This window comes from Kitasatospora sp. NPDC088861 (genome assembly GCF_044750105.1).
Lineage (GTDB): Bacteria > Actinomycetota > Actinomycetes > Streptomycetales > Streptomycetaceae > Kitasatospora.
In genome coordinates, this window is record NZ_JBIVJF010000030.1 from 1 (window position 1) to 55,792 (window position 55,792).

The window sequence follows — 55,792 nt, forward strand, 5'->3', positions numbered from 1 at the left end:
CTTCCTGGGCCCCTGCGGCTTCCGGTCCCCTCGGATCTCGAAGTCCATCGCACACCTTGAGCTCGGGTGTTGCGACGACCGCTAGAACCCAAGGGGTGCCGCTCCGGGGGCTCGCGGGGATCGATCGGCGCTGGTCCAGCCCGGCGATCTTGCTGGCGGAACGCGGATCCTGTTGGGCGATCCGGTCCTGTCCACCAGCCTGCCGGACGCCGCCCACCGGTCGCGAGCCCTCCGCCTGGCGACTTCCGGCGCTGGCATGAAGTCGCCAGGCGTGTCCGTGCGCTGGCTCTCCGTCATTCGAATGGTCGGTCGGCGGCACCGTACCGGGCCGTGCCCGCCGGCGCCGAGCAAGGCCGGATCGGGGCCGGATCGGGGCCGGCGTACGGGTCGGAGCGGGGTCGCTGCACGGGCCGCGACGGAGCGGGCGTGAGGTCGGCGCGGTGACCGGCGTGCAGGCCGGCGTGCAGGCCGACACGTGCCGGATACGGGAACAGTCGGCTCGGCGCGGTGGTTGACCCCGGTCGGCAGCAGCGACCGCCGGGCCACCCGAGACCCGCGGTCGCCCACCAGGGCCGGCTCACGAAAGCCAGAAGGGCGGACGGCATGACCACCGAGGACCAGCAGGAGCACCCGACCGAACCGCGAACCGGCGCGGCGATCCGGGGCACCGCCCGCGGCACGGCGCCCGCCCCGCTCTCCATCCTCGACCTGGCCACCGTGGGCGTCGGCTACACGCCCGCCGAGGCCCTGGCCGCGACCACCGCGCTGGCCCGCAACGCCGAGCAGTGGGGCTACCACCGCTTCTGGGTGGCCGAGCACCACGGCATGCCGGGAGTGGCCAGCTCCACCCCGGCCGTCCTGCTCGCCCACCTCGGCGCCAACACCACGACCCTGCGACTGGGCTCGGGCGGGGTGATGCTCCCCAACCACGCCCCGCTGGCCATCGCCGAGCAGTTCGGCCTGCTGGAGGCCCTGCACCCGGGCCGGATCGACCTGGGGCTCGGCCGCGCCCCCGGCACCGACCCGGCCACCGCCCGGGCGCTGCGCCGCGGCCGCGCCGAGGGCGCCGACGACTTCCCGCAGCAGCTCGCCGAGCTGACCCACTTCCTCGACGGCGACTTCCCCTCCGGCCACCCCTACGCCCAGCTGACCGCCGTCCCCCGGGGCGACGGGCGCCCGCCGGTCTGGCTGCTCGGGTCCTCCGGCTTCAGCGCCCAGCTGGCCGGCCGCCTCGGCCTGCCGTTCGCCTTCGCCCACCACTTCAGCAGCGTCAACACCATCCCGGCGCTCGACCTCTACCGGGAGTCCTTCCGGCCCTCCGCGGTGCTCGCCGAGCCCTATGCGCTGATCGGTGTGAGCGCGGTCGCCGCCGAGGACGAGGGCGCGGCCCGTCGCCTCGCCCGCTCCGCGGCCCTCGGCATGCTCCGGCTGCGGCGCGGCAACCCCGGCCCGATCCCCACTCCGGAGGAGGCCGAGGCCTACCAGTACAGCCCGGCCGAGGCGGAGTTCATCGACAGCTGGCTCGACAACGTGGTGCTCGGCGCCCCGGGCGAGGTCGCGGACGGGCTGGAGGCCCTGCGCAAGCGGACGGGCGTCGACGAGCTGATGGTCACCTCGCACATCCACGGCCACGAGGCCCGGCTCCGCTCCTACGGCCTGATCGCCGAGGCGTACGGCCTGACGGCGGAAGGCTGACGGCCGAGGCCTGAGCGCGGGAGGCCTGAACGGAGCGGCCCGGCCGCCGGTCCCGGTTACCGGCTGGTGTCCGGGCCGGGGCGGCCCTCGCGGAGTATGGCGGCGACGAGCTCGGCCTCGCCCGGCCGGGCGAAGTACCAGCCCTGGGCGGTGTCGCAGCCGGTCAGCCGCAGCCGTTCGGCCTGCGCGGCGCTCTCGATGCCCTCGGCGGTGACGGTCAGGCCGAGGGTGTGGGCCAGCTGCACCATCGCGCCCACGATCTGCTCGTCGGCGTCGCTGCGGCGGGAGCCGAGCTCGGGGAGCTCCGAAGGGTTCGTCGCCGGGGCCGGGTCGCGGAACCCCTCGATGAAGGTGCCGTCGAGCTTCAGGACGTGTACCGGCAGCCGGGAGAGGTAGGCCAGGTTGGAGTAGCCGGTGCCGAAGTCGTCGATCGCGATCCGCACGCCCATGTCCGCGAGCGCCTGGAGCGCCTGCAACGGCCGTCCGCCGGGGCCGAGCAGGGCGCTCTCGGTGATCTCCAGCTGGAGCAGCCGCGCCGGCAACCCGGTGCGTTCGAGGGCGCGGGCGACGTCGGCGACCACGTCGGAGTCCCAGATCTGGCGGGCGGCCAGATTGACGCTCACGAAGGTCTCGGTCTCGGGGAACTCGGTGAGCCACTGCCGGGCCTGGCGGCAGGACTCCTCCAGCACCCAGGTGCCGAGGGGCACGATCGCGCCGGTCTCCTCGGCGAGCGGGATGAAGCGGTCCGGGGAGAGCGTCCCGTAGCGGGGGTGGCGCCAGCGGACGAGGGCCTCCGCGCCGTGGACGGCTCCGTCGGCCAGGCCGACCAGCGGCTGGTACTCGATGGTGAACTCGCCGCGCTCCAGGGCGGGCCGCAGGGCGGTGGCGAGGAGCTGGCGGGTCAGCTGGTGGGCGCCGCGGTCCGGGTCGTAGAGGGTCCAGCGGGCGCGGCCGTCGGCCTTGGACCAGTAGAGCGTGGCGTCGGCGTCCTTGACCAGGTCGGTGGGGGTGGTCTCGTGCACGGACCGTTCGACGACGCCGACGCTGGCCGTGATGACCAGCCGGTGTCCGGCGACGTCGAAGGGGTGTTCCAGTTCCTGGAGGATCCGGGCGGCCAGGTCGGTCAGTTGGTCGCTGCCCCGGCTGTCGGTGACCAGGACGGCGAACTCGTCACCGCCCATCCGGGCCACCAGGTGGGCGTCGTGCTCGGAGAACCCGCGGCGCAGCCGGGTGGCGACGGCGATCAGCAACTGGTCGCCGATGTGGTGCCCGAGCGTCTCGTTGATCGCCGCGAAGCCGTCGAGGTCCAGGTAGCAGACGCCGACCCGGCGCCCGTCCGCCGGTGCGAGGACGGTGTCGCTGGTGCCGGCGGTGTCGGGGGTGTTGGGAGCCTCGGCGGGCTCAGCAGCCCCGGTGGCCCCGGTGGCCGTGACGCAGGCGGCGTCGAGCCGTTCGAAGAAGGACGTCCGGTTGGGCAGTCGGGTCAGCGGGTCGTGCAGGGCTTGGTACTCCAGGCGGTCACCGAGCCGGCGCTGCTCGGTGATGTCCTCCACCAGCGCGAGGGTGTAGAGCGGCTGGCCGGCGCCGTCCCGGATCAGCGAGACGGTGACCTTGCTCCAGACGGTGCGGCCCTCGCGGTGCTTGAGCTGCTTCTCCACGCGGAACCGCTCCCGCCCGCCGTGGACGAGTTCGGGGAAGAGTCGGTGCGGCATGCCCTCCGGATCGATGATCTCGTGCAGGTGGGTGCGGACCAGTTCGCCGACGCCGCGTCCGATCAGGGCGGCGAAGGCGGGATTGACCTCGATGATCCGGTCCTCGGGGTCGATCAGGGCCATCCCGATGACCGCGTCGCAGAAGGCGGCCCGGAAGCGGGATTCGCTGGCCCGCAGCGCGGCCAGCAGCCGGTCGTTCCCGCCCTTCTCCTGGCCGAGGCCGTCGACGGCGCTCCGGTGGGTGCCGTCGGTCAGCGGCGCCGAGCAGGTGGGGCAGAGCAGCATCCCGGGGTCGTCCAGCACGGTTCCCGTCGCACCCGTCGCACCCGTCGCACCCGTCGCACCCGTCGCACTCGTCGTGCCGACGGCCCGGCCGCCGGCCGCGACAGCACCGACGGCCGTGACGGAACCGGCGACGCCGACCGGACCGACCGGACCGACCGGACCGACCGGACCGACCGAATCAACCGAACCAGCCGGACCGACGGTGCTGATGTTCGGGCCCAGGAGGGGTGTTGTGAGGTGACGGTGGTGCGGTGTTTCCTCGTGCCGCACGCCCGGGTGGTGTGCGTCGGCCCCCTCGTTCTGGCCCGGCACGGCATGCTCCCGTCCGCTGCTGACGCTGGATGCTGGTCCGGCCGGCCAATCGGGACTCCGGCGGCCGGCTCCGCACTCTGTCGAGGTCCTCGGAGTCGGTCCGGTGCGGGGCGCCCGCCGTGGGGCGCTGTCGCGCGGAGACCCGCGTGAAGAACAGGGCGCTGCGGCCGATCATAGGCCGCGGCGGCAACGCGCGGTGACCGCCGCCAGGGTGATTCGCCCGCTTTGTGATCATGTGCGGCGGTACATGCAGACGCCCCCGGTGCACATCACATGATGTGCGCCAGGGGCGCGTGCGCCGAGATCGCGCCCCCGGGCGCCGACCGCGCGCCCGGAGCGGCCGGAGCGCGTCGGGATCCGTCGGGATCCGTCGCGATCCGTCGGGGCGTCAGGCCAGCTTGGCGGTGAGGGTGATGGTGGTGCCGGCGAGCGCCTTGCTGACCGGGCAGTTGGCCTTGGCGTCCTCGGCGGCCTTGGTGAAGTCGGCCTCGTCCAGTCCGGGCACCTCGCCGGTGACGGTCAGGTGGATGCCGGTGATGCCGGTGCCGGGCTGGAAGGTGACGTCGGCCTGGGTGTCCAGCTTGACGGGCGGGGTGCCGGCGCCGGTCAGGCCGTGCGAGAGGGCCATCGAGAAGCACGCGGAGTGAGCGGCGGCGATCAGCTCCTCCGGGCTGGTCTTGCCGTTGGGCTGTTCGGCCCGGGCCGGCCAGGAGACGGGGTACTCGCCGATCCCGGACGAGGCGAAGGTCACCTGCCCCTTGCCGTCGAGCAGGTTGCCCTCCCAAGCGGTGCGGGCGGTGCGGGTGGTTGCCACGATCGGTACCTCCATTACTGAGGGACTGCTGAGTCGTCACTTCCGGTCATGCGCGCACCAGCCTACGGGGCGGCCCCGGTTCGGCCCGGGGCGGCACGGGCCCGGATCGGTACGGGGCGCCGGGTGGCGCGGGCGATGTCCGGATTGTGGACGGATCCGCCTAAAGGTGCGGCTCCACCACGGGGGCCCTGTTAGATTTGCCCGGGCCCGAGCCCGGCCGCCGTACGGCCGGGTGCCCACTTCAGACACCGGGAGCCGCCCCGATGACGGACCACCCCACGACCCCCGACGCCGGCCTGCCCGACGGGGTCGACGCCGCCGTGCGGGCGGAGCTGACCAGCCTGCGCGAGAGCATCGACAACATCGACGCCGCGGTGGTCCACATGCTGGCCGAGCGCTTCAAGGCGACCCAGCGGGTCGGCAGGCTCAAGGCCGAGCACAAGCTGCCGCCGGCCGATCCGGCACGTGAGCGCGACCAGATCAAGCGGCTGCGGGAGCTGGCCGCCGGGGCCAAGCTGGACCCGGTCTTCGCCGAGAAGTTCCTGACGTTCATCATCGCCGAGGTCATCCGGCACCACGAGGCCATCGCCCGCGCTTGAGAGCACCCCTGAGGGGGCCGGTGTTGAGCCGTCGAGAACGGCCCCGGCGCCGCCCGGCCCGGACATGTCGGGGGCGGCTAAACGCCGGATTTCGTGAGGCTCCGGGGTTGGCGTAGCGTGCAGGTTCCCCCAGCCGGAGAGGTGGAGCAGCGACGATGGCGGTGAACCTGCCCGAAACGCCGAGCGATGCCGGGTCCGGTCCGGCCCCCGCCGCCGGACGCGACCCCGGTGTTTCCGACGCCCGTGAAGCGCCCGGAGGCCGCGCCGAGGCCCGCCGCCGTGCGCGCGGTTCGCGCGGCCGCAAGGCCCGGCGGACCGGGCGCAGGCCCCGGCCCTGGTGGATCGAGATCCCGGCGATGGCGGCGGTGGGCCTGGTGGTCGCGCTGCTGATCAAGACCTGCCTGTTCCAGGTGTTCACCATCCCGTCCGGCTCGATGGAGAACACGCTGCGGATCGGCGACCGGGTGGGCGTGAACAAGCTGGCGCCGTTGACCGGCTGGAAGCCGGAGCCCGGGCAGCCGGTGGTGTTCAAGGATCCGGGTGGCTGGCTCCCGCCGCAGCCCATCGACTCGAACCCGTTCACCAACGCGGCCAGCTCGGTGCTGAGCTTCGTCGGCCTGGTGCCGCCGAAGGACGACAACTACCTGGTCAAGCGGGTCATCGCGACCGGCGGCCAGACCGTGCAGTGCACGGGCACCACGCTGACCGTCGACGGGAAGAAGGTCGACGAGCCGTACCTGCACCCCGGTGACGACTCCTGCGCGGGCCTGGACTTCGGGCCGGTGACGGTGCCCTCGGGCCACGTCTGGGTCGAGGGCGACCACCGCAGCGACTCGGCGGACTCTCGCTACCACCAGCGCGGTCCCGGGGACGGGGCCGTGCCGGTGGACAACGTGGTCGGGCCGGTGTCGGCCGTGGTGTGGCCGCTCAATCACCTCGACTGGTTCGGCTGGTTCGGCCGCTGACCTGCCGCTCGGCGGCGACCCGTTCCGGAGAGTCCGGAGAGTCCGGAGAGTCCGGAGAGTCCGGAGAGTCCGGAGCATCCCGGGCGTCCGGAGCACCCCCGGCGTCCGCTGCCTCCACGGCCGCCGGCTTGCCGGTCTGCGCCGCGAAGGCGCCGGTCAGCACGAGCAGGCCGCCCGCGATCTGCGGCAGACCGAGGTGCTCGCCGAGCAGCACCCAGGCCAGCACGGTGGCGACGACCGCCTCCAGGTTGGCCACCACCCCGGCGACCGGGGGCGAGAGGTGCCCGACGGCGATCACGCCGGTCAGGTAGGCGAGCACGGTCGCGATCAGGATCATCCAGGCGGCCGGGAGCAGCGCGGGCAGGGTGTGCCCGTTCATCACCACGGATCCGCCGAGCGTGCTCCAGTCGGCCTGCCAGGGCCGGGTGAAGACGGTGAGCAGGACGGCGCCGATCAGCAGCCCGAACGCGCTGACCGCCAGCGGGTCGACCGGGCGCTCGCCCCGGCGTCCGGCGTCGGCGAGCACGAAGTAGCCGACCTGGCAGCAGGCCGCGCCGAGGGCGAAGAGCACGCCCAGCGCGTCGAAGCTCAGGCCGTTCCATACCTCCACCACGCAGGCCAGCCCGGCGACCGCGACGCCGGCGCCGATCGCGGCGCCCCGGCCGATCGGCTTGCGCTGGACGAACTTGACGTAGCCGATGAGCAGCGGCGGTCCGAGGTACTCGATGAGCAGGGCGACGCCGACCGGGATGCGGGAGATCGCCGCGAAGTAGCAGGCCTGGACGCCGGCCACGGCGAGCAGGCCGAACCCGATCAGCAGGCCGGGGCGGCGCAGGACGGCGTCCCGGTGGCGGTAGGCGATGGGGAGCAGGGCCACGGCGGCGCCGGTGACCCGGAGCCACACCACGTGCAGCGGTGAGAGGCCGGCCTCGATCAGTGGTTTCGCGGCGGTGCCGGAGCCGCCGAAGGCGAACGCGGAGACCAGCGCGAGGCTGAGGCCGAGGGTTCTGCCCGTGGGGAGGGTGGGCGAGGCCGTTGATCTGTGCACCGACGCATTGTGGCAGTCATACCGGGCGGTCAGTAAGGTGCCATTCCGTCATTTGGTCCTGCACGGAACTGTGCGCAGCGGCGCACTCACCCGGCCCGCGCACGCCCCTGCGCCGTCCGCGCCCCCTCGCCGGCCCGAGCCCTCCCGCCACTCGGGCGCCCCGCCCCCCCGCCGCCGCTACCCGGCGTTCGCCCCCGCCCCGGTGAGCGTGTCCGACCCGCCCGTGGGCTGGGTGGTCGGCTGCGTGGTCGGCGCCGTGGTCGGGCCGGTGGAGGGTGTCGGCCGACCGGTGGGCCGTCCGGTGGGCCGCGTCGTCGGCGGGGCGGTCGGCTGCTGGGTGGCCGGGGGCGCGGTCGGCGGGCTGGTCACACTGCCGCCGCCGGAGTTCGAGCCGCCGGCCGGCGTGGTCGGGCCCGAGCCGGCCCCGGCCCCGGCGCCGTCGCCCGGCGGGGTGGTCGGCGCCGCGGGGGCGGTCGAGGCGCCGTTCGAGCCGGTCCCGGTCGACGGGGTGCTGCTCGGCGAGGACGGGGCCGTCGGCAGATCGGTGGCGCCGGAGGAGTCGCCGCCGTCGGCCGGGGTCTGGAAGTCGCTGACCGGCACGCCCTTGAGCGCCGCCTTCATGTAGCTGGTCCAGATCTGTGCCGGGAACTGGCCGCCCGCCGCGCCGTCGATCCCGCCGACGCCGCTCAGGCTGACCTGGGCCCCGCTGCCCGGGTCCTGGCCGAACAGGGCCACCGAGGTGACCAGCTCGGGGGTGTAGCCGACGAACCAGACCGACTTCTGGTCGTCGGTGGTGCCGGTCTTGCCGGCCACCGGGCGGCCCAGTGCCTTGGCTCGCCAGCCGGTGCCGCCCGGGTCGTTCACCACGCCCTGGAGCATCGAGGTGACCTGGTTCGCGGTGTCCGTGCTGATCGCCTGGGTGGTCTTGTGCGCGGGCAGCGGGACGGCCTCGCCCTCGCGGTCCACGGACTGCACCAGCCACGGGGTGATCTGCTTGCCGCCGTTGTCCAGTGCCGCGTACACGCCGGCCATGTCGAGCACGCTCGGGGTGGCCGCGCCGAGCGGGATGGACGGCACCGGGTCGAGGCCCGGGGTGCTGCCGGGCAGGCCCAGCGCGATGCCGGTGTCCTTGACCTTCTGGAGCCCGGTGTCCTGGGCCAGCTGGGCGAACGCCGAGTTGACCGACCAGTCGGTGGCCTGCTGGAGGGAGATCTGGCCGTAGCTCCTGTCGCCCTCGTTCGGCGGCGCGTACGGGGTGCCCTTGCCGCCGCGGACCTTGCGGCCGCTGGTGCCGTCGTAGACGGTGCGCGGGGTGACGGTCCGGCCGTCCTGGGTCTTGGCGTTGTTCTCGAACGCGGCCGCCAGGGCGATCGCCTTGAAGGTCGAGCCGGCCTGGTAGTCCCGCCGGGTCGCGTTGTCGACGTAGTGCTTGACGTAGTCGACGCCGCCGTAGAGGGCGACGACCGCGCCGGTCTTCGGGTCCACGGAGACGGCGCCGGCCTGGGCGGCCGCGTCCTTCTTCCGCTTGTCCGGGTTCAGGGTGTCGCGCAGCTGCGCCTGGACGGAGTCCTGGAGGGCCTGCTGGCGGGCCGGGTCGATGCTCAGCTTGATCGTGTAGCCGCCCTTGGCCAGCTCGGTCTCGCTGATGACCTGGTTCGAGGTGAGGTACTGGGTGGCCTCGTTCACCAGGTAGCCGGTCTGGCCGGACAGGCCCGGGTTGGGCTGCGGGTCCTTGACGTCCGGGAAGGTGGTGGCGGACCGTTCCTCGGCGGAGAGCCAGCCCTCCTTGACCATGCCGTCCAGCACGTAGTTCCAGCGGTTGACGGCGTTCTGCTTGCCGGCCGGGGTCGCGGTGGCCACGTCGTAGGCGCTCGGGGCGTTCAGCAGGGTGGCCAGGTAGGCGCCCTGGGCGGGGTTGAGCGCGGAGGCGTCGACGCCGAAGTACGCGTGGGCGGCGGCCTGGATGCCGTAGGCGCCGCGGCCGTAGTAGGAGGTGTTCAGGTAGCCGGAGAGGACGTCGTCCTTGCTCTCGGTGGCGTCCACCTTGATGGCTATGAAGAGTTCCTTCACCTTGCGGGTGACCGACTGCTTCTGGTTCAGGTACGTGTTCTTCACGTACTGCTGGGTGATCGTGGAGCCGCCCTGGGTGCCCGCGCCCTTGGCGGTGTTGACCGCGGCCCGGAGCAGGCCCTGCACGTTGACGGCGCCCTCGTGGTAGAAGTTGCGGTCCTCGGCGGCCAGTGCGGCGTGCTGGGCGGCGGGGGAGACCTTGTCCAGGCTGACGTTCTGCCGGTTGGTCTGGCCGGTGCGGGTGATCACGGAGCCGTCGGCGTAGAGCCAGGTGTTGCTCTGCGCGGTCGCGGCGGCGTGCGCGTCGGGGACCTTCACCAGCGTGACCCCGAGCACGAACAGGCCGACGCCGAGCAGCAGGGCCGCGGCGAGGCCGAGCAGGCTCATCCGCCAGGTGGGGATCAGTCGGCGCCAGCCGGTGCGCTTCGGGCGGCGGGGCTTCCCGCCGCCGGTCACGGGGGCGGCGCGCTTGAAGCGTTTGACCGGTCGGAGGCCTGTCGACGGCGTGCGACGGCCGCTCTGGGCGTTCTCGGACAAGGCGCGGCCTTTCCTGCGGGCGGACCGGGTCAGCCTGCACGGACGGGGACATCGGTGGTTAGGGACCTTTGTCCCGATTCCGGTTTACTGCCCTGGACGAGCCGGGCGGGCCGATTGGCTCCACCGGAACGGCAATCGAGACCGACATCACACGCAAAACGGACGTCGAAGGCCAAAAAATTGAGGAGCCCCTCGCTGCTGCGAGAGGCTCCCCAAATGTCTGTGCGCCGCCAGGGACTCGAACCCCGGACCCGCTGATTAAGAGTCAGCTGCTCTAACCAACTGAGCTAGCGGCGCCTGCTGACCTGGAAAACAATACACGGTCCCGGCGGGTGCCTCGAACCGCCCGGAACCGCCCGCGGCCGCGCGGGAACGAGCCCGCCGCCGAGGTGTCCGTTTCCGCCCGGTTGGGGTGCAGTTCGCCGCCGGTTAGGGTGGAACGGTGCCCAGCCCCAAGCCCGGACACCCGAACGCGCGGAAGGCGGTCGCCGCGCTGCTGATGCTCAGCGCCACGGCGTACACCGCGTGGGTGCTGGAGGTCGTGCTGAGCACCGGACTCGACCCGGTGCAGGCGTACATCAGCGAACTCGCGGCCGAGGACCAGCCGCTGGGCGGCCTGTTCCGGGCCACCGACCTGGTCGCCGGGTTCTGTGTGCTCGCCGCGGCCGTCACCGCCCTCGCCGGTGGGCAGGCCGGGCCGCGCGGCGCCCGGCGCGGGTGGGCGGTGGTCGGCTGGTCCGCCCTCGCCCTGTTCGGCGCGGCGACTGCCGCCGACTCCCGGCTGCCGCTCAGCTGCGCCCCCACCAGCGACGAGATGTGCGCCGCCCGCGAGACCGCCGGGCTCGTCCCCGCGACCCACACCGCGCACGCCGTCACCAGCAGCCTCGCCATGCTCGGTGCGCTCACCGGGCTGGCCGCGCTCACCGTCGCCGCCCGCCGCTACGGCTGGTGGCCGCCGGTGCGCCGGATCGGGCCCTGGCTGCTCGGCGCCGAACTGCTGGCCACCGGCTGGAGCCTGGCCGCGATCGCCGCCTTCGAGGCCGGGCGCGGCACCTGGGCGCTCGGGGCCGGCCAGCGGCTCCAGGTGCTGCTGGTGGCGCTCTGGCTGGCCGTCCTGGCGCTGAGCCTGGCCCTCCCCGCGGGGGCGCCGTCCGACGAATCCACCTGGTCCGACGCTTCTCCGCCGCACCGGGGGCCCCGGCCGGCCGAACGGCCCCCGGGCCGGGAGCCGGCATGACCGCACCCGACGACCCCCGCACCCGGGCGCGCTTCCTGCGCGTCGACGGCGTCCCGCTGCACGTCCGCACCGAGGGCAGCGGCCCGGTCTGCCTGCTCACCGGGGGCCTCGGCAGCAGCTGGTTCGACTGGGACCTGGTCGTCCCCTTCCTCACGCCCTACCGCACCGTGGTCCGCTTCGACCGGCCCGGCTACGGGCTGAGCGCCCCCGAGCCCGCCACCGGGCGGCCCGCTCCGACGGCCGCCGGCGAGGCCGAGCGGATCCGCGCGGTGCTGGACGGCCTCGGGCTGCGCGGGCCCTGCACCGTCGTCGGCCACTCGCTGGCCGGCTTCCACGTCGAGGCCTTCGCCCGGCTGCACCCCGACCGGGCCGCCGGGCTGGTCCTGGTGGACGGCAGCGTCGAACCGGCGGCCCGGCCGTACCCGGCCCCCGGCGCGCGCGACCTGGCGGCCCGGGCGCTCGCGGGCGCCGCCACCGCCGTCGCCGTGCCGTACCTGCTCGGCCCGACCGCCCGCCGACTGACGGCCCGGCTGTCCACGGTCTGCCGCGAGGACCTCGCCCCGGCGCCGCTGGTGCGGCACTGCTACCGCACCGGCCGGGCCCTGCGCGCCCTGCTGCGGGAGAACGCGCGCTACCTCGACCTGGCCGCCGAGGTGGACGGGCTGCGGCGCACCCGGCCGCTGCCCGAGGGCCTGCCGGTCACCGTGCTCGCCGCCGACGACGGCTGCCGCAGCCGCCGTACCGAGGAGTGGCTGGCCGGCCAGCGGGAGCTGGCGGCGCTGCTCGGGGCCGACTACCGCACCACCGCCCCGGCCGGGCACCTGGTGATGTTCGACCGCCCGGACGCCGTGGCCTCCGCCGTCCTGGACACCTTCTGAGGCCGGGCATCCGTTGAGGCCGGGCACCTTCTGAGACCGGGCACCCGCCGCGACGCCCACTGAAACGTCTCAGGCCGCCCACCGAAGTGAGCGGCCTGAGACCTTGCCATGTGCGCCGCCAGGGACTCGAACCCCGGACCCGCTGATTAAGAGTCAGCTGCTCTAACCAACTGAGCTAGCGGCGCCTGCTGACCCGGAGAACTTTACACGGCACCCGGTCGATCCGCCGAATCGCTTTCGGGTGGTCACCCGCAGTGATCGTCCGCAGTGATCACCCGCGGCGATCACCCGCGGCCGGCTACGACTCCGGGTAGTGGCAGGCCGCCTGGTGGTCCTGTGCGGGGGTGTCGTCGAGGAGCGCCGGCCGTTCCTGTTCGCACCGCGTGCGGGCGGCCGGGTCGGCGAGACGGGCGTACACCGGGCAGCGGGTGCGGAAGGAGCAGCCGGTGCGGCGCTCGGTGGGGGAGGGCGGGTCGCCGGCGAGCAGGATGCGGTCGCGGGCGCGCTCGGCGGCGGGGTCGGGCAGCGGGACGGCGGAGAGCAGGGCGCGGGTGTAGGGGTGCCGGGGGCGGTCGAAGACGGCGGAGACCTCGCCCTGTTCGACCGTCCGCCCGAGGTACATGACGCTGACCCGGTCGGCGAGGTGCCGGATCACCGAGAGGTCGTGCGAGACGAACAGGTAGGAGAGGCCGAGTTCGGCCTTGAGCGCTTGCAGCAGGTTGAGCACCCCGGCCTGGATGGAGACGTCCAGGGCGGAGACCGGTTCGTCCAGGACCAGCAGTTTCGGCCGGACGGCCAGGGCCCGGGCGATGGAGACGCGCTGGCGCTGCCCGCCGGAGAACTGGTGCGGGTAGCGGGCGGCGTGGTCCGGGTCGAGGCCGACCTGGTGCAGCAGTTCGGGCACCCGGCGGGCGATCTCCTCGCGGGCGGCGTGCTGGGCGCGCAGTGGTTCGGCGATGATGTCGCCGATCGGCATCCGCGGGTCGAGGCTGGCCATCGGGTCCTGGAAGACGATCTGCAGCCGGGCGCGCAGCCGGTGGGCCTCGGCGCGGGAGAGCTCGGCGGTGTCGTGGCCGAGCAGTTCGATCCGGCCGGTCTCGGGGGCGGTGAGGTTCAGCAGTTCGAACAGCGTGGTGGACTTGCCGGAGCCGGACTCCCCGACCAGGCCGAGGGTTTCGCCCTCCCGGAGGTCCAGGTCGACGCCGTCCACCGCGTAGACCTCGCCGACCCGGCGCTTGAACACCGTGCCCTTGAGGAGCGGAAACGTTTTGCCAAGGCCGCTCACCGCCAGCACCGGCGCCCGCGAGCTCCGGTCCCCCCGGTCCTCCGGAGCGGCCGACGGGGCCGGAAGCGCCGGCACCGGGTAGACGTCGGCCGGCGCGGGCCGCCGTTCGGCCAGCTCCGCCGACCGGACGCAGGCCGCCAGGTGACCGTCGCCCCCGGCCAGTTCCGGCTCCGCCGCCGAGCAGCGCTCCTCCGCCAGCGGGCAGCGGGCGGCGAACGGGCAGCCCGGCGGCAGGTCGGCCATCGGGGCGGGTGCGCCGGGGATCGGGACGAGCGGGCCGCCGAGCCCGTCCAGCCGGGGCACCGCGCCGATCAGGCCGAGCGTGTACGGGTGGCGCGGGGCCGCGAACAGCTCGTCCACCCCGGCGGTCTCGACCACCCGCCCCGCGTACATCACCGCGACCCGGTCGGCCATCCCGGCGATCACCCCGAGGTCGTGGCTGACCAGGACGAGGGCCGCGCCGGTCTCCCGCTGCGCGGTGCGCAGCACGTCCAGCACCTGGGCCTGGATGGTGACGTCCAGCGCGGTGGTCGGCTCGTCGGCGAGCAGGATGTCGGGGTCGTTGGCGATCGCCATGGCGATCATCGCGCGCTGACGCATGCCGCCGGAGAACTCGTGCGGGAAGCTGTCCAGGGCCCGTTCGGGGGCCGGGATGCCCACCAGGTCGAGGAGTTCGGCGGCCCGGCGGCGGGCGGCGGCCCGGTCGACCCGCTGGTGGATGCGGACGGCCTCGGCGATCTGGTCGCCGATCCGGTAGACCGGGGTGAAGGCGGACAGCGGGTCCTGGAAGACCATGGCGATCCGGCGGCCGCGGATCGCGGCGAGCTCCTTGCCGGGCAGCCCGACCAGTTCCCGCCCGTCCAGTCGCACCGAGCCCTGGACGCCGGCCGTCCTCGGCAGCAGGCCGAGCACGGACAGCGCGGTGACGGACTTGCCGGAGCCGGACTCGCCGACGATGCCGAGGGTCTCGCCGCGCCGCAGGGTGAGGTCCACCCCGCGGACGGCGGGGACGGGGCCGTGCGGCCCGGCGAAGTCCACCCGCAGGTCGCTGACGGCGAGCAGGGGGGTGTCGACGGTGGTGGTCACGGCTTCTTCCTCCGGGCGGAGCGGCGGCGGGGCGCGCCCCCGGCGGTGGGGTCGAGGGCGTCGCGCAGCCCGTCGCCGATCAGGTTGACGGCGAGGACGAAGAGCACCAGCAGCCCGGCGGCGAAGTAGAACAGCCAGGGGAACACCGGGGCTTCGCTGGTCCCGGCGGCGAGCAGGGTGCCGAGCGAGACGTCCGGCGGTTTGACGCCGAAGCCGAAGTAGGAGAGCGCGGTCTCGCTCATCACGGCGCCGCCGACCGCGATGGTGGCGTCGATGATGAGGAAGGAGGCGACGTTCGGCAGGATGTGGCGGGTGATGATCCGCAGCGGCCGCACTCCCATGAACCGTGCGGCGCGGACGAATTCGCGCTCGCGCAGCGAGATGGTCATCGAGCGGACCACCCGGGCGGTGATCATCCAGTTGAACAGGGCGAGCAGCAGTACGAAGGCGATCCAGCCGGCGCTCTTCAGCCGGGGCGAGACGATGGTGATGATCAGGAAGCTGGGGAAGACCAGCAGCAGGTCCACCGCGAACATCAGCGCACGGTCGGCCCAGCCGCCGAAGTAACCGGCGCAGGCGCCGACCAGGGAGGCCAGCACGGTGGAGAACAGGGCCACCAGCAGGCCGATGACCAGCGACTTCTGCAGGCCGCGGACGGTCTGGGCGAAGACGTCCTGGCCGATCCCGTTGGTGCCGAACCAGTGCTCGGCGGACGGCGGTTGGTGCAGCGCGCCGAAGTCGGGGGCGGCGTAGTCCCAGGGCGTGAGGTACGGCCCGCCGAAGGCGAGCGCGAACAGCAGCAGGACGATCACGGCTCCGGCGACGGCCCCGCGGGCGGCCAGCAGCCGGGCGAGGACGAGCCGGGCCCGGCCGGTGGTGCGGGGGGCGGCGGCCGGGGCGGCCGGTTCCACGGCGACGGTGGTCACGTCAGTTCACCTCCGGTCAGGACCGCACGCGCGGATCGAGGGCGGCGTGCAGGGTGTCGGCGAGGAAGCCGGAGGCGAGGACGACGACGGCGGTGAACAGGTTGACGGCGACGACCGAGTTGACGTCCTGTTCGTTGATCGACTGGATCAGCCACTCGCCCATGCCGTGCCAGCCGAAGATCGTCTCGGTGAAGATCGCGCCGGTGAAGATGCCCAGGAAGCTGTAGGCGAACATGGTCGACATCGGGATCACCGCGGTCCGCAGCCCGTGCTTGACCAGCGCCCTGCGGCGGGTGAGCCCCTTGGCCTCGGCGGTGCGCAGGTAGTCGGAGCCGAGCACGTCGAGCATGGTGCCGCGCTGGTAGCGGCTGTAGGTGGCGAGGCCGCCGAGCGCGAGCGAGATGGTGGGCAGCAGCAGGTGCAGCGCCCAGTCGGCGAGGTGGGCGCCGAGGCCGCCGGTCAGTCCGGGGGTCTCGTAGCCGGTGAACGGGATGACGTCGTGGCCGGCCGCGTCCTTGGCGGCGATGGCGCCGTTCTTGAGGAACAGCGCGACCAGGAAGACCGGGGTGGAGAGCAGGACGAAGGAGAGCACGGTGAGCAGCCGGTCGGAGATCCGGTACTGGCGGACGGCGCTCCAGGCCCCGGCGGCGATGCCGAGGACGATGCCGAGCAGGCTGCCGAGCAGCAGCAGCCGCAGCGAGACCCAGACCCGGCGGCCGAAGTCGTCGGTGACCGGGGTGTCGTGGATGGTCCGGCCGAGGTCGCCGTGGAGCAGCCCGTCGGCCCAGTGGCCGAAGCGTTCGACGACCGGGGTGCGGTCGTTCAGGTTGAGCGCGGTGAGCTGGCGCTCGACCGACTCGGCGGCCGGGCGGGGGACCTTGGCGTCGAAGTAGGTGCGCGGCTGGAGGGCGGTCGCGGAGATCGCGTACGCCAGGAAGACGGCGGCGATCAGCAGCACCGCGTAGTAGCTCAGGCGCTTCGCCAGGTAACGGAGCATCAACGGCCGCCCGGGGTGGGGGAGGGGCCGACGCGTCTGGTGGGCATCGGGTGGTGGCCTTCGGTCGGGGCCCGTTCAGGCCTTCGGACGGCAGGAGGACGAGGCGGTACGGGGAAAGCGCAGGTCAGAGTCTGGCAGCGGTGCGCGGCCGGGGTGTTGCGGCAGTATTGCCGCGGATGACTTCTGGATCAGGTGTGCGGTCCTCCCCCTGGTGACGGAACTGATCGGCTGTTACGTTCTGCTGGCTCGGTGCCGACTTGGCTGCCCACGCTCAAGCCCCGCCACACCTCGCGCGGCACAACTGCCCGTTACCGCCCGTTTCGAAGACCTCACCAGGGGGACTCCATGGACGCTTCCACCACGGCCCGCCGCCTCGGCCGGGCGACTGCCCTCGCCGTCGCCGTCGCGCTGGCGGTCACCGCGTGCACCTCGGGCGGGGGCGGCTCGGCCGACAAGGTGGCGAAGAGCGAGCCGCCCCGGCAGGACTCCCAGGACATCAACGCCAAGCCGCTGGACCAGGTCAAGGACGGCGGCGAGGTGCGGTTCCCGCTGTACCAGTGGATCACCCAGTGGAACCCGCTCCAGGTGGACGGCACCTACGGCGACGCGGTCTCGATCATGCGCGCCCTGGAGCCGTCGCTCTTCAACACGGACGCCTCCGGCACCTTCCAGCCCAACGCCGACTACCTGCTGGACGCCAAGGTCACCTCGACCTCGCCCGAGGTGATCACCTACAAGCTCAACCCCAAGGCCAAGTGGTCGGACGGCAAGCCGCTCAGCTACCTGGACTTCAAGGCCGACTGGCAGGCCAGCAACGGCAAGGACCCGGCGTACAACATCGCCGACCCGTCCGGTTACGAGCAGATCTCCGCCGTCGAGCAGGGGGCCGACCCGAGCGAGGTGAAGGTCACCTTCTCCGAGCCGTACGCGGACTGGCAGAACCTGTTCCGCCCGCTGATCCCGGCGGCCGGCATCGCCACCCCGGACGACTTCAACAAGGGCTGGGTGGAGAAGATCCCGATCACCGCGGGCGCGCTGAAGATCGGCGTGGCGGACAAGACCGCGCAGACCCTCACGCTCGTCCCGGACCCGGCCTGGTGGGGCACCAAGGCCAAGGCGGACAAGATCACCTTCCGGGTGATGACCCAGTCCGCGACCACCCAGTCGTACCTCAACAACGAGATCGACCTCGCCACGGCCGGCACCGCCGCCGCGTACGGGCAGCTCAAGGACGCCAAGGACACCGCGATCCGGGCCGCCAGCCCGTGGGACGAGGTGCACATCTCCTTCGGCTCCGGCGGCGCGCTGGCGGACCAGAAGGTCCGCCAGGCGCTCGGCAAGGCACTCGACCGGTCCGCACTGATCAAGATCGCCAACAACGGGGTGCCGGTGGAGTTCAAGCCGCTCGGCAACCACATCTTCATGCCCAACCAGACCGGCTACCAGGACAACTCGGGCGAGTGGGCGAAGTTCGACGTGCCCGCCGCCAAGAAGCTGCTGGACGACGCCGGTTGGAAGGAGGCGGGCGCCGGCCAGCCGCGCACCAAGGACGGCCAGTCGCTGCAACTGCACTGGACGGTCAACGAGTCCACCCCGCAGGCCCAGATCGACCTGGCCACCGCCGCCGCCGCGATGTGGCTGCAGGCCGGGGTCAAGGTGAGCCTGGACAAGGTGCCCGCCAACGACTTCTTCACCAAGTACGTGAACCCGGGCAAGTTCGAGATCGCGAGCTGGCGCAACACCGACTCGTTCCCGCTCTCCAAGAGCCTGGGCAACTTCCGTCTGCCGGTGGGGGACAACACCTTCAACAACCCCTCGCGGATCGGCAGCCAGGAGGTCGACGACCTGCTCAAGAAGGCGGCCGGGACGGTCGACCCGGTGGAGGCCGCGAAGCTCTACAACCAGGCCGACGCGAAGATCTGGGAACTCGGCCACACCGTCGAGCTCTACCAGCGGCCGACCGTGGTGGCGACGCGCAAGGGCCTCGCCAACTACGGCGCCTTCGGCCTGGCCGGGGAGGACTACGCCAAGGTCGGCTGGGAGAAGTAGCCCCCGCCGCGGACGCGGCGAGAGCGACCGGGCGGCAGGCGCTGGCGAGCAGCGCGGTGATCACGAGGCCGGTGGTACGGACACGGGAAGGTCGGCTCTGCCGCCCCCGCTCTCCTGCCACCGGCCTTGACCTTCCGCGTTGCCCGCAGGCCGCCCGTGTCGTGGGGCCCCGCAAGGCCCGCGCTCGCTTCCAACCGGGGACGAATCTAGCGGGGCCGTCCGGCCGGCCGCGGCGCAGCGCGCGGGGCGCGCCCGGAAACCCGCCGCGCTGTCACCCGGTTCGCGCACCGGGGCGTCAACTACGGCTGACGGCAAGGAAAAAAGCGAACGAAAGGCGCAATCGACCCCGGGACCGCGAACCGCTGCGCCCGTCGCGCCGGTGCGTGCGCGGGGCCCGGGCCGCTGCCAGGATGCGCGGGACAGCCAGCCCCTCCCGAACCCGGAGCAGCACCGATGGCCAGCGAATCCGCCGCCGCCCCCCACCCGCGCCCCGTCGACCCGCCCCCGGTGCGCCGGATGGTCCCGCGCGACCGGGACGAGCCGCACCGGGTCGCCACCCCGCTGGAACTGTTCTTCGACCTCTGCTTCGTGGTCGCCGTCGGCCAGGCCGGGCGCGAACTCGCCCACTCCCTGGCGGCCGGCCACTACGGCGACGGCCTGCGCGGCTACGCGATCGCCTTCTTCGCGATCTGGTGGGCCTGGATGAACTTCACCTGGTTCGCCTCCGCGTACGACTGCGACGACGTGCCGTACCGGGTCACCACGCTGGTGCAGATCGCCGGGGTGCTGGTCCTCGCGGCCGGGGTGCCACGGCTGTTCGCCACCCAGGACCTGACGCTGGCGATCGCCGGGTACGTGGTGATGCGCCTGGCGATGGTCACCCAGTGGCTGCGGGCGGCGGCCAGCGAGCAGGGCGAGGCGCGCCGGGTCGCCGTGCGGTACGCGGTCGGGATCGCGATCTGCCAGGTGGGCTGGGTGGTGGTGGTGCTGCTGCCGGACGCCGTCCGGCCGGTGGTCATCCCGCTCGGGGTGCTGTGCGAGCTGGCCGTGCCGGTGGTCGCCGAACTGCGGATGCAGACCTCCTGGCACCCGCACCACATCGCCGAGCGGTACGGGCTGTTCACCCTGATCGTGCTCGGCGAGACGGTGGCGGCCGCGACGGTCGCGGTGCAGTCGGCGGTGGACGAGCACGAGGAGCTGGGCCGGCTGCTGCCGGTGGCGATCGGCGGCCTGCTGATCTGCTTCGCGGCCTGGTGGATCTACTTCGCCCGGCCGGTCCACGAGCACCTGCGCTCCAACCGGCAGGCCTTCGCCTGGGGGTACGGCCACTACCTGGTGTTCGGCGCGGCCGCCGCGATCGGCACCGGACTGGAGGTGGCGGTGGAGTCGGCCGTGCACCAGGCGGAGATCTCCGCGACGGCCGCCACCGCGACGGTCACCGTGCCCACCGCGCTCTACCTGCTCACGGTCTGGCTGCTGCACTCCCGGCACACCAAGACCGGCTTGGCGCAGGCGCTGGCCCCGACCGGGGCGGTGCTGGTGCTGGCCTGCACGGCGTTCGGGGGCTCCGGTGTGCTGGTGGCGGGCCTGGTCTGCGCGCTGACCGTGGCGGTGGGCGTGCTGCTGCACAGTCGGGAGGGCTGACGGGGGCTGATTCTCAGGCGCAGTCCAGCAGGATCGGCTCGTGCCGGGCCAGCCAGGCCAGGTAGGCCGGGTTGACCTTGGCCAGGTCCAGGTAGGCGGCGCGCAGTTCGCCGTACAGCGCGTCCAGCGCGGGCTGGCTGAGCGCGCGGGGGCGCCAGGTGAGCAGCAGTCGGACGGCCAGCGGGTCCCCGTACACGGGGCGCACCACCGTGCCGGGACCGGGGGCGGAGGTCGGCTGGCAGGGGCGGACGGCCTCGCCGGAGGCGACCAGTTCGGCGGCGGTGGCGTTGTCCCGCACCTGGACCACCCGGGGGTTGAGCCCGGCATCGCTGAACACCCGGCGCATCGCCGCGTACTCGTGGTCGGCGGTCGGGTCGACCATCCAGGTGTCCTCGGCGAGGTCGGTCAGGTGGACGACCGGGCGGGCGGCGGCCGGGTGTCCGGCGGCGAGCGCGACGAACTGGGGCTCACGGGCCATCAGCACCCGGTGCTCGGCGTCCGGCGGCACCCGTAGCGGGAAGCCCTCGCTCTCGTAGACGAAGGCCACGTCCAACTGGTCGGCGGCGACCATCCGCAGCAGGGCGCTGGCCGAGACGTCGACGTGGATGGTGGTGTCGGTGTCCGGCAGCCGTTCGTGCACCCGGCGCAGCCAGGCGGCGACCGCCCGGCTGCCGACGCTGCCGATCCGCAGCCGGCGCTGCCGCCCGGGGCCGGCCGCGTCGCGGGCCTCCTGGCGGGCGGCGGCCACCAGCGCGGCCATCTCGGTGATCACCGGCCGGGCCCGGGACAGCACCGAGTGGCCGAGCGCGGTGGGCCGGCTGCCGGTCTGCTCGCGGGTGAACAGGGTGCCGCCGATGGCCCGTTCGATGCGGTGCAGCTGGGTGGTGAGGGAGGGCTGGGTCATGCCGAGCTGGAGCGCGGCCTTGCGGAGGCTGCCGGTGTCGGCGATAGCGCACACCACCCGGAGGTGTCTCACGTCGAGCTCCACGCCCGGAGCATAGACGCCACCCGGCCTTGTCGCCAAGGACATGACAGAACAAGGCGCGGCGGGAGGGCGCGCCGCGGGCCCCGCCGGTATGCGGCGGTGCTATCGCCGGTTGACATCATCCGCCGCGGGCCCGGGCGGGTCGAAGCTCAGGGACAGCGAATCCGCCCCGGCCCCACCGGGGCGCCCCCACCGTCGCCGCAGCCGTGTCCGGCCCCCACCGGCCCCGGCGGTTCGGCGTACCGCGAATCCGGAGCCCCCACATGAAGCGATCCGTGCTGTCCGCGACCCTCGGCCTGGCCCTCGCGGCCGGTCTCGCCGTGCTGCCCGCCACCGCCGCGTCCGCCGCCACCCCCGGCCCGGCCGTCCAGGGCTACACCGCCTCGACGTACGCCGGTTCGGCCGCCGAGGCCGCGAACAACCAGGCGTTCTTCCACGCCGTGATGGCCTCCGCCAAGGCCAAGCAGGCAGCCAACCCGTGGCTGCAGACCGTCACCGTCACCTACGACACCGCCAGCGCGCCCTCCTTCACCAGCCAGATATCCCAGGCCGCGCAGATCTGGAACAGCTCGGTCAGCAACGTCCAGCTCCAGGCGAGCAGCGGCACCGGCGACTTCTCGTACTACGAGGGCAACGACAGCCGCGGCTCCTACGCCAGCACCGACGGCCACGGCCACGGCTACGTCTTCCTCGACTACCAGCAGAACCAGCAGTACAGCTCGCTGCGCGTCACCGCGCACGAGACCGGGCACGTGCTCGGCCTGCCCGACAACTACTCCGGCCCGTGCAGTGAGCTGATGTCCGGCGGCGGCCCCGGCCCGTCCTGCACCAACCCCTACCCCGACAGCAACGAGCGCGGCCAGGTCGACAGCCTCTGGTCGAACGGCGTCGAGTCCGTGAACTAGGCAAGCCCGTGAACTGGGCAAGCCCGTGAACTGGGGAAGCCCTCGAATCGGAGGAGCCCGCGAACTCGTTGCGGCGCCAAGGAAGTTGCCGATGCCCTTCGGGTGCGGCGGGCCGCCCGGCCGGAATCGGGTGGCCCGCCGCTCGGTTGCTTCCCCGATCGGGAGCCTAACCGCCGGTGGAGCGGAATGCCAGGGGCACGCGCGAGTCAAGGCCGGTTAAAGACATCTCAAACCCCTTTTCCGCAAGGGGTATTGATCGAAGCTATCGCGGGTTGACATCATCCGCCCGCCCGCCGGGCTGCCCGAAGCTCTGGGGACATCACCCGCTGACCAGGTGTCCCCCAGGGCCGGCCCCCAACCGGCCACGGCACCACCGGAATCGGAGCCCCCACATGAAGCGATCCGTGCTGTCCGCGACCCTCGGCCTGGCCCTCGCGGCCGGTCTCGCCGTGCTGCCCGCCACCGCCGCGTCCGCCGCCACCCCCGGCCCGGCCGTCCAGGGCTACACCGCCTCGACGTACGCCGGTTCGGCCGCCGAGGCCGCGAACAACCAGGCGTTCTTCCAGGCCGTGATGGCCTCCGCCAAGGCCAAGCAGGCCGCCAGCCCGAACCTGGCGACCGTCGTCGTCACCTACGACGCCAGCTCGGCACCGACCTTCCGCACCCAGATAGCCAACGCCGCGCAGATCTGGAACAGCTCGGTCAGCAACGTCCAGCTGCGGGCCGGCTCGGGCGGCGACTTCTCGTACTACGAGGGCAACGACAGCCGCGGCTCCTACGCCAGCACCGACGGCCACGGGCGCGGCTACGTCTTCCTCGACTACCAGCAGAACCGGCAGTACAACTCGGTCCGGGTGACCGCGCACGAGACCGGGCACGTGCTCGGCCTGCCGGACCACTACTCCGGCCCGTGCAGCGAGCTGATGTCCGGCGGCGGCCCCGGCACCTCCTGCACCAACCCGTACCCGAACAGCACCGAGCGCAGCCGCGTCAACTCCCTCTGGGCGCGCGGCTGACCTTTCTGAGGACCACACCTCGGCCCGGCCGCAGTCCGCTGCGGCCGGTCCGGGGCGTTGTCGGTGCCGCGTGCGAGCATTCGGGCGAGACCCGTTCGCCCCCGACCGTGAGGTGCCGCCGCCATGCCGCGTTCCGCCCCCGACCAGCTCACCGACCTGCCGTACGCGGACCTGCTCCGCCCCCACACCGGGCGGCTGCGCAGCGACGAGCGCTACGACACCACGCACTTCGACGGCGGCGAGCACACCGACGAGTCGGCGGCCGGGGCGGCGTTCCTGGAGTGCGCCTTCACCGGGGTCGCGCTCAGCGGGGTCAAGCTGCGCCAGGCCCGCTTCAACGAGGTCTGGGTGCAGGCCGGCCGCTGGGTGGCCTGCGACCTGAGCGACACCGAGTGGCAGGACAGCGCCTTCGTCGGCGGCGTGCTGGCCGGGGTCGCCGGATACGGCTCGGCGCTGCGCCGGGTGGTGTTCCGCGGCTGCAAGCTGGAGGCGGTCAACCTGCGGGCGGCCGTGCTGCGGGACGTCGTGTTCGAGGACTGCCTGCTGCGCGACGTGGACTTCGGCGAGGCCAAGCTGACCGAGGTGTCCTTCCCCGGTTCCACGCTGGAGGAGGTCCGGCTGCGCGGTGCCACCCTGAAGAAGACCGACCTGCGCGGGGCCGCCCGGCTCGGACTCGCGGACGGCCACCAGGGGCTGCGCGGCGCGGTCATCAGCTCCACCCAACTGCTGGAGCTGGCACCGCAGTTCGCCCAGGCGCTGGGAATCGAGGTCAAGGACCGCTGACCAGCCGCCCGCTCCGTCCCTCCCCGGCGTTTCCGCCGCCCGTTCAGCCCGGCGTCGCTCGGTGACACCCGGACGAACAGTCCGCCAACCCTGCCGCGCGCATCTGGTGGACGCCTCCGGCCGGGGTGGAAGATGCTGCGCGATCGATGAGCCCCGACTTGTGTACACAACATCGCCAGATCGCCAGTGAAGGGACGGGCCGGGCTGATGGCCGAGCTGAGTCGTAGGAAGTTCGTCACGCTGTCCGGTGCCGCCGCGGCGGGACTCGCCGTGGCAGGCACCAGCGCCGCAGGGGCCGCCCCCGGCGCGCCCGCGGTGGCCTCCACCGCCACGCTCCAGCAGACCGGCACCATCAACGACGTGCAGCACGTGGTGATCCTGATGCAGGAGAACCGCAGCTTCGACCACTACTTCGGCACGCTGCGCGGCGTGCGCGGCTTCGCCGACCGCAGCGCCATCCAGATAGCCGGCGGCTACAGCGTCTTCAACCAGCCCAACGGCCTGCTCGGCCGCCAGTACCCGTGGCAGTTCAGCCAGACCAAGCCGGCCGGCGGCGCCGACCCCGAGCGCCTCGCCCAATGCAACGGTGACCTCAGCCACGGCTGGAGCGATCAGCACAAGGCCTGGAACAGCGGCAAGATGGACTCCTGGGTCGCCGCCAAGGGCAACGTCCGCACCCTCGGCTTCCTCACCCGCCAGGACATCCCGTTCCACTACGCGCTGGCCGAGAACTGGACCATCTGCGACGCCTACCACTGCTCCGTGCTCAGCGCGACCGGCCCCAACCGCACCTACCACTGGTCCGGCCAGATCGACCCGGCCGGCAGCGCCGGCGGCCCCGCGTACGACGGCGGCGACGAGAAGGGCCTGCGCTGGCAGACCTACGCGGAGGCGCTGGAGAGCGCAGGCGTCAGCTGGAAGGTCTACCAGAACGCCGCCGACAACTACGGCGACAACGCCCTCGCGTACTTCACCCAGTTCTCCGGCGCCCCGGCCGGCAGCCCGCTGGCCGTCAAGGGCATGGGCTCGGTGCCCAAGGCCACCGGCAGGACCCCGGACGACATCGCCGCCGCGATCAGGGCCGACGTGCTGAACGGCACCCTCCCGCAGGTCTCCTGGATCGTCCCCGACCAGGCCTCCTCCGAACATCCGTACGCCACCCCGGCCGACGGCGCGCACTTCGTCCACCTGGTGATCGACGCGCTGAACGCCGACCCGAACGTCTTCAACTCGTCCGTCCTGTTCATCAACTACGACGAGAACGACGGCTTCTTCGACCACGTCCCGCCGCCGGCCGCCCCCGCCGGCACCCCGGGCGAGTTCTACAACGGCACCAACATCGGCCTCGGCTTCCGCGTCCCCATGATCGCCGTCTCGCCCTGGACCCGCGGCGGCTGGGTCAACTCCGAGACCTTCGACCACACCTCCGTGCTGCGCTTCCTGGAGACCTGGACGGCCGCCCTCGGCACGCCCGCGCAATGCCGGAACATCAGCGACTGGCGCCGCCGCGTCTGCGGCGACCTGACCAGCGCGTTCGACTTCGCCAACCCGGTCTACGGCCTGCCCGGGCTGCCCGACACCTCGCAGACCATCGGCCTGTCGGCGTGCGGCCCGCTGCCCAACCCGGCCCCGATCAACAACCAGCTGCCGATCCAGGAGACCGGCACCCGGCCGGCCCGCGCCCTGCCGTACCAGCCGAACGCCAACCTGGACCACCTGGAGTTCGGCTCCGGCGGGGTGATGAAGGTCTGGATCACGATGGACAACGGGGGCGCGGCAGCGGCGAAGTCCGCCCACTTCGCCGCCTACGCCAACGCCTACCGCAGCGGCGGCCCCTGGCAGTACACCGTCGACCCGGGCGGCACCACCAGCGACTTCTTCAACTGCGGCACCAACTTCGGCGGCGGCCCCTACGACCTCACCGTCGTCGGCCCCAACCGCTTCCTGCGCCGCTTCAAGGGCGACGCCACCAAGGCGGGTAAGAACGCGGCCGTCACCGCCTCGTACGCGGTCGAGCCGGGGACGGGCAAGCTGGCGGTCTACTTCAAGCTCGCCAACTCCGGTACGACGCCGCTGACCTTCACCATCGCCTCCAACAACTACCGGACGGACGGCCCCTGGACGTACCAGGTCCCCGCCGGCGGCAACGTCACCGATTTCTTCAACGCCGTGGCCTACAACAACGGCTGGTACGACTTCACGGTGACGGTGGACGCGGACGCCGGCTGGTCCCAGCGCTTCACCGGCCACCTGGAGACGGGCACCCCCAGCGTCACCGGCTGACGGTCGTTGCTACATGGACGGAGACCCCACTACCCGCCTCGCCGGGCAGTGGGGTCTTGGGCGGACCGAACAGGGGGATCGGACGGCGGAGTCGCACGGTCCCGTCGCCACCGTGGATGCGTGCTGGGGCTGGAGGTCTCCGTGCACCCACCCTTCGGCGTGGAGGTCTGCCACGGCGCGGCACAGCCCGACCGCAGCGGCCAGGGCCTCGTCCCGCCCTCCTTCGCCCTTGCGCAGGGGGCGGAGGGCCTGCCAGGTGGACGGTCCGACCAGCCACGGGGTGACGAACCAGACGCCGTCGTCGAACCGGCCGGCGGTCACGGTGTAGCCGGGGAGCTGGTCCAGCACCGAGGCTTCCCGCGCGGTGACCTCGGCGGCCTCGCCGGTGCCGAGCTTGATACTCGCGACGCCCCGCGGACCGGTCGCCTTCCAGACCGCCGAGCCCCGCCGGTTGCTGATCTCCTCCAGCTCCAGCGGTCCGCAGATGGCCGCCGCGGTTTTCAGCGCTTCGGCGGCCTCAGGAGTGAACTCGCCCATTCTCTTACTGCCTTCCACTCGCAAGGGATGTGCCGCTTGCGAGATGCGTCGGACCCGCTCCGAATGCGCCGGCCTGCTCCCCTTGCGCTCTTGAATGCCCGTCATCTCTGCGGAACGGTAATGCAAGGACGCGCAACCGGCTTGGCACGGGAGGACCCGATGGCACTACGGTTCAACGGGATGGACCCCGAGACCCAGGGGAACGGATCGCCGACGGTGTGGGTGGACGACCACGAGCGGGAGCTGGTGTTCCAGGGCTGGAAGCCCAGGGAGGAACTGCTGACCGAGGTCAGCACGACCGAGTGGGTTCCTGGCCACACGATCGGCGTCCCCGAGGGTGAGGCCGTGGTCCGTATCCCGCTCCGCATGGCGGCGATCATTAGGAAGGCACTCGATGACGCAGAACGTTCCGGACTTCTCTGACCTGCTCAAGGCCGCGCAACACTCGGCCGTGCACCTGGAGATGCGTGACTGGTACAGCGTGGGCGATGAGTCGACGGACTTCGCACGCTTCCAGCGGAGCGGCGTCCACCCCGATCTCGACCCCGAGTCCGAGGGCTGGGCCGGGTGGGTGCCTCTCGTCCGGGAGGCCGTCAGCCGGGGCGTGGTCATGCGCAGGGCCCGGATCGTTTCGGAGCCGGTGACCGACTACATCCGCTTCGAGCACGCCGGGACCGCCGTGAACGTCGCGGCCGGCGAACAGGTCCGTTGGCTTCCGCGCCGCCGGGCGTCGGACATCGCACTACCGGGCAATGACTTCTGGGTCTTCGACGGCCGGTTGGTCGAGTTCAACCACTTCACCGGCGTCGGGGACTGGGCCGACCCCAAATATGAACTGTCCGAGGACCCGGCGGTGGTGAAGCTCTGCGTCTCGGCCTTCGAAGCCGTCTGGGCGCGGGGCATCGACCACCCGGAATACACCGTCTGACCTCTGCGATATCCCACCGGACAGCCAGTTCATGCCCGCTTCTCCCTCATCCAGCGCGCAGGCCGCCCGCGCCGCCGTTGCCGCGCGTCTGCGCGAGCTGATGCTGGACGCCGGCCTCAAGGGGCAAGAACTGTCTGCCCGGTGTGGATGGCACCCGGCGAAGACCTCGCGCATCCTCTCCGCGAAAACGGCCCCTTCCGATGCGGACGTTCGGGCCTGGTGCATCGCCTGTGGCGCCGAGGAACAGGTGCAAGACCTCATTGCCACGGCGCGCGCGGTGGAGTCGATGTACATGGAGTGGCGTCGGCTCCAGCGCAACGGCATGCGCAAGGTCCAGGAGGACGTCTACGCGCTGAACGAGCGGGCCCGTCTGTGCCGGGTGTACGTGTCCAACGTCGTGCCCGGATTCTTCCAGACGCCGGCCTACGCCACGGCCTTGATGCGCTCCATCACGCAGTTCCAGGGAACTCCCGACGACGTGACAGAGGCCGTTGCCGCCCGCGTGGCCCGCAGCCGGTTCCTGTACGAGGGCGGCCGCCGGTTCGTGGTGTTGATGGAGGAGTCAGTGCTGAGGTACCGCATCGGCGATACCGAGGTGATGCGTGGCCAGCTTCGGCACCTGCTCACCGTGGGGCCGCTCGCCACCGTCTCCCTCGGGATCGTTCCGTTCACCGCCCAGCGCACCGTCTGGCCGCTGGAAGCGTTCTACTTGTTCGATGACCGGCACGCCGTGGTGGAGACCCTGACAGCCGAGATCAACGTCAGGCAGCCTCGCGAACTGGCCGACTACGCCAAGGCGTTCGTCCAGCTGTCCGAAGCGGCCGTCTACGGGGACGCGGCTCGCGCCGTGATCACAGCCGCGCTCGACACTCTCGGGTGAATCGGCGCAATATCTCGCAACTTCGTTGAGGCCGGGCGTGGCTTCTCCCTACCGTCGTTGGTGTTGCTCGGGCCGTGGAAGAGCACGGCAACGAAGAACATGGAGGCGCAGCACAGATGACAACCGCACCGTGGGGCACGACCTGAATGGGTCCGTACCCGGACACCCGCTCGGTCCCTGCCGTCTCGGCCGTGATCGACCCCGAAACGCAGGTTGCCGTGTTCGTGGACGATCAGGGTCGCAAGGTCGAGATGGGGGCGCACGGCACCAGCACGGAGACCAGCACGCCCACGAACACGGGCGGCGGTGACGGGCAGAGCGGCGGGCAGAGCGCACCCACCGACATGGACAGCATGCCAGCGAACGACCAGGACCAGGGCGCCGGCTGACATGGCGCAGGATCGACACCGGGCTGTCCTGGTCCTGACCAACGCGCACGACGTGACGGCCGATGTGGTGCTCCGCATCCTGGCCGAGCGCCGAGTCCCGGTCGTCCGGGTGGACCCCGGTGCCGATCTGCTCGGGGGTGCCTCGCTGACCGCCCACTACAGCAGGAGCGAGCAGCGGGGCACTCTCCGCACATCAAGCCGGGAACTCGACCTCACTCGGGTGCGGTCGGTCTGGGTCCGCCGGCCCTCGCCCTACCGGGCGCCGCCGGGACTGGACGAACACGCGTCCAAGTTCACCAGTGCGCAAGCATTTTGGGGTGCTGGCGGCATCTTCGCGTCGCTTCCCGACGCCCACTACGTCAATCACCCGTGGCACATCCGGAACGCGGAGTACAAGCCCGCACAGCTTGTCGTGGCGGGCCGGAGCGGTTTCCTGGTGCCGAACACGGTCATCACCGCCGATACCGACGAAGCGCGCCGGTTCTGCGCCGACCAGTCCGGCGGAGCCGTCTACAAGCCGGTGTGGGACAGCCGGTACCGAGCCCCCGACGGCACTGCGCAAACGGTGTGGGTACGGGAAGTCGATCCGGCCGAGATCACCGACGCCGTGTCCGTGTGTCCGCACATGTTCCAAGCCGCCGTGTCCAAGTCGTTCGACGTGCGGGTGACCGCCGTGGGTGACCGGTTGTTCGGTGTCCGGATCGGCAGTCCCGATCTTGACTGGCGCGAGCGTCAAGACCTGATGACGTGTACGCCGATCGAAGTGCCCGGGCCCGTTGCGCGCTCTGTGATCGCTTATCTGAACGAACTCCGCTTGGTTTACGGTGCGTTCGACTTCGCGGTGACCGCCGCAGGTGACTGGTACTTCCTTGAGTGCAACCCCAACGGCCAATGGGCCTGGCAGGGTGTCGACACCGCTTCGGCGATTGCCCACGCCATCGCCGACCAACTGGAGAAGGGCCCCGACTCGTGAGCACATCGGCTCAGCTCCGCGCCGCCCTGGTGGACGGGCTCACCGGGGACGATGCGGTCGACGATCCGGCCTGGAGGGCCGCCGCGTTGGCGGTGCCCCGGGAACTGTTCGTCGGATCGTTCTTCGCGGCGGTCCCGGGAAGCAATCCGACCGCGTACCGCCCGGTGCACAGGACCGACCCTGGTTGGCTGGAGCAGGTCTACTCGAACGAGACGCTGGTCACCCAGCTCGACGGGCGGACCCGCCCCGAGGACGTGGCCGAGGGGGCGGTGATCGGGACTCCGTCGTCATCGTCCACCTTGCCGTCGCTGGTGCTGCGCATGTGGCACCAGCTCGGCGCCGAGACCGGGCACCGGGTGCTGGAGATCGGCACGGGGACCGGCTACTCGACCGCCCTCGGCGCGCACCGCCTCGGGGACGCCAACCTGACCAGCATCGAGTACGACCCGGCGGTCGGCGCCACTGCCGCTGCCGCGATCAAGGCGGCGGGGTTCGCCCCCCGGCTGGTTATCGGTGACGGGCTGCTCGGCGACCCGGACGGGGGCGAGTACGACCGGCTGATCGCCACCTGTGCGGTTCGGTACCTGCCGCCCCGCTGGCTGCACCAGGTGAGGCCCGGCGGCGTCATCCTGGCCACCCTGTCCGGGTGGGGGCTCGGGTTCGGACTCGTGCGGCTGGTCGTGACGGCCCCGGGAGAGGGGACGGGGCTGTTCATGCCCGGCTACACCAGCTTCATGATCGCCCGCCCGCACGACCGCCCGCCACGCCAAAGCCTCTCGCTGCTTCCGGGGGACGAACGTCCGTCGCGGATCGACCCCGAGGTCATCGGCACGTGGACCGGCAGTTGGGTCGCCCAGCTCGCGGCGCCCTCGGCCGAACGGATGGGAGCCGGCGGGCACCAGATCCTCTCCGACGTGGCCACCGGATCGCAGGCCCGGACCATGTCCAACCCTGACGGGGGATGGGCCGTGGTTCAGCGTGGCCCGCTCCGGCTCTGGGACCAGGTGGAGAACGCCGTCGAAGCCTGGCAGCGGGCCGGCGAGCCGCACCAGGAGGGGTTCGGCATGACGGTCTCGGCGGCCGGGCAGCGGGTCTGGATCGGAAGTGCGGACGGACCGGGCTGGAACCTGCCGATCTGACCCTTGTGCTCAGACCGGGCGTCAGGCGGTGTCGAACTCGCCGGCTCGGAGGGCGGAGACGAAGGACTGCCAGGCCTCGGTCGCGAAGAGGAGGGCCGGGCCGTCGGTGTCCTTGGAGTCTCGGACGGGGACGGTCCCGGACGGGATCAAGTTCCCCGCGACCTCGATGCAGTCGCCGCCGTTGCTGCTGTACGAAGACTTGAACCACTGAGGCTCGGCGGTCACGGTAGTTCCTCTCTCAGCTGGCTGATCAGGGCCACAGACTCGGCTTGTGAGAGTGCGAGGGCCTGTAGCTGATAGTAGGCCGTGAGGATCGGCGGTACTGCGCCGCTGTCCCGTTCCAGGTTCCCTTGTTGCGCTGATTCGGCGTAGGACATCAGCGATCGGTCCGGAAGGGTGATGATGTTCACCGGGAGATCGAACGATCGTTCCTCGCCTATGGCGTACGGAGCCACCTGGAGAACGGTGTTGGGCATCCGGGCGAAGGCTGCAAGCTCGTCGAGCTGGGCGGCCATGATGGACTTTCCGCCGACCGGCCGTCGGATGCAGCTCTCATCCAGGACGACGTGGATCAGCGGAGGGGTTTCCCGGCGCAAGTTCGCCTGTCGGCGCGCAAGGTAGGCAACCCGCTCCTCAGCCTGGTCCTCCGTGATGCTGCCCCGCCGGAGCGCGCCCGCCGCGATGGCCCGTGCGTAGTCCATGGTCTGAAGCAGCCCCGGCACGATACCCAAGGTGAACAGTCTCAGTTCCACCGCCCTTGACTCGTGCGCGACGTACTCCGGGAAGCCTTCGAGGAGCGCCGAGGTCTTGAGGTCGAGCGCCTTGCGGGCGAACACGCGATCCCATCCGAAGGCTTTGTCAAGTTCGCGAGCCAGGCGCGGTGTTGGGGGACGTCGACCAGTTTCCACGGCTGACACGTGCGTGGGTGAATAGCCGATGGCGCTCGCCAAATCTTCCTGCCGCCAACCCCGTTCCTCTCGTGAGCTGCGGAGGAACGCACCGAACTCTGCGGCTGGAGACGAGTCGGGGTCCAGCTCGGCCTTGTTCATGAACCACTCTCCAAGCACGTTTGAGAGGTTGAAGGACGTCCAATGCTAGAGGACAGTGGCGACCCCGGGTAGTCATTAAACTACGGAACGGAGTCAGCTGTGGTGAGCAAGGAGTCCCCGACCGGGCCGCTCTACCGCCCGCAGGTCGGCGAGTTGGTCGAGGACGGGACGACCGGCAGGGACGTCGTCTACATGGGCGTCCCCGCCGAGCCCCGTGGTCGGACCGCGTGAAGCGCCAACCGGCGCTCGGCGTCGACGTGTTGGCCGTAGTCCTCATGTTCGGCGTCGTCGCGTCCGAACCGATCATCCGGCGGGCCACCCGGCGGCGACTCAGCCGGGACCGCCGCCGATGACCGACCCTCCGACCTGCCCCGCACCGGACTGCTGCGCCCCGGTCGATCTGCTCAACGACGCCAACGCGGCCGGACGGACGTGGAACTGCCCGAACTGCGCCCGGTGGGGCGTCGCCTGGTCGTCGGGCTACCTGGCGAACCAGCCGTTCGAGGAGCCCCTCGTCGTCCTCGGTCGCCGGAAAGTCCGGAAGGTGGTGAACCGCGATGCCGATGTTCGGGCGCGCGTTCCTCGACCTGATGCGTAAGGCTCGGGTCACCTGCTTGTGGCTCTGGGGTGTACACCTCCAGTTCGCGCCGCCGGTCCTGTGGCTCAGCCCTGAACGGCGCCGAGCGGTCGCGGCGGTGGAACGGACACTCGCCGAGGAACGGCACATCCGGCAGACCTGCGACGAGGCCGCCCGGGACGCCCTGCACGCCGAGCTGTCCGAGGCAGTGGCCGGACTCCACCTCGCCCCGGCGCCCCGCCGCCGACCTCGGGCGGCGCCCCGACCGCCCAACCGTCCCAACTAATTACGACGGCTCAGACGAACGGGCCGCGCGGGAACCACGGGTCGCGGACCTCCCGGGGCCCGTCCGGAGTCAGCAGGGTGAGGGTGCACGGCGAGGCCGCGTACTCGGCGAGCTGAACCGAGCCGTAGCGGGTCTCCAGTTCGGCCTGCACCGGGACCGGCAGCCTGCTCAGCGCCCGCCGCAGTTGCAGCGCGTCCCGGCGGCTGATCGGGTGCGGGGTGCGCAGGACCAGTCGCAGCGGGCTCAGCGGTCCGGCGACCGGCACGCCGGTGCCCAGCTCGTAGCCGACCGCGCCGATCGGGCCCCAGGACAGCCGGTGGTCCGCGACCAGCCGGCCGACCGCCGGCAGCAGGGCCAGCGCCGAAATCCCGGCGACCCGCTCGGGGTCCAGCCGCCCGCACCGCCCGGCCAGCTGCTCGGGCCGCAGCGTCCGGGCCACCGCGGCCCAGGGGGCCAGCGCGTCCAGCCGCTGTCCGGGGCGCGGCCCGCGCACGATCGCCGGGATCCACTGCTCGGGCGCGGCCTCCGGGTCCCGGGTGCAGCGCTGCGGGTGCGGCACGTCCGCCGGGGTGCCGACCAGGGAGGGGGCCCGGCCGACCGTCACCCAGGGGTGCACCCGCAGCACGGCCCGCGTCCAGTCCGGCAGCTCGCCGCCCGCCAGCGGGCGCAGCGAACTGGGGCACTGCATCAGCAGCAGGTCGTGGGTGCCGGGCAGCCGCCCGTTCAGCGCGGCCAGCGGCCCGACCCGCCGGCGCGGCCCGTCGTGGGGGTCCTCGGCGGTGCGACGGGCTTGGCGGGCGGAAGGTGCGACGGTCACGGTGGGCTCCAGACGGTGGCGTCAGTTCGGCCGACGGCTCCAATCTGCGCCGGGTGCCCGCCTCCGCGCCACGGCCGTTGGGCGCGTTCACCAGGGACCAAAGGCTCAACGTGCGGCTCCGGGTGCCCGGTGTGAGAGTGGGGGAAGCCCGGTATCCGTTCGGAGGAGGAGTCATGGGCATCTTCGACAGGTTCCGCCACAAGGCGCACGAGGCGACCGGGCAGGACGCCGCCGAGCGTGCCGCCATCGCCCACGACGAGGCCGTGGACGCGTACAGTCCCGAGATCGAGCGGGCCCGCGAGACCCAGGAGGCCCGCGAGTCGGAGCGGCGTGCCGCCCAGGACGAGGCCGACCGGCGCGCGGCCGAGAACATGACGGCCGAGGGCGACCCCTGGGGCTGAAACCCCAGAAGACCCCCAAGCCCCAAGCCCCCAGGTCACCGCGCCCGCGGCGGCAGCGGCGGGCGTCGCAGATCCGGCCGGGGGGTGTCCTCCGGCGGGGGAGCCGCGGCGGGCGCGTCCTCCAGCAGGTCCAGCGCCAGCTGGACGGCGGCGACCAGCTCGGGGTGGCGCCCGCGGGCCCAGTCGCGCGGGGTGCGCAGCACGTGCACGTCCGGTTCGACGCCGCGGTTCTCCACCGACCAGCCGAGTCCGCCTTCGAACCAGGAGGCGTTCTTGGGCACCGAGATCCGGGTGCCGTCGCCGAGGGTGTGCCGCCCGGTCATCCCGACGACCCCGCCCCAGGTCCGGTTGCCGACGACGGGGCCGAGGCCGAGCAGCTTGATCGCCGCGATGACCACGTCGCCGTCCGAGCTGGTCGCCTCGTCGGCGAGCGCCACGAGCGGGCCGCGCAGTGCGTGCCGGGGCCAGCGGACCGGCTGGCGGTCCCGGCCGAAGTCCCAGGCGAGGACGTGCCGGGTGAGTTTCTCCAGGACCAGTTCGGAGACGTTGCCGCCGGCGTTGCCGCGCACGTCCAGGACGAGTGCGGGCTTGTCCAGCTCGCGCCGCAGGTCGCGGTTGAACTGCGCCCAGCCGGAGCCGCCGAGGTCCGGGATGTGTAGGTAGCCGCACCGGCCGTCGCTGAACTCCCGGACCAGGAGGCGGCGTTTGGTCACCCAGTCCTGGTAGCGGACGGCCCGTTCGTCGGTCAGCGGGGTGACGGTGATCCGCCGTACCGGGCCGTCCGGGCTGCTACGCAGGGCCAGTTCGACGGTGGTGCCGCCGGTGCCGGCCAGCAGCGGCAGCGGGCCGCGCACCGGGTCCACCGGGCGGCCTCCGACGGCGAGCAGTTCGTCGCCGTCCCGGACGCCCTGGGCGGCGAGCGGGGCGCGGGCGCGCGGGTCGGAGGTCTCGCCGGGCAGCACCCGCTCGACCAGCCAGCGTCCGTCGGGGGAGCGGTGCGCGTTGGCGCCGAGCAGGCCGAGCGGCTGCTGGCCGAGCGAGGGCCCTTCGGCGCGCCGGGACGGGGTGACGTAGGCGTGCGAGGTGCCGAGTTCGCCGAGGAGTTCGCGCAGCAGGTCGGCGAAGTCGTCGGGTGAGCAGACCCGGTCCAGCAGCGGCTCGTACTGGGCGGTCAGGGCGGGCCAGTCCAGGCCGGACATCCGCTCGTCCCAGAACTGGTCCCGGACGATCAGGGCGGCCTCGTGGTAGGCCTGGCGCCACTCGGCGGCGGGGTGCACGGTGTGGGTGATCCGCCGCAGGTCGACGGTGCTGCCGGCGCCACCGGTGACCGGGACGATCCGCAGGGTCCCGGCCGAGTAGACCGCGATCGAGCCGCCGTCCCCGGAGACGGCGTAGCCGTCCAGCTTGTCGACCAGGGTGGTGCGGGTGCCCCGGGCGAGGTCGAAGTACTCCAGCGAGGGGCGGCCGGAGGTGTCGTCGGGGCTGGCGAAGGTCTGCCCGAGGGTGCCGGAGATCGGCCAGCGCAGCCAGACCAGGCCGCCGCGCACCGCGTCGGTGGCCGAGTACTTGGAGGCGATCACCGGGAACTGCAGCAGCCGCTCGCCGATGCCCTGCGGGTCGACGCGGACGGTGCCGTCGCCGCCGCCGTTGCCGCGCGGGGCGCCGTCCTCGGCGGGCGCGGCGAACGGGGACGGCGTGTCGGCGGTGAGCGGGACGAGGTAGGGGCGGCAGCCGAGCGGGAAGGAGAGGTCGCCGGTGTGCACGTCGTGGACGGGGTCGAAGCCGCGCCAGGACAGGAAGGCCAGGTAGCGGCCGTCCCGGGTGAACACCGGCTGCTCGTCCTCGAAGCGGCCGTCGGTGACTTCGGTGACCGGCCCGGGTGCTTCGGTGCGGGTGAGCCGGATCCGGCGCAGCGAGCGCCCGGCCACCGGCTGGGACCAGGCGATCCAGTGCGAGTCGGGGGAGAAGCGGGCGCTGGAGACCGGCCCGTAGCCGGAGGCGGCGAGTTCGCGGACGGCGCCGTCGGCGGCGGCGACCAGCAGCAGCCGCCCGTCGGAGGCGGCGACGGCGAGGTGGGCGCCGTCGGGGGAGGCGGTGAGTTCCAGGACGCGGCCGATCCGGTCGGCGGCGAGCACCCGGTGGCGGTGCTTCTCCGTTTCCTCGTGCCCCGGCAGCGGCATCACCTCGATCGCGTCGGCGCCCTCGGCGTCGGTGATCCAGGCGGCCTCGCCGGTGTGTCCGAGGATCACCGGCAGCCGGGTCCGCACCCCGGGGGTGTCGGCGAGCGCGCGGGCCGGGCCGTCCTTGTGGGTGAGCCAGTACTGGCTGCCGCGCACGGTGATCACCCCGGCCCGGCCGCTCTGGTCGCAGGCCAGGTCCTTGACCTGGGAGGCGGCGCTGACCTGGTACGGGCGGCGGCCGGCCCGGGCGCCGCCGAGCGGGACGGCGAGCCGGCGCGGGGCGGGGGCGTCCAGGCCGTCCAGCAGCCAGAGGTCGCCGGCGTGCTGGTAGACGATCCGGGTGCCGTCGGTGGCGGCCTCGCGGGCGTAGTAGGAGGCGTGGTCGGTGTGCCGGCGCAGGTCGGTGCCGTCGGGGCGGCAGGAGTAGACGTTGCCGATGCCCTCGTGGTCGGAGAGGAAGGCGATCCGCCCGGCGACGGGCATGGGGGAGGCGAGGTGGCCGGGGTGGCCGGCCAGGATCTGTTCGCCGTCCGCCCAGAGCCGGCCGGTGGCGCCGCCCCGGTAGCGCTTCCAGGCGGCGGGCTCGTGCGGGGCGGCGCCGGTGAGCAGCACGGTGCGTTCGCGGCTCATCTGGGCGTCGCCGACGGGGCCCCAGGGCATCCGGTGGCCGGGGGAGCCGTCGGGCGGCAGGGCGTGCGCCCAGGTGTAGTGGCCGAACGGCTCGTGGTAGGAGGTGACGGCGAGCACCTCGCCGTCCGGCAGCCAGCCGCGCACCCGGGTGTCCTGGCTGCCCCAGTGGCTGAGCCGTTCGGCCTCGCCGCCCTCGACGGGGGCGGTCCACACCTCGGGGGTCAGGTTCAGCCAGCTGGTCCAGGCGAGGGTGCGGCCGTCGGGGGAGAAGCGGGGGTGGCTGACCCGGGTGCGGTCGCAGCTGACCCGCCAGGCCCGGCCGGCGGCGCCGTCGGCGTCGAGCGGGGCGATCCAGATGTCGTCCTCGGCGGTGAAGGCGAGCAGCCCGCCGTGCAGGTGGGGGTAGCGGAGGTAGCCGGGCGGGGTCACCCCTCCATCCTTCGACGGAGTGTCACCTCCGGCAACCGGGGCGGCCCGTCGGGGCTGCCTGGCGGACGGTGCGTAGGCCGCGGACCGGTCTGGACCATTGACACCGCAGTGTCGAATCCACTTCAGTGGTCTAGTCCAACTTGGGTGCCAGGCCGGGCCGCTCCCCCCCACTGGCGCGTGCTCCGGCGTGCCCTCGGACGTCCCCCACGACCGCGCCATCGCAGGAGCCCCCGCATGCGCAGAACCACACCCGCACCCGCCCCCGCCCGCCGGAAGCAGTCCCGCACCCTGCTCGCCGCCGGCACCGCCTCCGCCGTCGCCGCGGCCACCCTGGTCGGTGTCACCCTGGGCCTGGCGCCCGCCGCCTCGGCCGGCGAGTTCCTGGTCAACGGCGGCTTCGAGTCCGGCTCGCTCGGCCCCTGGAGCTGCACCGCCAACTCCGGCAGCGTCGTCACCAGCCCGGTGCACGGCGGCGGCTACGCCCTCGCCGCCGCGGCCACCGCGGGCGACACCGCCCAGTGCGGCCAGACCGTCACCGTCGCCCCCAGCACCACGTACACGCTCAGCGCGTACGTCAACGGCTCGTACGTCTACCTGGGCGTCGACGGCGGCGGCCCCAGCACCTGGACCCCCGGCACCGGCGGCGGCTACCAGAAGCTCAGCGTCAGCTTCACCACCGGCGCCACCCAGACCAGCGCCACCGTCTACACCCACGGCTGGTACGGCCAGGGGACCTACTACGCGGACGACGTCTCGCTGGACGGGCCGGGCGCCCCCAGCCCGACGCCGACGCCCACCGGGTCCCCGACGCCCACGCCGACCGCGACGCCCACCGGGACACCGACGGGAACGCCCACCGGCACCCCCACCGGTACCCCGACCGGGACACCGACGGGAACGCCCACCGGCACCCCCACCGGCACCCCGACCACCCCGCCGCCGCCCGGCAGCCACGCCCTGGTCGGCTACCTGCACGCCAGCTTCGCCAACGGCGCCGGCTACACCCGGATGGCCGACGTCCCGAACTCCTGGGACTTCATCGACCTCTCCTTCGGCGAGCCCACCTCCGTCACCTCCGGCGACATCCGGTTCAACCGCTGCTCCGTCACCGACTGCCCGACCGTGGAGTCCGACGCCGACTTCAAGGCCGCCATCGCCGCCAAGCGGGCCCAGGGCAAGAAGGTGCTGATCTCGATCGGCGGCCAGAACGGCCAGGTCCAGCTGACCACCACCGCCGCCCGCGACACCTTCGTCAGCTCGGTCTCGGCGATCATCGACAAGTGGGGCCTGGACGGCCTGGACATCGACTTCGAGGGGCACTCGCTCTCCCTCAACACCGGCGACACCGACTTCAAGAACCCGACCAGCCCGGTCATCGTCAACCTGATCTCCGCACTGAAGACCCTCAAGGCCAAGTACGGCCCGGGCTTCGTGCTGACCATGGCGCCGGAGACCTTCTTCGTCCAACTCGGCTACCAGTACTACGGTTCCGGTCCCTGGGGCGGCCAGGACCCGCGCGCCGGGGCGTACCTGCCGGTCATCTACGCGCTGCGCGACGACCTCACCCTGCTGCACGTCCAGGACTACAACTCCGGCTCCATCATGGGCCTGGACAACCAGTACCACTCGATGGGCGGCGCCGACTTCCACGTCGCGATGACCGACCTGCTGCTCAACGGCTTCCCGGTGGCGGGCAACACGAACAACATGTTCCCGCCGCTGCCCGCCTCCAAGGTGGCCATCGGCATGCCGGCCACCACCAACGCCGGCAACGGCTACGTCGCCCCGGCCGAGGTGAACAAGGCCCTGGACTGCCTCACCAAACTGGCCAACTGCGGTTCGTACGTGCCACGTTCGGGCGCCCAGCCGAACCTGCGCGGGCTGATGACCTGGTCCGTCAACTGGGACCAGTTCGGGGGCCGGGAGTTCTCCAAGAACTTCGACGGCTACTTCCGCCGCTGAGGTGACGTCGGTGGGAACCGTGCTTGAACCTGACACCGGTGTGAGGATCGAGCATGGTTCCCATGGCGACCACACAGCTCCCGACTCCCGTAGCCCGCACCCCTTTTCCCCTGCCCGCCCTGCTCGCCCTGGCCACCGCCGTCTTCGTCACCGCGCTCACCGAGACCCTGCCCGCCGGCGTGCTGCCCGGGATGGGCGGGGCCCTCGGCGTCAGCGAGTCGGCCGCCGGGCAGACCGTCACCGTCTACGCGCTCGGGACCGCCGCCACCGCGATACCGCTCACCGCAGCCACCGCCGGCTGGGGCCGCAAGCGGCTGCTGCTCACCGCGATGGCCGGCTTCGCCGCCGCCAACACCGTCACCGCGGCCTCCGCGAACTACCCGCTCACCCTGGCCGCCCGCTTCCTCGCGGGCGTCGCGGCCGGCCTCGCCTGGGCGCTGCTGGCCGGGTACGCGCGCCGGCTGGTGCCGGTCGAGCAGCAGGGCCGGGCCATGGCGGTGGCGATGGCGGGCGTGCCGGTGGCGCTGTCGCTGGGAGTGCCGGTCGGCACCTTCCTCGGCCAGGCGCTCGCCTGGTGGGTGCCCTTCCTGGCCATGACGGCACTGGCGCTCGGCGTGATCGGCTGGATCGCGGCCCTGCTGCCGGACCAGCCCGGACGACCCGCCGGTGAGCGCGCCCCGGTGCGGAGCGCGCTCACCGTGCCCGGGGTGGCGCCGGTGCTCACCGTGACGGTGCTCTTCGTGCTCGCCCACACCATCCTGTTCACCTACATCGCGCCCTTCCTCGACCGGACCGGCCTCGGCGACGCGACCGACACCGTGCTGCTGGTCTTCGGCCTGGCCTCGCTGGCGAGCATCTGGTTCACCGGTTCCCACATCCACCGCCGGCTACGGCAGTTGACGATCGGCGGTGCGCTGCTGGTCGCCCTGTCCGCGGGCCTGCTCGGCCTCTGGTCGCACAGCACACCGCTGGTGTACGCCGCCGCCGCGCTCTGGGGCCTGGGCTGGGGCGGCGCCCCGACCCTGCTGCAGACCGCCGTCGGCGACGCGGGCGGCGAGCGGGCGGACGCCGCCCAGGCGGTACTGGTCACTCTGTGGAACGCCGCGATGGCGGGCGGCGGCGTTGTCGGCGGCCTGGTGCTGGGCCGCCTGGGCACCGGCGCCCTGCCCTGGACGGTGCTCGCCCTGATGCTGCCCGTCCTGGCGGTGGTCACCGGCGCCCGCCGCCACGGCTTCCCGACCGGGCGCCGTTAGCGCAGCTGGAGCCCGTTGGCCAGCAGCTCGGCGACCAGCTCGGGCCGGGCCGTCGCGACCGAGCCCGCCGAGTACGGCGGCTGCGGGTCGTACTCGATGACCAGCTGGATCGCCTCCGCGGTCGCGTCCCCGGCCATCAGGCCGGTCAGCGTCAGCGCGAGGTCGATCCCGGCCGAGACCCCGGCCGCGGTCGCGTACTTGCCGTCGACCACGACCCGCTCCGTCCCGGTCGGCTCCGCCCCGAACTTCTTCAGCGCGTCGAGGCAGCACCAGTGCGAGGTGGCCCGGCGCCCCGCCAGCAGTCCGGCGGCGCCCAGCAGCAGGGAGCCCGAGCAGACCGAGGTGGTCCAGGTGGTGGTGGCGTCCACCGCGCGCACCCACTCCAGCACGGCCTGGTCGGCCAGCCGGGCCTCCGTCCCGGGACCGCCCGGGACGAGCAGCACGTCGGCCGAGTCCACCTCGTCCAGGGCGGCCTCCGCGGTCAGCGACAGGGTCTTCATGTCGGTGCGGACCGGGCCGCGCTTCGCGGCGGTGAACACCACCTCGGCGCCGGGGATGCGGGACAGCACCTCGCAGGGGCCGACGGCGTCCAGGGCGGTGAACCGGTCGTAGAGCAGAACGGCGATGCGCATCAGTGTCCTCCAACAGGATCGGGTCGGAAGCGGCGTCGGTACTCGGCGGGCGGGGCGGCCAGGGACCGGACGAAGGCGCGCCGCATCGCCTCCGGGGTGCCGTAGCCGCAGGAGCGCGCGATCTCCTCGATGCCGTCGGCGGTGTCCTCCAGCAGCCGCCGGGCGGCCTCCAGCCGGACCCCGTCCACGTACCGGCCCGGGGTCACCCCCACCTCGGTGGCGAAGGCCCGGGCGAAGTGCCGCGGTGACAGCGCCGACCTGCGGGCCAGCGCCTCGACCGACAGGTCGGCCTCCGGGTGCTCGGCGATCCACCGCTGCACCTCGCGCAGCGGCTGCCGGGCCGCCACCTGGGCGGCCAGCTGGGTGCTGAACTGGGCCTGGTTGCCCGGCCTGCGCAGGAAGACCACCAGGTGGCGGGCGATCAGCAGGGCGGCGTCGCGTCCCAGGTCCTCCTCGACCAGGGCCAGCGCCAGGTCGATCCCGGCGGTGACCCCGGCCGAGGTGGCGACGTTCCCGTCCCGGACGTGGATCGGGTCCGGGTCCACCTCGACGTCCGGGAACCGCCGGGCCAGCGCCTCGCAGTACGCCCAGTGCGTGGTCGCCCGGCGCCCGGCCAGCAGCCCGGCCTCGGCGAGCAGGAAGGCCCCGGTGCACACCGACACCACCCGCTCGGCCCGGCCGGCCAGCTCCCGGATCCGTGCCACCAGCGCACCGTCCGGGAGGTCGCTGCCCAGCCCGCCGGGGACCAGCAGGGTGTGCACCGGCCCGACCCCGGCCAGGTCCGTGTCCGGCAGCAGCCGCAGCCCGCTGTGGCTGCGCACCGGCCCGCCGCCCGGGGAGGCGGTGGTCACCCGGTACGCCCCCGGCTGCCCGGCGGCCGCGCCCGCCCCCGCGAACACCTCCACGGGACCGGTCACGTCGAGGCTCTGCACGCCCTCGTAGAGGACGACGACCACGCTGCGCGCTCTCATGCGACCAGCCTGTCACCGAGCCGCAGTGGCAGCAATGACCCGTTTCCCACCTTTCCTGCCACAGTCGGCGGGGATGCCGGTGGGATTGCCGGCGGGGAGCGCGGAAACGCCGGAAGGCCCCTCGCTCTCGCGAAGGGCCTTCCGGCTGTCTGTGCGCCGCCAGGGACTCGAACCCCGGACCCGCTGATTAAGAGTCAGCTGCTCTAACCAACTGAGCTAGCGGCGCCTGCTGACGCGGAGAACATTACCTGGTCAGCAGCCGAAACACACAATCGGCCCGGGTGGCTGCGCACGCAGCGTCACGGCACCAGGACCACCTTGCCCCGGACGTGCCCGGCGCCGACCAGCCGGTGGGCCTCGGCGGCCCGCTCCAGCGGCAGCGCCTCGGCGATCTCCAGCCGCAGCCCGCCCGCCTCCCACAGCCGCACCAGCTCGGTCAGCCGTGCGGCCGTGCGTGGCCCCCGCAGCCCCCGTACGCCCAGCCGCTCGGCCTCCGGGTAGTCGACCACGGTGCCGATCCGGCTCCGGTCGGCGACCAGCTCGACCGAGGCCGCCAGCGCGCCCCGCCCGGCGGCGTCGAAGGCGGCGTCCACGCCCTGCGGTGCCACCGCCCGGACCCGCTCGACCAGCCCCTCGCCGTACGCGACCGGGATCGCGCCCAGGTCGCGCAGGTAGTCGTGGTTGCGCTCGCTCGCGGTGCCGATCACGGTGGCGCCCCAGGCCCGGGCGAGCTGGACGGCGACGGTGCCGACCCCGCCGGAGGCGCCGTGCACCAGGACGGTGTCGCCGGGGCCCACCGCGAGCAGGGTGAGCGCCAGGTGCGCGGTCTGGCCGGAGGCGGAGAGCGAGCCGGCCTGCTCCCAGGGCATGCCGGCGGGCTTGGCCACCAGCTGGGAGGCGTCCACCGTGACGAGCTCGGCCTGGCTGTCCAGGAAGCGGAAGCCCAGTACCTCGTCGCCGACCTGCCGGCCGGAGCCGTCCGGTCCGAGTCGGTCCACCACTCCGGCGAACTCGTTGCCGAGGACGAACGGCGGCTCGACGACGGCCCCCGGCGGGCGGAAGCTCTCCCGGATCGCGAGGTCGACCGGCTGCACCCCGGCCGCGAGGACCCGCACCCGCACCTCGCCCGGTCCGGGTTCCGGGTCGGGCACCTCGGTGACCCGCAGGACCTCCGGACCGCCGGACCGCGTGACGGTGACCGCCTTCATGTCTGCTCCCGCCCTCTCGAATGTTCGACATTCGACTGCTTGACTGTTCGAACACCCCCGATCCTCGGACCTGAAGTCCGCTTGAGGTCAAGCGATTGTTCGGCGTGTCTTCACTGATGGGCGCATTGTCAGATTTATCCTGGGCGGCGCTCAGCCGTCCGTTGTGGAGAGGAACGTTTCCGTGGGCCAGCTGCCCCTGTTCTTCCTGGTGCTGCTCGCCTCCGTGGTGACCATGCCGCTCGCACGCAAGACCGGAGTGCCGCAACCGGTCCTGATGACCCTGCTCGGCATCGTCATGGCGCTCGTCCCGCAGATCCCGGACGTCACCATCGAGCCCGAGCTGATCCTCCCGCTGGTCCTGCCGCCGCTGATCTTCGCGGTCGCCCGGCGCTCCTCGGTGCGCTACTTCAAGGCCAACGTCCGCTCGATCCTGCTGCTGGCCGTCGCCCTGGTGGTGGTCACCACGGCCGCGGTGGCCGGGGCGGTGCACTGGCTGCTGCCCGCCCTGCCGGTCGCCGCCGCGATCGCGGTCGGCGCGCTGGTCTCCCCGCCCGACCCGGTGGCCGCCGTCGCGGTGGCCGGCAGCGTCGGCCTGCCCCGGCGCCTGGTGTCGATCCTGGAGAGCGAGGGCCTGTTCAACGACGTCACGGCGATCGTCGTCTACTCGCTGGCCATCGAGGCCGTGGTCAGCGGCGACTTCTCGATCGGCCACGCGGTGCTGCGCTTCATCCTGTCCGCGGTGCTCGCCGTGGTCGTCGGCATCGCCCTCGGCTGGGTCAACACCAAGCTCGCCGAGCGCCTGGACGACCCGACCCAACAGGTCGCGCTCAACCTGCTGGTGCCCTTCGCCGCCTACGCCATCGCCGAGGAGATCCACGGCTCCGGCGTGCTCGCGGTCGTGGTCTGCGCGCTCTACCTCGCCGAGCGGGCCTCCGACGCCGACGCCGTCTCCTTCCGGCTGGTCGGCAACGCCTTCTGGGAGGTCGTCGAGATCCTGATCACCGGCGTCGCCTTCGGCCTGATCGGCCTGGAGCTGGCCACCGTGCTCAAGGAGGCCGGCCGCGGCTGGACCGGCTTCATCGGCGACGCCGCCGTGGTCATCGGCGTGGTCGTGGTGGTCCGACTGCTCTGGCTGCTGCCGGCCGGCTGGCTGTCGAAGAAGCTGCGCAGCGGCGACGACGAGGACACCCCGTTCAGCTGGAAGGAGAGCGTGATCCTCTGGTGGTCCGGCATGCGCGGCGTGGCCACCGTCGCCCTGGCCCTCGCCATCCCGCTCACCCTCCACTCCGGCGAGGAGTTCCCCGAGCGCGGCCGCCTGGTCTTCATCGCCTTCAGCGTGGTGCTGTTCACCCTGCTGGTGCAGGGTCTCACCCTGCCCTGGCTGGCCAAGCGGTTCGAACTGGACATCGACCAGGACAAGCACGAGCAGGCCGTCCGCCAGCTCTGGTGGCGGGCCGCCAAGGCCGGGCTCAGGCGGCTGGGCGAACTGGAGGAGCAGGACCGGCTGCCCGCCGAGGTCGCCGACCGCCTGCGGGACCGTCAGCACGACCGGCTGGCCCGGCTCTGCCCGGAGAACTACGCCGAGGAGGAGGCCGCCGAGGCCAAGCTGCGGCTCAGCCAGTGGCGGGCCGCCCGGGAGGTCGAGCAGGAGATGATCGCCGCCTCCCGGCGCGAGATGCTCGCCGCCCGCAGCGAACTCGGCGCCGACCCGGAGCTGGTCGACCAGGTGCTGCGGGGGCTGGACCTGCGCTCGGAACGCAAGTGACGGCCTGTCCGGCCCCGCCGGGCGGAATGTGCGCGACCGGCTCCGCGGTTGCATAGGCTGAGCCCGGGCAGGCCGTCAACGGAGTCGGCGCACCACCAGTACCCGCACGACCTCGCGAGACCCTCACCGCCTGGCCCTGCCGGTTTCCGCACCCAGATGAATCGAGGAACCACCGATGTCGGAGACCCGTGCCGACGCCCGCACCCCGCTCGACCGCACCCCGCAGTGGGCCGCCCTCGGCAAGCACCGGGCCGCGCTGGGCGAGACGCACCTGCGCGAGCTGTTCGCCGCCGACCCGGAGCGCGGCCGCCGCTACACCCTCCAGGTCGGCGACCTGCACGTGGACTACGCCAAGCACCTGGTCACCGACGAGACGCTGGAGCTGCTGCGCGAACTCGCCGCGGCCACCGGCGTCGCCGAGCTGCGGGACGCGATGTTCCGCGGCGAGAAGATCAACAACACCGAGCACCGCGCCGTCCTGCACACCGCGCTGCGCGCCCCGCGCGGTGCCGTGATCGAGGTCGACGGCGAGAACGTGGTGCCCGCCGTGCACGCCGTCCTCGACAAGATGGCCGGCTTCGCCGAGCGGGTCCGCGGCGGCGAGTGGCGCGGCCACACCGGCAAGCCGATCCGCACCGTCGTCAACATCGGCATCGGCGGCTCCGACCTCGGCCCCGCGATGGCCTACGAGGTGCTCCGCTCGTTCGCCAAGCGCGACCTCGACGTCCGCTTCGTCTCCAACGTGGACGGCGCCGACCTGCACGAGGCGGTCCGCGACCTCGACCCGGCCGAGACGCTGTTCATCGTCGCCTCGAAGACCTTCACCACCATCGAGACCATCACCAACGCGGTCTCGGCCCGCGACTGGCTGCTCACCGGGCTGGGCGCCGGCACCGAGGCGGTGGCCAAGCACTTCGTCGCGCTGTCCACCAACGCCGAGGGCGTGCGGGACTTCGGCATCGACACCGACAACATGTTCGAGTTCTGGGACTGGGTCGGCGGTCGCTACTCCTACGACTCGGCGATCGGCCTCTCGCTGATGATCGCCATCGGCCCCGACGCCTTCCGCGAGATGCTGGACGGCTTCCACCTGGTCGACGAGCACTTCCGCACCGCGCCGCCGGAGCAGAACGTCCCGCTGCTGCTCGGCCTGCTCGGCGTCTGGTACGGCGCGTTCTTCGACGCCCAGGCGCACGCCGTGCTGCCCTACTCGCACTACCTGTCGAAGTTCACCGCCTACCTCCAGCAGCTGGACATGGAGTCCAACGGCAAGTCGGTGACCCGCGACGGTTCGCCGGTGACCTGGCAGACCGGCCCGGTGGTCTGGGGCACCCCCGGCACCAACGGCCAGCACGCCTACTACCAGCTGCTGCACCAGGGCACCAAGCTGATCCCGGCCGACTTCATCGGCTTCGCCAAGCCGGTCGCCGACCTGCTCCCGGGCCTGGTCGCCCAGCACGACCTGCTGCTGGCCAACTTCTTCGCCCAGACCCAGGCGCTGGCCTTCGGCAAGACCCCGGAGGAGGTGGCGGCCGAGGGCGTGCCCGCCGAACTCGTTCCGCACAAGACCTTCCAGGGCAACCACCCGACCAGCACCATCCTGGCCGCCGAGCTGACCCCCTCGGTGCTCGGCCAGCTGGTCGCGCTCTACGAGCACAAGGTCTTCGTCCAGGGCGCGATCTGGAACATCGACTCCTTCGACCAGTGGGGCGTCGAGCTGGGCAAGGTGCTCGCCAAGCGGATCGAGCCGGTGCTGCTGACCGGCGAGGGCGCCGAGCAGCTGGACAGCTCCACCGCCGAGCTGGTCGCCCGCTACCGCGCGCTGCGCGGCCGCTGAGCCCCGGTCGGGCCGTCCGCTCCGGCGGGCGGCCCGGTCCTGTTCCCTTGTTCCCTGATTCGCTGATTCGCTGATTCGAGCGGGAAACGCCGAGAGGCCCCTTGCTTTCGCAAGGGGCCTCTCGGCTGTCTGTGCGCCGCCAGGGACTCGAACCCCGGACCCGCTGATTAAGAGTCAGCTGCTCTAACCAACTGAGCTAGCGGCGCCTGCTGACAGAGAAGACTTTAGCAGCGCCCGGGGTCCGCGCCAAAATCGAATACCGGCCGTCCTCCGTTCACCCCCCGGTCACGGCCGCCGCGCCGGCGGGCACGGCCGCAGCCGGCTCCCGGGCCGCACGCACGCACGCCCACAGCACCACCGAGGCGCCCGGCAGCCACGGCTCCCGGTCCTCCGGGGCGACGATCCACCGGCCGGAGCCCAGCCCGGGGGAGTCCGGGCCGTTCACCATCCGCTGCACCGGCGGCACGGTCACCGCGTCGCCCTTGCCGTGGCACAGCAGGGGCGGCACGTCCCGGGCCCACTCCTCCCAGGCCAGCAGCCTGCGCAGCCGGGGCCCCGCGCCGGGCTGGACGAACAGCAGCGTCCGCCCCCGGTAGGAGGCGACCGGCCCGCAGCCCGGCCCGGAGGCCCACAGCTCGTCCAGCACCCGGCGGCCGAACAGCGACGGCATGCTGATCACGTCGAAGGCGCGCCCGCAGGGCAGCACCGAGGGTGCCCACGGCCGGGCCTCCCAGAGGGCGCGCATGCTGCGCGGGTACTCGCTGGCGGAGGCGAGCCAGGCCTCGCCGGCCACGGTGACGTACTCCACCGACTGATACGTCCAGATGTCCACGGACAGCAGCCTGTGCCGTCCGCGGGCCGGACGGGAGGGAAAGCACGGTTTGCCGTACAGGACGACGGGGAACGGCGTACCCTTCCCCGCTCGCGCATATGCCAGCGGCTGATGCCGGAGCACCGGGGCCCGGCGCTCCGGCGCCCCGTGCCCGGCTGCGCTCAGTCCTCGTGGCGGCGGGGCTGGAGCAGCCCGCGGCCGTACTCGATCATCTTGGCCGCGTAGTCGGGGGTCCAGTCCGCCCGCTGCGCGATCTCGGCGTCGGACAGCGCGTCGAAGCGGCGCGGGTCCGCCAGCTGTGCGGCGGCGACCGCCTGGAAGTCGGTGGCCCGCTCGGCGGCCGTCCGGAAGGCCAAGGCCAGCTCGGTGGAGCGGCGCAGCAGGTCCGCGGGGTCGTCGATCGACTCCAGATCGAAGAATCGTTCCGGCTCCGGTTCGGCGGACTGCGGCTCGAACAGCAGCTGCACCGGACGCAGACGCCGCGCGGGGTCGGCCTGACCGCCGTGGTCGGACGCCTTCGTGTGGGAGTCGGGCATGAACGGACACCTCCGGGTCTCGGTGGGGGTGGGCGGCGGCTGCTCCGGGCCGCGCCGCACGGCCGTGGCCGCCGTCCATTGTCGCGCGGCGGCGGCCGGTAACGGAACGGTGCGCGTGCGGGCGCTATTCCCCCGCACGCGCCGGGGTCGCGCTACTCCTTCGGGTGGTCGGGCGCGTGCGGTGGCGTCGGGGCGTCGGGCCTGTCGTTGTCCCGGGTGTTCCAGCGATCCACCACCCCAGGGAGAACCCATGCCCCTACGCAAGGGCCTCGCGGCCGGACTCCTGCTGATCGCCCCGGCCCTCGGACTGGCCGCGGCACCTGCGGCCGGGGCGGCCGAGACGACCGTCGTGGTGACCGGGCCGTGGAGCGGCCCGGGCGGCTGGTCGATGGCGACCTGCCCCCAGGGCTCCCACCTCACCGGGGGCGGCTACGCCTTCCGGCCCGCCGCCTCCGGCGACGCCGTCCTGGTCAACGCGCCGAACCCCGACGACCCGAGCACCTGGGCGGTGCGGGCCGAGCACGGGACCGTCCGGGCCTACGCCGCCTGCGAGACCGAGACCGAGACCGAGACCGAGACCGAGACCGAGACCGAGACCGAGACCGAGACCTGACCCGCCCGGCCGGTCAGCCCAGCCGCACCCGGTGGCCGCTCAGGTGGTGCAGCACCTGGTGGTTGGCCTCCCAGCCGTCCGGGAAAGCGACCGGGACGCCCAGCTGGACCGGCTCGGTGGACGGGTGCTCGTCCAGCAGTTCGCCGATCCCGGCCCGGGCGACCACGATGCAGGCGTGCCGGTGCCGGGAGGCGAGCACGCACAGCCGGCCGGTCTCCAGGTGGAAGGCCGTCGCGTCGGGCCGCCCGGACAACGGGTGCAGCACCACCGTGACGTCGTACTCGCGGCCCTGCAACCGGTTGGCGGTGTCCACCGTGACGGCCGGGCCGGCCGCCTGGTCCACCGGGACGCCCACCCTGAGCAGGGCCGCGCGGACGGCCGCGGCCTGGTCCCGGTGGGCGGTGCCGACCGCGATCCGGTCGGCGGTGAGAGGTGCCTCGCCCTGTTCGGAGCGGGCGGTCAGCCCGCGCTCCAGCAACCGCCGGACGGTGGCCGCGACGGCCGCCACCGCCTGCGGATCGGTCCGCACGGTGTGCCGGGCGGGCAGCTCCAGCAGCGCCCAGCCGTGCTCGGCGGCCCGGTCGATCGCGGCGTCCAGCGCGCCGCCGTCCGGCCGGACGGCGGCGCTCAGCCGGCGGTCGTCCGGGCCGGTGCCGGAGCGGAACGGCGTGTACGGGTAGAACGCCCGCGAGATCAGCGGCGCCGCGCTGGCCGGCAGCCGCCAGGAGACCGGCAGCCGGTGCGGCTCGATCTGCGGGTTGTGCGCCAGCATGGTGACCACGGCGCTGCTCGACGGGTCGTACGACAGGCCCGCCCACTGCTCGGTGCCGACCACGGTGAACGGGTCCAGCTGGCCCGGGTCGCCGACGAACAGTGCCCGCTCGAACAGCCGGGCCACCGCGAGCAGGGCGTCCGAACGCATCTGGTACGCCTCGTCGACGATCGCGTGCCGCCACGGCGCCTCGGCCCGCACCCACTGCCACTTCGCCGAGGTGGAGACCACCACGTCGTGTTCGACCAGCTCGGCGACCTTGTCGGAGGGCGTGACGTTGGCGTGCTTCAGCACCTCCGGGCCGGGCCGGGCGTCGGCGGCGTGCAACCGACCGATCGTCAGGTCCGGTGCCTTCTCGGCGAGTCGGCCGACCAGGTCGTCCACCTGGCCGTTGGTCTGGGCGACGATCATCAGCCGCTCGCCGGCCTCGACCAGCTCCCGGGCCGCCCGCACCACCAGCGTCGACTTCCCGGCGCCGGGCGGGGAATCGACCACCACGCCGCGCGGGGCGCCGGCCGCCGGGTGGACGGTCGCGGCCAGGATCCGGGCCACGGCGGCGTCGGCGGCAGCGCCCGGGGCCTGCTCGGCGCTCAACTCGGCCATCATTCCCACTCCTCGGAGACGGACGGGGCGGGCGCGGGTGCGGGCGCGGCGCCGGGCGGGCCGCCGTGCGTCCACGGGGTGTCGTCCGGCTCGGGCAGCGGCGCGGACTGGCGGACCGTCAGCTCGAACAGGGTGAAGGTGACCGGATCGCCGGGCTCGGGCAGGCTGCCCGGCTCGGGCTCCTTCCTGCGCCCCATGCCGGACAGCAGGCGCAGGGTGATGGTGCCCCCGGCCGGGTCGACCGCCGCGATCTCCGCCTTCTGCGGGGACCGGCCGCCGCCGGCCTCCGGCTGGGGGGACCCCCACACCCGGTGCGCCTCCCGTCCGAGGTCCGCGTGCGGGCGGTCGGCGGTGCGCAGGGTGATCAGCGGGCGCGGCTTGGGGGAGCGGCCGGTGGTGTCGTAGTCCGGCACCACCTCGGTCACCACGCCGCTGAACGCCTCGCCGGACAGCCGGTGTTCGGCCATCGCCAGCGGATCGTCCAGCGCCTCCTGGACGTCCAGCCGGGTCTGCTCGCGCTCGCGCTGGGCGAGCTTGCGGGCGGCCGTGACGGCGTCGTCCTGCCGCGGCTGCGGCGGCTCGCCGGCCGCCAGCCGGTCCCGGTGGCCGGTGTAGGACCAGCGGTCGCCGGTCCAGCGTTCCGCCAGGTGCCCGGCGGGCGGCAGCCCGCGCAACAGGTCCAGGCCGCGCCAGACGTCCCGCCAGGTGGGCAGCAGCACGGCCGCCAGCACCTCGCGCAACTGCTCGACCGCGGCCCGGACGGCCGCCCGGGCACGCTCGGCGGCGGCCTCGTCGCGCTGCTCGGTGCTGTGCTGAAGGGCGGCCGTGGCGGTGTCGTAGCGGGCGATCGCCGGGGCGAGCACGAACTCGTCGAAGCGCGGATCGGTGGCCGGGCCGGCCGGCGGGTGCAGCAGCTGCCCCCGGTCGTCCCGGGCGGACTCGGCGCGCTCGGCCGCCTCGGCACCGGTCAGGCCGTCCGGCGGGGCGTGCCAGGCCAGGTGGGCGGCCAGGTGCTGGTCCTCCAGGTGGCTCTGGCCGGTGGCCCAGTGCCGGGCCAGCAGGCCGGTCATCGGCAGCAGCAGGCTGGTACCGGGCACCTGGGCGCGGTCGGTGAGGTGGGTCAGCCAGCGGCCGAGCAGCGGCACCCGCACCGGCGCGGGGTACGGCCCCGGTTCGTCGTCCTCGACCGTGCGGCGGAACCGGGTGGAGCGGCCGAGCAGGGCCAGGTGCCGCACGCCCGCGCCGTTCGGCACGATCAGCTGCGGCGCGTCGGCGCACAGCTCGCGGAACACCTGGGTCTTCTCGCCGGTCTCCGGGTCCTTCTCGGAGCCCTCGATCTGCTCCACGTCCTCGGCGAAGGACTCCAGGTAGGGCAGCAGGTCGGCGGCCAGCTCGGCCAGGAAGTCGAACCGCAGGGTGCGGTTGAGCGGCTGCGGTACCAGGTGCAGCCGGGGTGCGTCCCGGTCGGTGCCCAGCAGCACCGCCAGCGGCGCGCCGGCCTCACCGGCGGCCGTCAGCGGCACGACCACCATCGGGCGGTCGGACAGGTGCCGGTGCCGGACGGTGGCCAGCGGCTCGGCCCGCCCGCTGCGGACGGCCTCCAGCCGGGCGAGGGTGGTCAGCAGGCTCATGCGCCCGCCCCCGCCTCGGGCCCGCCGCGTTCGCGTACGGCCGTGCTGCGCCCGCTCATGCGTGGCCCGCCGTCGGGGCCTTGCCCAGTGCCTCGGCGCGCAGCGCGGCCGCGTAGGCCAGCCGGTCGGCCGCCTCGTCCACGTCGGTGTCGGCGTTCTCGTCCAGGTCGGCGTTCTCGTCCACGGCGGCGGTGCCGGCTTCGGCGGCGGCCAGGGCCCGCGTCACCGTCCGGATGCTGCCCAGTTCGCCGCGCACGCCCCGGCCGAGCTGCTCGACCCGGTCGCCGCAGCGGGCCTGGGCGCGGCAGTGGAAGCCGAGCTCGCAGGTGGAGAGGCAGTCCGGGCCGTACGCGGCGGGCACCGCCTCGACCGAGGCGGTCAGCTCCTCGGCGGAGCGGGCCGGCACGCCCTCCTCGTCGGCCGCCAGGTCGAAGTCGGCGCCCGCCGGCAGCTCCGCCAGCAGCCGGTCGATGCCGGTCATCCGGCTCAGCTGACGGCGGGTGGTGGCCAGCTCGCGGCGGACGTCGACGGCGACGGCCGTCGGCCGGTTGCCGAAGTCCTTCGGGCAGACCAGCAGCACGCTCGACCGGGGGCTGCCGGGCAGCCGCTGCTCGGTGTACGGGTCGGCGTCGAGCGGGTGGCCGGCCAGCGCGGCGGCGGTCCGCTGGAGCGCCAGCACGTACACGGCGGCCTGGCGGGCGGCGGCGCCGACCTTGGCCGGGTCCGCGCCGCCGTCCAGCACGGGGAAGGACTTGATCTCGACCACCGTGCACCGCCCGCCGTGCACCACGACCGCGTCCGGCTCCAGGTAGGCGGTGCCGCCGGCCACGTCCAGGCGCAGCATCGGGTGGTCCAGCAGCGTCCAGGCGTCCGGGTCGGCGGCGGCCCGGGCCAGCGCCTCGACCGTCCGGTCGGCCCGGACGGCGGGCCCGGAGCGGTGCAGCAGGTCCGGCACCTGCAACGGGGCGCCGCCGTCCGCCGGGACGCCGAGGTGGCCGCGCAGCGGCTCCAGCAGCGCGGCGTAGTCGTCCGCCTTCAGCCGGGACTCGAAGATCACGCCGCGGGCGATCGCGAACGGGGACTGCCCGAAGGGCGCGGGGCGGCCGAGCCGGGCGGCCAGCGCCGACTTGTCCACCCCCGCCGCGTCGAGCACGGCGCGGCGGTGGCAGCCCGGATTGGCGGCGAGCGCGGCGAGGGAACGGGCGTTCAGGCTGCGCTGCGGCGCGGGACCGCGCAGTTCGGCGAGCCGCTGGGCGAGCGGCTCAGCGTGCCCGGTGGACGGGACGTTCGTCGAGACGTTCATGGTGCGGCCCAGTGTCGCACCCGGGTCCGACAATGCGGTGCGGACCGGCCTGTTCCGGCCTGAACCGCGCGTGCGTGCCAGGTGGGGACACCCCGGGACCCGGCCGGCCCGGGCCCGAGGCCGTTTCGGTCCGCCGCCCCCTCCAGGCCGTTTCGGCCCGCCGTCGCCTTCCGGGCCGTTTCGGCCCGGCCCGCGATCGTGCCCGCCGTCCGGGTGAGGGATCATGGAACCCGGTGCTCAAGGGTGAGACCGACCGTTGCCACCGCCCCGCTGCGAGGAGCCTGCCATGCCCGCCCGAATCGTGCTGGTCCGCCACGGCGAGACCGAATGGTCGGCCACCGGCCGCCACACCGGCCGCACCGACATCCCGCTGACCGAGGAGGGCAGGGCGATGGCCCGGGCGCTCGGCGCCCGCCTCGCCAAGGCCCCCTGGAACGGGCTGCCGGACGCGCTCGTCTACACCAGTCCGCTCGGCCGCGCCGAGGAGACCTGCGCCCTGGCCGGCTTCGGGGACCGGGCGGTGGAGCGCCCGGAGCTCCTGGAGTGGGACTACGGCCAGTACGAGGGCCGCACCGGCGCGGACATCCGCGCCACCGACCACCCCGGCTGGCTGATCTGGCGCGACGGCGTGCCCGGCGGCGAGAAGCTCTCCGAGGTGGCCGCCCGGGTGGACGCCTTCCTCGCCGGCCTCAACGAGGAGCACGGCGTCCCCGAGCCGGACACCACCGTCATGCACTGCGCGGACCGGGACGTCGTCCTGTTCGCGCACGGCCACCTGCTGCGCATCCTGACCGCGCGCTGGCTGGGCCTGCCGCCCGAGTTCGCCCAGCGCTTCAAGCTCGGCACCGCCGCGCTCTGCGTGCTCTCCTGGGAGTACGGCGCGCCGGCCGTGGAGGTCTGGAACGACCTCTCCCACCTGGAGGGCCTGGCCGCCGGCCACTGACGGATCGTCAGGATCCGTCCCTCAGGCGGCTGCCGCCTGGTCGTACCCGGCCAGGAAGTGGCGCACCTCGGTCACGGCGGCGTGCGGGCGCAGCCGTTCGGCGGTGTCCGCCAGCATGCTCCGGATCCGGGCCGAGCGGACCTCGCCGAACAGCGCCACGGCGGCCGAACCGTGGTGCGCCGCACCCGCCAAGTCGCCCCGGCCGAGTCGGTCGTGGGCCAGCTCGGCGGTGTACAGCACCCGGTTGCGGACGAAGTGCGGCTTCTGCAGTGCTATGGCCAGCCCGGCCTGCTCGCTGGCGCGGTCCCAGTCGCCGAGCGCGGACCAGCACTGCGACTGCAGGCCGGCGATCTCCGCCTCGCCGAAGAAGGACATCCACTCCGGATCGTCCTCGGAGCGGCCGCGGCCGAACAGCGTGTACGCCCGGGCGATCGCGCGTTCGCAGGCGGCGCGGTCCTGCAGCAGCGCCCAGCCGCCGGCCTCCCGCATGGCCAGCAGTGCGAGCAGCCGGGCGGAGTCCAGCTGGCGGGCGGCGACCTGCCCGGCCTGGGCGGCGCGCAGCGCCTCGCGGGGGCGGCCGGCGTCCCGGGCGAGGAAGGCGCTGTTGCAGAACACGTGCGCCTCCAGTGCGGCGTCGCCGGCCATGCGGGCGGTGGCGAGCGCCTCGGCGTAGAGCGAGCGGGCGTCTGCCAGCCGGTTCGAGTCGTGCGCCAACCAGCCCACCGAGATGGCGAGTTCGCCGGCTCCGGCCTGGAGCCGGCGTTCGGTCTCCGCGCTGTACTCGCCCTCGTTGAGCAGCAGGTAGGCGGTGCGCAGCGACTGCCCGGCGCGTTCGAACAGGGTGTCGCCGCCGTGCGCGTCGTCGGCCAGCCGGATCTCCCGGACGGCCTCCTCGACGCCGAGCACCTCGGCGGCGCCGACCTTGCGGGGTGGCGGTACCGGCCCGGGGCGGCCGGGCACGAAGGCGCCGGGGCCGGGCTCGAACAGCACCGGTGCGGCGGGGTCGGTGGCGGCACTGCCGGTGGCCGCGGCGGCGGCCACGGTCGGCCGGTCGATGCCGATCACGGTGGCCAGCGCGGTCGGGCCGCCGGCCAGGAACGTACGGCGACGCACGTCGTCGTTCTCCTCGTCGAGATAGGGCGATCCATCAGGCCCCCGGGGCACCGCGACGGCCTTCGGCCACGGGGGCTTGGTCGGAGCGGCTGGGTCCGCGTACGGCGAGGCAGCGTACGGGAGTTGAGTGGAGAGTGGTGAGCGCGGGGCGGGCGGGGGCGGGAACGGTGGGTGGAGCGGGGGGGCTTCGGCCCTCCCGCCGGCACCGTCCGCCGGGCGGCGGCGGACGGCGGTCCGGGGGGAGAAGCCGAGTTCGGTGAGCGTGCGATCCGGCCACATGTGCCGGAAGACCCGCTCGTAGGCGTAGTTGGGGCAGCGGATCTCACCGGATTCGACCCGTCCGACGTAGCGGGCGTCGCAGGAGACGTGCTCCCCGATCTCCCGGGCCGCCCGGCGCACGGCCATGGCGAACTCGCCGGGTGAGCGGTCGCCGCGCAGTGCGCGCATCACGGCGTTGGGTGACGGGCGGTTCGGCTCGGCCGGTGGGGTGGC

The 55,792-nt window shown here is 73.2% G+C and carries 48 protein-coding genes and 4 tRNA genes (1 of these 52 cut by a window edge); 26 read left to right on the forward strand and 26 right to left on the reverse strand.

Annotation, left to right across the window (positions count from 1 at the left end; translation table 11 throughout):
- Window positions 1–603 precede the first annotated feature (603 nt).
- Window positions 604–1,695: an LLM class flavin-dependent oxidoreductase gene (locus tag ACIP37_RS32040; RefSeq protein WP_363583654.1), complete on the forward strand. Its 1,092-nt coding sequence runs from the start codon at window positions 604–606 to the stop codon at window positions 1,693–1,695.
- Between the two features lie 56 nt (window positions 1,696–1,751).
- Here ACIP37_RS32040 and ACIP37_RS32045 read toward each other — a convergent pair whose 3' ends face one another.
- The gene (locus ACIP37_RS32045; protein ID WP_400811821.1) at window positions 1,752–3,692 is read right to left on the reverse strand and encodes a putative bifunctional diguanylate cyclase/phosphodiesterase; all 1,941 of its coding nucleotides are present in this window, start codon (window positions 3,690–3,692) and stop codon (window positions 1,752–1,754) included.
- A gap of 700 nt (window positions 3,693–4,392) precedes the next feature.
- On the reverse strand, window positions 4,393–4,818 hold the full coding sequence (locus ACIP37_RS32050; RefSeq protein WP_363583650.1) for an OsmC family protein: 426 nt from the start codon (window positions 4,816–4,818) through the stop codon (window positions 4,393–4,395).
- A gap of 263 nt (window positions 4,819–5,081) precedes the next feature.
- On the opposite strand from ACIP37_RS32050, the gene ACIP37_RS32055 reads away from it, so the two are divergent.
- Window positions 5,082–5,417 carry a chorismate mutase gene (locus ACIP37_RS32055; protein ID WP_363583648.1) on the forward strand — a complete coding sequence of 112 codons (336 nt, stop codon included), beginning with the start codon at window positions 5,082–5,084 and terminating at the stop codon, window positions 5,415–5,417.
- Window positions 5,418–5,572: 155 nt separating this feature from the next.
- On the forward strand, window positions 5,573–6,382 hold the full coding sequence (lepB, locus tag ACIP37_RS32060; RefSeq protein ID WP_400811730.1) for a signal peptidase I: 810 nt from the start codon (window positions 5,573–5,575) through the stop codon (window positions 6,380–6,382).
- Here the strand turns inward: lepB and ACIP37_RS32065 are convergent.
- The 3 genes from ACIP37_RS32065 to ACIP37_RS32075 form a co-directional block, all read right to left on the reverse strand.
- Window positions 6,345–7,430, reverse strand: a complete 1,086-nt coding sequence (locus tag ACIP37_RS32065; protein ID WP_400811732.1) for an EamA family transporter — start codon at window positions 7,428–7,430, stop codon at window positions 6,345–6,347. The two genes, lepB and ACIP37_RS32065, sit on opposite strands and share 38 nt — an antisense overlap.
- A gap of 177 nt (window positions 7,431–7,607) precedes the next feature.
- Window positions 7,608–10,037 carry a transglycosylase domain-containing protein gene (locus tag ACIP37_RS32070; RefSeq protein ID WP_363628147.1) on the reverse strand — a complete coding sequence of 810 codons (2,430 nt, stop codon included), beginning with the start codon at window positions 10,035–10,037 and terminating at the stop codon, window positions 7,608–7,610.
- A gap of 223 nt (window positions 10,038–10,260) precedes the next feature.
- Window positions 10,261–10,334, reverse strand: a tRNA-Lys gene (locus ACIP37_RS32075).
- A 202-nt stretch (window positions 10,335–10,536) separates the two neighbouring features.
- On the opposite strand from ACIP37_RS32075, the gene ACIP37_RS32080 reads away from it, so the two are divergent.
- Together ACIP37_RS32080 and ACIP37_RS32085 are read left to right on the forward strand one after the other, a co-directional pair.
- Window positions 10,537–11,274, forward strand: coding sequence for a DUF998 domain-containing protein (locus tag ACIP37_RS32080; protein ID WP_400811823.1), 738 nt, complete (start codon window positions 10,537–10,539; stop codon window positions 11,272–11,274).
- Window positions 11,271–12,152: an alpha/beta hydrolase gene (locus ACIP37_RS32085; protein WP_363583640.1), complete on the forward strand. Its 882-nt coding sequence runs from the start codon at window positions 11,271–11,273 to the stop codon at window positions 12,150–12,152. The genes ACIP37_RS32080 and ACIP37_RS32085 overlap by 4 nt, the downstream gene beginning before the upstream one ends.
- Window positions 12,153–12,263: 111 nt before the next feature.
- Here the strand turns inward: ACIP37_RS32085 and ACIP37_RS32090 are convergent.
- The 4 genes from ACIP37_RS32090 to ACIP37_RS32105 all read right to left on the reverse strand — a co-directional run bounded on the left by ACIP37_RS32090 (window position 12,264) and on the right by ACIP37_RS32105 (window position 16,446).
- A tRNA-Lys gene (locus ACIP37_RS32090) sits at window positions 12,264–12,337 on the reverse strand.
- A gap of 113 nt (window positions 12,338–12,450) precedes the next feature.
- On the reverse strand, window positions 12,451–14,523 hold the full coding sequence (locus tag ACIP37_RS32095) for an ABC transporter ATP-binding protein (RefSeq protein ID WP_363583638.1): 2,073 nt from the start codon (window positions 14,521–14,523) through the stop codon (window positions 12,451–12,453).
- Complete coding sequence (locus ACIP37_RS32100) at window positions 14,520–15,449, reverse strand: ABC transporter permease (protein WP_350882605.1); 930 nt, start codon at window positions 15,447–15,449, stop codon at window positions 14,520–14,522. The genes ACIP37_RS32095 and ACIP37_RS32100 overlap by 4 nt, the downstream gene beginning before the upstream one ends.
- Before the next feature lie 16 nt (window positions 15,450–15,465).
- Window positions 15,466–16,446, reverse strand: a complete 981-nt coding sequence (locus ACIP37_RS32105) for an ABC transporter permease (protein WP_350882603.1) — start codon at window positions 16,444–16,446, stop codon at window positions 15,466–15,468.
- Between the two features lie 345 nt (window positions 16,447–16,791).
- On the opposite strand from ACIP37_RS32105, the gene ACIP37_RS32110 reads away from it, so the two are divergent.
- Together ACIP37_RS32110 and ACIP37_RS32115 are read left to right on the forward strand one after the other, a co-directional pair.
- Window positions 16,792–18,495 carry an ABC transporter family substrate-binding protein gene (locus ACIP37_RS32110; RefSeq protein ID WP_363619983.1) on the forward strand — a complete coding sequence of 568 codons (1,704 nt, stop codon included), beginning with the start codon at window positions 16,792–16,794 and terminating at the stop codon, window positions 18,493–18,495.
- 453 nt (window positions 18,496–18,948) lie between these two features.
- The gene (locus tag ACIP37_RS32115; protein ID WP_400844948.1) at window positions 18,949–20,139 is read left to right on the forward strand and encodes a low temperature requirement protein A; all 1,191 of its coding nucleotides are present in this window, start codon (window positions 18,949–18,951) and stop codon (window positions 20,137–20,139) included.
- Between the two features lie 13 nt (window positions 20,140–20,152).
- Here the strand turns inward: ACIP37_RS32115 and ACIP37_RS32120 are convergent, their stop codons facing one another.
- Window positions 20,153–21,127 carry a LysR family transcriptional regulator gene (locus tag ACIP37_RS32120; RefSeq protein ID WP_363583632.1) on the reverse strand — a complete coding sequence of 325 codons (975 nt, stop codon included), beginning with the start codon at window positions 21,125–21,127 and terminating at the stop codon, window positions 20,153–20,155.
- 260 nt (window positions 21,128–21,387) lie between these two features.
- Between ACIP37_RS32120 and snpA (ACIP37_RS32125) the strand changes: the two genes are divergently transcribed.
- The 4 genes from snpA (ACIP37_RS32125) (at window position 21,388) to ACIP37_RS32140 (ending at window position 26,111) form a co-directional block, all read left to right on the forward strand.
- Window positions 21,388–22,029 (forward strand): snapalysin, encoded by a 642-nt coding sequence (snpA, locus tag ACIP37_RS32125; RefSeq protein ID WP_363583630.1) that lies wholly within the window; start codon window positions 21,388–21,390, stop codon window positions 22,027–22,029.
- 392 nt (window positions 22,030–22,421) lie between these two features.
- Window positions 22,422–23,045: a snapalysin gene (gene snpA, locus ACIP37_RS32130; protein WP_350882593.1), complete on the forward strand. Its 624-nt coding sequence runs from the start codon at window positions 22,422–22,424 to the stop codon at window positions 23,043–23,045.
- 123 nt (window positions 23,046–23,168) lie between these two features.
- Complete coding sequence (locus ACIP37_RS32135; RefSeq protein ID WP_063349277.1) at window positions 23,169–23,828, forward strand: pentapeptide repeat-containing protein; 660 nt, start codon at window positions 23,169–23,171, stop codon at window positions 23,826–23,828.
- Between the two features lie 207 nt (window positions 23,829–24,035).
- On the forward strand, window positions 24,036–26,111 hold the full coding sequence (locus tag ACIP37_RS32140) for a phosphocholine-specific phospholipase C (RefSeq protein WP_400811744.1): 2,076 nt from the start codon (window positions 24,036–24,038) through the stop codon (window positions 26,109–26,111).
- A 9-nt stretch (window positions 26,112–26,120) separates the two neighbouring features.
- On the opposite strand, the gene ACIP37_RS32145 is transcribed toward ACIP37_RS32140, so the two are convergent.
- The gene (locus tag ACIP37_RS32145) at window positions 26,121–26,648 is read right to left on the reverse strand and encodes a hypothetical protein (RefSeq protein WP_400811747.1); all 528 of its coding nucleotides are present in this window, start codon (window positions 26,646–26,648) and stop codon (window positions 26,121–26,123) included.
- A gap of 159 nt (window positions 26,649–26,807) precedes the next feature.
- Between ACIP37_RS32145 and ACIP37_RS32150 the strand changes: the two genes are divergently transcribed.
- The 6 genes from ACIP37_RS32150 to tgmC all read left to right on the forward strand — a co-directional run bounded on the left by ACIP37_RS32150 (window position 26,808) and on the right by tgmC (window position 30,957).
- Complete coding sequence (locus ACIP37_RS32150; protein ID WP_400844951.1) at window positions 26,808–27,071, forward strand: hypothetical protein; 264 nt, start codon at window positions 26,808–26,810, stop codon at window positions 27,069–27,071.
- Window positions 27,043–27,576, forward strand: coding sequence for a DUF6879 family protein (locus tag ACIP37_RS32155; RefSeq protein WP_400844954.1), 534 nt, complete (start codon window positions 27,043–27,045; stop codon window positions 27,574–27,576). The genes ACIP37_RS32150 and ACIP37_RS32155 overlap by 29 nt, the downstream gene beginning before the upstream one ends.
- Window positions 27,577–27,607: 31 nt before the next feature.
- Window positions 27,608–28,456 carry a helix-turn-helix transcriptional regulator gene (locus ACIP37_RS32160; protein WP_363619969.1) on the forward strand — a complete coding sequence of 283 codons (849 nt, stop codon included), beginning with the start codon at window positions 27,608–27,610 and terminating at the stop codon, window positions 28,454–28,456.
- A gap of 146 nt (window positions 28,457–28,602) precedes the next feature.
- Window positions 28,603–28,845, forward strand: a complete 243-nt coding sequence (locus tag ACIP37_RS32165) for a putative ATP-grasp-modified RiPP (protein ID WP_400811751.1) — start codon at window positions 28,603–28,605, stop codon at window positions 28,843–28,845.
- A gap of 1 nt (window position 28,846) precedes the next feature.
- On the forward strand, window positions 28,847–29,818 hold the full coding sequence (gene tgmB, locus ACIP37_RS32170) for an ATP-grasp ribosomal peptide maturase (RefSeq protein WP_363583614.1): 972 nt from the start codon (window positions 28,847–28,849) through the stop codon (window positions 29,816–29,818).
- Window positions 29,815–30,957 (forward strand): ATP-grasp peptide maturase system methyltransferase, encoded by a 1,143-nt coding sequence (tgmC, locus tag ACIP37_RS32175; protein WP_400811754.1) that lies wholly within the window; start codon window positions 29,815–29,817, stop codon window positions 30,955–30,957. The genes tgmB and tgmC overlap by 4 nt, the downstream gene beginning before the upstream one ends.
- 21 nt (window positions 30,958–30,978) lie before the next feature.
- Here the strand turns inward: tgmC and ACIP37_RS32180 are convergent, their stop codons facing one another.
- Window positions 30,979–31,182 carry a DUF397 domain-containing protein gene (locus ACIP37_RS32180; RefSeq protein ID WP_363583610.1) on the reverse strand — a complete coding sequence of 68 codons (204 nt, stop codon included), beginning with the start codon at window positions 31,180–31,182 and terminating at the stop codon, window positions 30,979–30,981.
- Complete coding sequence (locus tag ACIP37_RS32185; RefSeq protein WP_363583608.1) at window positions 31,179–32,006, reverse strand: helix-turn-helix transcriptional regulator; 828 nt, start codon at window positions 32,004–32,006, stop codon at window positions 31,179–31,181. Before ACIP37_RS32185 ends, ACIP37_RS32180 begins: the two co-directional genes overlap by 4 nt.
- Window positions 32,007–32,108: 102 nt before the next feature.
- Here ACIP37_RS32185 and ACIP37_RS32190 point away from each other — a divergent pair, with 102 nt between their 5' ends.
- Window positions 32,109–32,237: a hypothetical protein gene (locus ACIP37_RS32190; RefSeq protein ID WP_400811758.1), complete on the forward strand. Its 129-nt coding sequence runs from the start codon at window positions 32,109–32,111 to the stop codon at window positions 32,235–32,237.
- A gap of 326 nt (window positions 32,238–32,563) precedes the next feature.
- Window positions 32,564–32,869 carry a hypothetical protein gene (locus tag ACIP37_RS32195; protein WP_400811761.1) on the forward strand — a complete coding sequence of 102 codons (306 nt, stop codon included), beginning with the start codon at window positions 32,564–32,566 and terminating at the stop codon, window positions 32,867–32,869.
- 10 nt (window positions 32,870–32,879) lie between these two features.
- On the opposite strand, the gene ACIP37_RS32200 is transcribed toward ACIP37_RS32195, so the two are convergent.
- On the reverse strand, window positions 32,880–33,686 hold the full coding sequence (locus ACIP37_RS32200) for a phosphoribosyl-dephospho-CoA transferase MdcG domain-containing protein (protein ID WP_400811764.1): 807 nt from the start codon (window positions 33,684–33,686) through the stop codon (window positions 32,880–32,882).
- A 173-nt stretch (window positions 33,687–33,859) separates the two neighbouring features.
- Between ACIP37_RS32200 and ACIP37_RS32205 the strand changes: the two genes are divergently transcribed.
- The gene (locus tag ACIP37_RS32205; RefSeq protein ID WP_363583600.1) at window positions 33,860–34,087 is read left to right on the forward strand and encodes a hypothetical protein; all 228 of its coding nucleotides are present in this window, start codon (window positions 33,860–33,862) and stop codon (window positions 34,085–34,087) included.
- Window positions 34,088–34,122: 35 nt separating this feature from the next.
- Here the strand turns inward: ACIP37_RS32205 and ACIP37_RS32210 are convergent, their stop codons facing one another.
- The gene (locus ACIP37_RS32210; protein WP_400811767.1) at window positions 34,123–37,326 is read right to left on the reverse strand and encodes a S41 family peptidase; all 3,204 of its coding nucleotides are present in this window, start codon (window positions 37,324–37,326) and stop codon (window positions 34,123–34,125) included.
- Window positions 37,327–37,560: 234 nt separating this feature from the next.
- On the opposite strand from ACIP37_RS32210, the gene ACIP37_RS32215 reads away from it, so the two are divergent.
- Both ACIP37_RS32215 and ACIP37_RS32220 read left to right on the forward strand, forming a co-directional pair.
- On the forward strand, window positions 37,561–39,288 hold the full coding sequence (locus tag ACIP37_RS32215) for a chitinase (protein WP_400811770.1): 1,728 nt from the start codon (window positions 37,561–37,563) through the stop codon (window positions 39,286–39,288).
- A gap of 62 nt (window positions 39,289–39,350) precedes the next feature.
- Complete coding sequence (locus tag ACIP37_RS32220) at window positions 39,351–40,541, forward strand: MFS transporter (protein ID WP_400811773.1); 1,191 nt, start codon at window positions 39,351–39,353, stop codon at window positions 40,539–40,541.
- Here ACIP37_RS32220 and ACIP37_RS32225 read toward each other — a convergent pair.
- The 4 genes from ACIP37_RS32225 to ACIP37_RS32240 form a co-directional block, all read right to left on the reverse strand.
- On the reverse strand, window positions 40,538–41,173 hold the full coding sequence (locus ACIP37_RS32225; protein WP_363619951.1) for a DJ-1/PfpI family protein: 636 nt from the start codon (window positions 41,171–41,173) through the stop codon (window positions 40,538–40,540). The two genes, ACIP37_RS32220 and ACIP37_RS32225, sit on opposite strands and share 4 nt — an antisense overlap.
- A complete protein-coding gene (locus ACIP37_RS32230; protein ID WP_363619950.1) occupies window positions 41,173–42,144 on the reverse strand; it encodes a GlxA family transcriptional regulator in 972 nt (323 codons plus the stop codon). Before ACIP37_RS32230 ends, ACIP37_RS32225 begins: the two co-directional genes overlap by 1 nt.
- Window positions 42,145–42,296: 152 nt before the next feature.
- Window positions 42,297–42,370, reverse strand: a tRNA-Lys gene (locus ACIP37_RS32235).
- A gap of 73 nt (window positions 42,371–42,443) precedes the next feature.
- Window positions 42,444–43,352, reverse strand: coding sequence for an NADP-dependent oxidoreductase (locus ACIP37_RS32240; protein WP_400811777.1), 909 nt, complete (start codon window positions 43,350–43,352; stop codon window positions 42,444–42,446).
- Between the two features lie 181 nt (window positions 43,353–43,533).
- On the opposite strand from ACIP37_RS32240, the gene ACIP37_RS32245 reads away from it, so the two are divergent.
- Window positions 43,534–45,117 (forward strand): Na+/H+ antiporter, encoded by a 1,584-nt coding sequence (locus ACIP37_RS32245; RefSeq protein WP_363583586.1) that lies wholly within the window; start codon window positions 43,534–43,536, stop codon window positions 45,115–45,117.
- Between the two features lie 175 nt (window positions 45,118–45,292).
- Entirely contained in the window at window positions 45,293–46,954 is a 1,662-nt protein-coding gene (gene pgi, locus ACIP37_RS32250) for a glucose-6-phosphate isomerase (protein WP_350882566.1), read from the forward strand.
- Window positions 46,955–47,086: 132 nt separating this feature from the next.
- Here pgi and ACIP37_RS32255 read toward each other — a convergent pair.
- From ACIP37_RS32255 to ACIP37_RS32265, 3 genes are all read right to left on the reverse strand, one after another.
- A tRNA-Lys gene (locus ACIP37_RS32255) sits at window positions 47,087–47,160 on the reverse strand.
- A 68-nt stretch (window positions 47,161–47,228) separates the two neighbouring features.
- Complete coding sequence (locus ACIP37_RS32260; protein ID WP_063349288.1) at window positions 47,229–47,786, reverse strand: bifunctional DNA primase/polymerase; 558 nt, start codon at window positions 47,784–47,786, stop codon at window positions 47,229–47,231.
- Between the two features lie 161 nt (window positions 47,787–47,947).
- The gene (locus ACIP37_RS32265; RefSeq protein WP_363583584.1) at window positions 47,948–48,322 is read right to left on the reverse strand and encodes a hypothetical protein; all 375 of its coding nucleotides are present in this window, start codon (window positions 48,320–48,322) and stop codon (window positions 47,948–47,950) included.
- Between the two features lie 250 nt (window positions 48,323–48,572).
- Here ACIP37_RS32265 and ACIP37_RS32270 point away from each other — a divergent pair, with 250 nt between their 5' ends.
- Window positions 48,573–48,935 (forward strand): hypothetical protein, encoded by a 363-nt coding sequence (locus ACIP37_RS32270; protein ID WP_400844957.1) that lies wholly within the window; start codon window positions 48,573–48,575, stop codon window positions 48,933–48,935.
- 13 nt (window positions 48,936–48,948) lie between these two features.
- On the opposite strand, the gene ACIP37_RS32275 is transcribed toward ACIP37_RS32270, so the two are convergent.
- The 3 genes from ACIP37_RS32275 to ACIP37_RS32285 are packed head-to-tail and all read right to left on the reverse strand — an operon-like array spanning window position 48,949 to window position 53,244.
- Entirely contained in the window at window positions 48,949–50,310 is a 1,362-nt protein-coding gene (locus ACIP37_RS32275) for an AAA family ATPase (RefSeq protein ID WP_400811785.1), read from the reverse strand.
- Window positions 50,310–51,941, reverse strand: coding sequence for a hypothetical protein (locus tag ACIP37_RS32280; protein WP_363628165.1), 1,632 nt, complete (start codon window positions 51,939–51,941; stop codon window positions 50,310–50,312). The genes ACIP37_RS32275 and ACIP37_RS32280 overlap by 1 nt, the downstream gene beginning before the upstream one ends.
- A gap of 55 nt (window positions 51,942–51,996) precedes the next feature.
- Complete coding sequence (locus ACIP37_RS32285; protein ID WP_400811788.1) at window positions 51,997–53,244, reverse strand: hypothetical protein; 1,248 nt, start codon at window positions 53,242–53,244, stop codon at window positions 51,997–51,999.
- A gap of 286 nt (window positions 53,245–53,530) precedes the next feature.
- On the opposite strand from ACIP37_RS32285, the gene ACIP37_RS32290 reads away from it, so the two are divergent.
- Window positions 53,531–54,187, forward strand: a complete 657-nt coding sequence (locus ACIP37_RS32290) for a histidine phosphatase family protein (protein WP_363583574.1) — start codon at window positions 53,531–53,533, stop codon at window positions 54,185–54,187.
- A 21-nt stretch (window positions 54,188–54,208) separates the two neighbouring features.
- Here the strand turns inward: ACIP37_RS32290 and ACIP37_RS32295 are convergent, their stop codons facing one another.
- Window positions 54,209–55,792 carry the 3' portion of a tetratricopeptide repeat protein gene (locus tag ACIP37_RS32295; protein WP_363583572.1) on the reverse strand. It continues 6 nt past the right edge of the window, so only the last 1,584 of its 1,590 coding nucleotides appear in the window; its start codon lies beyond the right edge, outside the window; the stop codon is at window positions 54,209–54,211.

What these genes read in the sequence shown, in the direction of transcription:
- ACIP37_RS32280 (WP_363628165.1), bottom strand. Translation starts at nt 51,941, where the DNA reads ATGAGCCTGCTGACCACCCTCGCCCGGCTGGAGGCCGTCCGCAGCGGG.
- ACIP37_RS32205 (WP_363583600.1), top strand. Translation starts at nt 33,860, where the DNA reads ATGGGCATCTTCGACAGGTTCCGCCACAAGGCGCACGAGGCGACCGGG.
- ACIP37_RS32220 (WP_400811773.1), top strand. Translation starts at nt 39,351, where the DNA reads ATGGCGACCACACAGCTCCCGACTCCCGTAGCCCGCACCCCTTTTCCC.
- ACIP37_RS32285 (WP_400811788.1), bottom strand. Translation starts at nt 53,244, where the DNA reads ATGAACGTCTCGACGAACGTCCCGTCCACCGGGCACGCTGAGCCGCTC.
- pgi (WP_350882566.1), top strand. Translation starts at nt 45,293, where the DNA reads ATGTCGGAGACCCGTGCCGACGCCCGCACCCCGCTCGACCGCACCCCG.
- ACIP37_RS32155 (WP_400844954.1), top strand. Translation starts at nt 27,043, where the DNA reads ATGACGCAGAACGTTCCGGACTTCTCTGACCTGCTCAAGGCCGCGCAA.
- ACIP37_RS32270 (WP_400844957.1), top strand. Translation starts at nt 48,573, where the DNA reads ATGCCCCTACGCAAGGGCCTCGCGGCCGGACTCCTGCTGATCGCCCCG.
- ACIP37_RS32085 (WP_363583640.1), top strand. Translation starts at nt 11,271, where the DNA reads ATGACCGCACCCGACGACCCCCGCACCCGGGCGCGCTTCCTGCGCGTC.
- ACIP37_RS32165 (WP_400811751.1), top strand. Translation starts at nt 28,603, where the DNA reads ATGGGTCCGTACCCGGACACCCGCTCGGTCCCTGCCGTCTCGGCCGTG.
- ACIP37_RS32135 (WP_063349277.1), top strand. Translation starts at nt 23,169, where the DNA reads ATGCCGCGTTCCGCCCCCGACCAGCTCACCGACCTGCCGTACGCGGAC.
- ACIP37_RS32115 (WP_400844948.1), top strand. Translation starts at nt 18,949, where the DNA reads ATGGCCAGCGAATCCGCCGCCGCCCCCCACCCGCGCCCCGTCGACCCG.
- ACIP37_RS32105 (WP_350882603.1), bottom strand. Translation starts at nt 16,446, where the DNA reads ATGCTCCGTTACCTGGCGAAGCGCCTGAGCTACTACGCGGTGCTGCTG.
- lepB (WP_400811730.1), top strand. Translation starts at nt 5,573, where the DNA reads ATGGCGGTGAACCTGCCCGAAACGCCGAGCGATGCCGGGTCCGGTCCG.
- ACIP37_RS32055 (WP_363583648.1), top strand. Translation starts at nt 5,082, where the DNA reads ATGACGGACCACCCCACGACCCCCGACGCCGGCCTGCCCGACGGGGTC.
- ACIP37_RS32160 (WP_363619969.1), top strand. Translation starts at nt 27,608, where the DNA reads ATGCCCGCTTCTCCCTCATCCAGCGCGCAGGCCGCCCGCGCCGCCGTT.
- ACIP37_RS32195 (WP_400811761.1), top strand. Translation starts at nt 32,564, where the DNA reads ATGCCGATGTTCGGGCGCGCGTTCCTCGACCTGATGCGTAAGGCTCGG.
- ACIP37_RS32215 (WP_400811770.1), top strand. Translation starts at nt 37,561, where the DNA reads ATGCGCAGAACCACACCCGCACCCGCCCCCGCCCGCCGGAAGCAGTCC.
- ACIP37_RS32045 (WP_400811821.1), bottom strand. Translation starts at nt 3,692, where the DNA reads ATGCTGCTCTGCCCCACCTGCTCGGCGCCGCTGACCGACGGCACCCAC.
- ACIP37_RS32140 (WP_400811744.1), top strand. Translation starts at nt 24,036, where the DNA reads ATGGCCGAGCTGAGTCGTAGGAAGTTCGTCACGCTGTCCGGTGCCGCC.
- ACIP37_RS32265 (WP_363583584.1), bottom strand. Translation starts at nt 48,322, where the DNA reads ATGCCCGACTCCCACACGAAGGCGTCCGACCACGGCGGTCAGGCCGAC.
- tgmB (WP_363583614.1), top strand. Translation starts at nt 28,847, where the DNA reads ATGGCGCAGGATCGACACCGGGCTGTCCTGGTCCTGACCAACGCGCAC.
- ACIP37_RS32225 (WP_363619951.1), bottom strand. Translation starts at nt 41,173, where the DNA reads ATGCGCATCGCCGTTCTGCTCTACGACCGGTTCACCGCCCTGGACGCC.
- ACIP37_RS32040 (WP_363583654.1), top strand. Translation starts at nt 604, where the DNA reads ATGACCACCGAGGACCAGCAGGAGCACCCGACCGAACCGCGAACCGGC.
- ACIP37_RS32275 (WP_400811785.1), bottom strand. Translation starts at nt 50,310, where the DNA reads ATGGCCGAGTTGAGCGCCGAGCAGGCCCCGGGCGCTGCCGCCGACGCC.
- ACIP37_RS32150 (WP_400844951.1), top strand. Translation starts at nt 26,808, where the DNA reads ATGGCACTACGGTTCAACGGGATGGACCCCGAGACCCAGGGGAACGGA.
- ACIP37_RS32240 (WP_400811777.1), bottom strand. Translation starts at nt 43,352, where the DNA reads ATGAAGGCGGTCACCGTCACGCGGTCCGGCGGTCCGGAGGTCCTGCGG.
- snpA (WP_350882593.1), top strand. Translation starts at nt 22,422, where the DNA reads ATGAAGCGATCCGTGCTGTCCGCGACCCTCGGCCTGGCCCTCGCGGCC.
- ACIP37_RS32185 (WP_363583608.1), bottom strand. Translation starts at nt 32,006, where the DNA reads ATGAACAAGGCCGAGCTGGACCCCGACTCGTCTCCAGCCGCAGAGTTC.
- ACIP37_RS32230 (WP_363619950.1), bottom strand. Translation starts at nt 42,144, where the DNA reads ATGAGAGCGCGCAGCGTGGTCGTCGTCCTCTACGAGGGCGTGCAGAGC.
- ACIP37_RS32110 (WP_363619983.1), top strand. Translation starts at nt 16,792, where the DNA reads ATGGACGCTTCCACCACGGCCCGCCGCCTCGGCCGGGCGACTGCCCTC.
- ACIP37_RS32080 (WP_400811823.1), top strand. Translation starts at nt 10,537, where the DNA reads ATGCTCAGCGCCACGGCGTACACCGCGTGGGTGCTGGAGGTCGTGCTG.
- ACIP37_RS32145 (WP_400811747.1), bottom strand. Translation starts at nt 26,648, where the DNA reads ATGGGCGAGTTCACTCCTGAGGCCGCCGAAGCGCTGAAAACCGCGGCG.
- ACIP37_RS32290 (WP_363583574.1), top strand. Translation starts at nt 53,531, where the DNA reads ATGCCCGCCCGAATCGTGCTGGTCCGCCACGGCGAGACCGAATGGTCG.
- snpA (WP_363583630.1), top strand. Translation starts at nt 21,388, where the DNA reads ATGAAGCGATCCGTGCTGTCCGCGACCCTCGGCCTGGCCCTCGCGGCC.